53 protein-coding genes, 2 tRNA genes, 1 other RNA gene and 8 pseudogenes (1 of these 64 running past the window's edge) are annotated in these 57,671 nt (G+C 41.0%); 44 read left to right on the top strand and 20 right to left on the bottom strand.

Features of this window, described 5'->3' with window-relative positions:
* The 9 genes and pseudogenes from EAE91_RS17415 to EAE91_RS25055 form a co-directional block, all read left to right on the top strand.
* Window positions 1–1,772: the 3' portion of an ATP-grasp domain-containing protein gene (locus EAE91_RS17415; RefSeq protein ID WP_214089578.1), read on the top strand. It extends 691 nt beyond the left edge of the window; the window shows 1,772 of its 2,463 coding nt (coding positions 692–2,463); the start codon falls outside the window, past its left edge; the stop codon is at window positions 1,770–1,772.
* A 57-nt stretch (window positions 1,773–1,829) separates the two neighbouring features.
* Window positions 1,830–3,002: an MFS transporter gene (locus tag EAE91_RS17410; protein ID WP_214089577.1), complete on the top strand. Its 1,173-nt coding sequence runs from the start codon at window positions 1,830–1,832 to the stop codon at window positions 3,000–3,002.
* 60 nt (window positions 3,003–3,062) lie between these two features.
* Window positions 3,063–4,169 (top strand): pyridoxal phosphate-dependent aminotransferase, encoded by a 1,107-nt coding sequence (locus EAE91_RS17405; RefSeq protein WP_214089576.1) that lies wholly within the window; start codon window positions 3,063–3,065, stop codon window positions 4,167–4,169.
* Window positions 4,170–4,182: 13 nt separating this feature from the next.
* A complete protein-coding gene (locus EAE91_RS17400) occupies window positions 4,183–4,647 on the top strand; it encodes a VOC family protein (protein ID WP_214089575.1) in 465 nt (154 codons plus the stop codon).
* Window positions 4,648–4,657: 10 nt separating this feature from the next.
* Window positions 4,658–5,296, top strand: coding sequence for an FMN-binding negative transcriptional regulator (locus tag EAE91_RS17395; protein WP_214089574.1), 639 nt, complete (start codon window positions 4,658–4,660; stop codon window positions 5,294–5,296).
* 20 nt (window positions 5,297–5,316) lie between these two features.
* Window positions 5,317–5,691 (top strand): hypothetical protein, encoded by a 375-nt coding sequence (locus EAE91_RS17390; RefSeq protein ID WP_214089573.1) that lies wholly within the window; start codon window positions 5,317–5,319, stop codon window positions 5,689–5,691.
* 750 nt (window positions 5,692–6,441) lie between these two features.
* Window positions 6,442–7,211, top strand: a pseudogene (locus EAE91_RS25060) (IS982 family transposase); the annotation flags it as partial.
* Window positions 7,212–7,280: 69 nt separating this feature from the next.
* On the top strand, window positions 7,281–8,285 hold the full coding sequence (locus EAE91_RS17380) for an IS110 family RNA-guided transposase (RefSeq protein ID WP_046973747.1): 1,005 nt from the start codon (window positions 7,281–7,283) through the stop codon (window positions 8,283–8,285).
* 271 nt (window positions 8,286–8,556) lie between these two features.
* Window positions 8,557–8,658, top strand: a pseudogene (locus EAE91_RS25055) (IS982 family transposase); the annotation flags it as partial.
* Window positions 8,659–8,680: 22 nt separating this feature from the next.
* Here the strand turns inward: EAE91_RS25055 and EAE91_RS17375 are convergent.
* The 3 genes and pseudogenes from EAE91_RS17375 to EAE91_RS17365 all read right to left on the bottom strand — a co-directional run.
* A complete protein-coding gene (locus EAE91_RS17375; protein ID WP_312150695.1) occupies window positions 8,681–9,190 on the bottom strand; it encodes an IS982 family transposase in 510 nt (169 codons plus the stop codon).
* 181 nt (window positions 9,191–9,371) lie between these two features.
* Window positions 9,372–10,406 carry an IS110 family RNA-guided transposase gene (locus tag EAE91_RS17370; protein ID WP_425313003.1) on the bottom strand — a complete coding sequence of 345 codons (1,035 nt, stop codon included), beginning with the start codon at window positions 10,404–10,406 and terminating at the stop codon, window positions 9,372–9,374.
* A gap of 79 nt (window positions 10,407–10,485) precedes the next feature.
* Window positions 10,486–10,917: pseudogene (locus tag EAE91_RS17365) on the bottom strand (IS982-like element ISPlu11 family transposase); the annotation flags it as partial.
* 614 nt (window positions 10,918–11,531) lie between these two features.
* Here EAE91_RS17365 and cydA point away from each other — a divergent pair.
* The 14 genes from cydA (at window position 11,532) to EAE91_RS17295 (ending at window position 20,697) form a co-directional block, all read left to right on the top strand.
* Window positions 11,532–13,100 carry a cytochrome ubiquinol oxidase subunit I gene (gene cydA / locus EAE91_RS17360; protein ID WP_214089572.1) on the top strand — a complete coding sequence of 523 codons (1,569 nt, stop codon included), beginning with the start codon at window positions 11,532–11,534 and terminating at the stop codon, window positions 13,098–13,100.
* Window positions 13,101–13,114: 14 nt separating this feature from the next.
* Window positions 13,115–14,254 (top strand): cytochrome d ubiquinol oxidase subunit II, encoded by a 1,140-nt coding sequence (gene cydB / locus EAE91_RS17355; protein WP_214089571.1) that lies wholly within the window; start codon window positions 13,115–13,117, stop codon window positions 14,252–14,254.
* A 12-nt stretch (window positions 14,255–14,266) separates the two neighbouring features.
* The gene (gene cydX, locus EAE91_RS17350; protein WP_214054109.1) at window positions 14,267–14,389 is read left to right on the top strand and encodes a cytochrome bd-I oxidase subunit CydX; all 123 of its coding nucleotides are present in this window, start codon (window positions 14,267–14,269) and stop codon (window positions 14,387–14,389) included.
* Entirely contained in the window at window positions 14,370–14,672 is a 303-nt protein-coding gene (gene ybgE, locus EAE91_RS17345) for a cyd operon protein YbgE (RefSeq protein ID WP_214089570.1), read from the top strand. The genes cydX and ybgE overlap by 20 nt, the downstream gene beginning before the upstream one ends.
* A gap of 112 nt (window positions 14,673–14,784) precedes the next feature.
* Window positions 14,785–15,189: a tol-pal system-associated acyl-CoA thioesterase gene (gene ybgC, locus EAE91_RS17340; protein ID WP_214089569.1), complete on the top strand. Its 405-nt coding sequence runs from the start codon at window positions 14,785–14,787 to the stop codon at window positions 15,187–15,189.
* On the top strand, window positions 15,186–15,881 hold the full coding sequence (gene tolQ / locus EAE91_RS17335) for a Tol-Pal system protein TolQ (RefSeq protein WP_011145755.1): 696 nt from the start codon (window positions 15,186–15,188) through the stop codon (window positions 15,879–15,881). The genes ybgC and tolQ overlap by 4 nt, the downstream gene beginning before the upstream one ends.
* Before the next feature lie 15 nt (window positions 15,882–15,896).
* Window positions 15,897–16,322, top strand: coding sequence for a colicin uptake protein TolR (gene tolR, locus EAE91_RS17330; protein WP_112876182.1), 426 nt, complete (start codon window positions 15,897–15,899; stop codon window positions 16,320–16,322).
* 45 nt (window positions 16,323–16,367) lie between these two features.
* The gene (gene tolA / locus EAE91_RS17325) at window positions 16,368–17,444 is read left to right on the top strand and encodes a cell envelope integrity protein TolA (RefSeq protein ID WP_214089568.1); all 1,077 of its coding nucleotides are present in this window, start codon (window positions 16,368–16,370) and stop codon (window positions 17,442–17,444) included.
* Between the two features lie 132 nt (window positions 17,445–17,576).
* Entirely contained in the window at window positions 17,577–18,869 is a 1,293-nt protein-coding gene (gene tolB, locus EAE91_RS17320; protein ID WP_214089567.1) for a Tol-Pal system beta propeller repeat protein TolB, read from the top strand.
* A 42-nt stretch (window positions 18,870–18,911) separates the two neighbouring features.
* Window positions 18,912–19,412, top strand: coding sequence for a peptidoglycan-associated lipoprotein Pal (gene pal / locus EAE91_RS17315; RefSeq protein WP_214089566.1), 501 nt, complete (start codon window positions 18,912–18,914; stop codon window positions 19,410–19,412).
* Between the two features lie 9 nt (window positions 19,413–19,421).
* Window positions 19,422–20,189, top strand: a complete 768-nt coding sequence (cpoB, locus tag EAE91_RS17310; RefSeq protein ID WP_214089565.1) for a cell division protein CpoB — start codon at window positions 19,422–19,424, stop codon at window positions 20,187–20,189.
* A gap of 147 nt (window positions 20,190–20,336) precedes the next feature.
* Window positions 20,337–20,412, top strand: a tRNA-Lys gene (locus tag EAE91_RS17305).
* Window positions 20,413–20,446: 34 nt separating this feature from the next.
* A tRNA-Lys gene (locus tag EAE91_RS17300) sits at window positions 20,447–20,522 on the top strand.
* 42 nt (window positions 20,523–20,564) lie between these two features.
* Window positions 20,565–20,697, top strand: a non-coding RNA gene (locus tag EAE91_RS17295) — RtT sRNA.
* 171 nt (window positions 20,698–20,868) lie between these two features.
* Here EAE91_RS17295 and EAE91_RS17290 read toward each other — a convergent pair.
* Window positions 20,869–21,737, bottom strand: a pseudogene (locus EAE91_RS17290) (IS982 family transposase).
* A gap of 470 nt (window positions 21,738–22,207) precedes the next feature.
* Between EAE91_RS17290 and EAE91_RS17285 the strand changes: the two are divergent.
* Entirely contained in the window at window positions 22,208–22,711 is a 504-nt protein-coding gene (locus EAE91_RS17285) for an inclusion body family protein (RefSeq protein ID WP_214089564.1), read from the top strand.
* Window positions 22,712–23,825: 1,114 nt separating this feature from the next.
* Window positions 23,826–24,143: a hypothetical protein gene (locus EAE91_RS17280; protein ID WP_214089563.1), complete on the top strand. Its 318-nt coding sequence runs from the start codon at window positions 23,826–23,828 to the stop codon at window positions 24,141–24,143.
* Window positions 24,144–24,391: 248 nt separating this feature from the next.
* On the opposite strand, the pseudogene EAE91_RS17275 reads toward EAE91_RS17280, so the two are convergent.
* Window positions 24,392–24,633, bottom strand: a pseudogene (locus EAE91_RS17275) (helix-turn-helix domain-containing protein); the annotation flags it as partial.
* Between the two features lie 456 nt (window positions 24,634–25,089).
* On the opposite strand from EAE91_RS17275, the gene EAE91_RS17270 reads away from it, so the two are divergent.
* On the top strand, window positions 25,090–26,046 hold the full coding sequence (locus EAE91_RS17270) for a phage tail protein (RefSeq protein WP_214089562.1): 957 nt from the start codon (window positions 25,090–25,092) through the stop codon (window positions 26,044–26,046).
* Window positions 26,047–26,100: 54 nt separating this feature from the next.
* Window positions 26,101–26,184 (top strand): annotated as a pseudogene (locus tag EAE91_RS25050) (tail fiber assembly protein); the annotation flags it as partial.
* Window positions 26,185–26,433: 249 nt separating this feature from the next.
* Here the strand turns inward: EAE91_RS25050 and EAE91_RS17260 are convergent.
* Together EAE91_RS17260 and EAE91_RS17255 are read right to left on the bottom strand one after the other, a co-directional pair.
* Complete coding sequence (locus tag EAE91_RS17260) at window positions 26,434–26,841, bottom strand: type II toxin-antitoxin system HicB family antitoxin (RefSeq protein ID WP_113043795.1); 408 nt, start codon at window positions 26,839–26,841, stop codon at window positions 26,434–26,436.
* A 63-nt stretch (window positions 26,842–26,904) separates the two neighbouring features.
* Window positions 26,905–27,093, bottom strand: a complete 189-nt coding sequence (locus EAE91_RS17255) for a type II toxin-antitoxin system HicA family toxin (RefSeq protein ID WP_112895786.1) — start codon at window positions 27,091–27,093, stop codon at window positions 26,905–26,907.
* 812 nt (window positions 27,094–27,905) lie between these two features.
* On the opposite strand from EAE91_RS17255, the gene EAE91_RS17250 reads away from it, so the two are divergent.
* Window positions 27,906–28,778, top strand: coding sequence for a tail fiber protein (locus EAE91_RS17250; protein ID WP_214089561.1), 873 nt, complete (start codon window positions 27,906–27,908; stop codon window positions 28,776–28,778).
* Window positions 28,779–28,780: 2 nt separating this feature from the next.
* Here EAE91_RS17250 and EAE91_RS24320 read toward each other — a convergent pair whose 3' ends face one another.
* From EAE91_RS24320 to EAE91_RS17230, 4 genes are all read right to left on the bottom strand, one after another.
* Window positions 28,781–28,927 carry a hypothetical protein gene (locus EAE91_RS24320; protein ID WP_244868901.1) on the bottom strand — a complete coding sequence of 49 codons (147 nt, stop codon included), beginning with the start codon at window positions 28,925–28,927 and terminating at the stop codon, window positions 28,781–28,783.
* A 9-nt stretch (window positions 28,928–28,936) separates the two neighbouring features.
* Window positions 28,937–29,551, bottom strand: a complete 615-nt coding sequence (locus EAE91_RS17240) for an ABC-2 family transporter protein (protein WP_247983084.1) — start codon at window positions 29,549–29,551, stop codon at window positions 28,937–28,939.
* A gap of 147 nt (window positions 29,552–29,698) precedes the next feature.
* Window positions 29,699–30,451 carry an ABC-2 family transporter protein gene (locus tag EAE91_RS17235; protein WP_214089560.1) on the bottom strand — a complete coding sequence of 251 codons (753 nt, stop codon included), beginning with the start codon at window positions 30,449–30,451 and terminating at the stop codon, window positions 29,699–29,701.
* Complete coding sequence (locus EAE91_RS17230; protein WP_214089559.1) at window positions 30,441–31,205, bottom strand: ATP-binding cassette domain-containing protein; 765 nt, start codon at window positions 31,203–31,205, stop codon at window positions 30,441–30,443. The genes EAE91_RS17235 and EAE91_RS17230 overlap by 11 nt, the downstream gene beginning before the upstream one ends.
* 773 nt (window positions 31,206–31,978) lie before the next feature.
* Here EAE91_RS17230 and nadA point away from each other — a divergent pair.
* From nadA to aroG, 3 genes are all read left to right on the top strand, one after another.
* The gene (gene nadA / locus EAE91_RS17225) at window positions 31,979–33,019 is read left to right on the top strand and encodes a quinolinate synthase NadA (RefSeq protein ID WP_214089558.1); all 1,041 of its coding nucleotides are present in this window, start codon (window positions 31,979–31,981) and stop codon (window positions 33,017–33,019) included.
* A gap of 54 nt (window positions 33,020–33,073) precedes the next feature.
* Complete coding sequence (gene pnuC / locus EAE91_RS17220; protein WP_214089557.1) at window positions 33,074–33,799, top strand: nicotinamide riboside transporter PnuC; 726 nt, start codon at window positions 33,074–33,076, stop codon at window positions 33,797–33,799.
* A 260-nt stretch (window positions 33,800–34,059) separates the two neighbouring features.
* Window positions 34,060–35,112 (top strand): 3-deoxy-7-phosphoheptulonate synthase AroG, encoded by a 1,053-nt coding sequence (gene aroG / locus EAE91_RS17215; protein ID WP_214089556.1) that lies wholly within the window; start codon window positions 34,060–34,062, stop codon window positions 35,110–35,112.
* 96 nt (window positions 35,113–35,208) lie between these two features.
* On the opposite strand, the gene gpmA is transcribed toward aroG, so the two are convergent.
* From gpmA to modE, 4 genes are all read right to left on the bottom strand, one after another.
* Window positions 35,209–35,961 carry a 2,3-diphosphoglycerate-dependent phosphoglycerate mutase gene (gpmA, locus tag EAE91_RS17210; RefSeq protein WP_105396572.1) on the bottom strand — a complete coding sequence of 251 codons (753 nt, stop codon included), beginning with the start codon at window positions 35,959–35,961 and terminating at the stop codon, window positions 35,209–35,211.
* Between the two features lie 133 nt (window positions 35,962–36,094).
* On the bottom strand, window positions 36,095–36,922 hold the full coding sequence (locus EAE91_RS17205; RefSeq protein ID WP_214089555.1) for a CPBP family intramembrane glutamic endopeptidase: 828 nt from the start codon (window positions 36,920–36,922) through the stop codon (window positions 36,095–36,097).
* Between the two features lie 266 nt (window positions 36,923–37,188).
* Window positions 37,189–38,664 (bottom strand): molybdate ABC transporter ATP-binding protein ModF, encoded by a 1,476-nt coding sequence (modF, locus tag EAE91_RS17200; protein ID WP_214089554.1) that lies wholly within the window; start codon window positions 38,662–38,664, stop codon window positions 37,189–37,191.
* A gap of 176 nt (window positions 38,665–38,840) precedes the next feature.
* Entirely contained in the window at window positions 38,841–39,632 is a 792-nt protein-coding gene (gene modE, locus EAE91_RS17195) for a molybdenum-dependent transcriptional regulator (RefSeq protein ID WP_214089553.1), read from the bottom strand.
* Window positions 39,633–39,816: 184 nt separating this feature from the next.
* Between modE and EAE91_RS17190 the strand changes: the two genes are divergently transcribed.
* The 4 genes from EAE91_RS17190 to modC all read left to right on the top strand — a co-directional run bounded on the left by EAE91_RS17190 (window position 39,817) and on the right by modC (window position 42,738).
* Window positions 39,817–39,951 (top strand): AcrZ family multidrug efflux pump-associated protein, encoded by a 135-nt coding sequence (locus EAE91_RS17190; RefSeq protein ID WP_071647086.1) that lies wholly within the window; start codon window positions 39,817–39,819, stop codon window positions 39,949–39,951.
* Window positions 39,952–40,199: 248 nt separating this feature from the next.
* Window positions 40,200–40,970 carry a molybdate ABC transporter substrate-binding protein gene (modA, locus tag EAE91_RS17185; RefSeq protein ID WP_214089552.1) on the top strand — a complete coding sequence of 257 codons (771 nt, stop codon included), beginning with the start codon at window positions 40,200–40,202 and terminating at the stop codon, window positions 40,968–40,970.
* A gap of 14 nt (window positions 40,971–40,984) precedes the next feature.
* Window positions 40,985–41,680: a molybdate ABC transporter permease subunit gene (modB, locus tag EAE91_RS17180; RefSeq protein WP_214089591.1), complete on the top strand. Its 696-nt coding sequence runs from the start codon at window positions 40,985–40,987 to the stop codon at window positions 41,678–41,680.
* Complete coding sequence (modC, locus tag EAE91_RS17175; protein ID WP_214089551.1) at window positions 41,674–42,738, top strand: molybdenum ABC transporter ATP-binding protein ModC; 1,065 nt, start codon at window positions 41,674–41,676, stop codon at window positions 42,736–42,738. Before modB ends, modC begins: the two co-directional genes overlap by 7 nt.
* A 145-nt stretch (window positions 42,739–42,883) precedes the next feature.
* Here modC and EAE91_RS17170 read toward each other — a convergent pair.
* Window positions 42,884–43,701, bottom strand: a pseudogene (locus EAE91_RS17170) (pyridoxal phosphatase).
* A 145-nt stretch (window positions 43,702–43,846) separates the two neighbouring features.
* On the opposite strand from EAE91_RS17170, the gene pgl reads away from it, so the two are divergent.
* Complete coding sequence (pgl, locus tag EAE91_RS17165; protein WP_214089550.1) at window positions 43,847–44,833, top strand: 6-phosphogluconolactonase; 987 nt, start codon at window positions 43,847–43,849, stop codon at window positions 44,831–44,833.
* A 196-nt stretch (window positions 44,834–45,029) separates the two neighbouring features.
* Here pgl and EAE91_RS25045 read toward each other — a convergent pair.
* Window positions 45,030–45,189, bottom strand: a pseudogene (locus EAE91_RS25045) (RNA-guided endonuclease InsQ/TnpB family protein); the annotation flags it as partial.
* 120 nt (window positions 45,190–45,309) lie between these two features.
* Between EAE91_RS25045 and EAE91_RS17160 the strand changes: the two are divergent.
* Together EAE91_RS17160 and EAE91_RS17155 are read left to right on the top strand one after the other, a co-directional pair.
* Window positions 45,310–45,984 (top strand): antitoxin Xre/MbcA/ParS toxin-binding domain-containing protein, encoded by a 675-nt coding sequence (locus tag EAE91_RS17160; RefSeq protein ID WP_214089549.1) that lies wholly within the window; start codon window positions 45,310–45,312, stop codon window positions 45,982–45,984.
* Window positions 45,977–46,642 (top strand): RES family NAD+ phosphorylase, encoded by a 666-nt coding sequence (locus EAE91_RS17155; RefSeq protein WP_011145785.1) that lies wholly within the window; start codon window positions 45,977–45,979, stop codon window positions 46,640–46,642. Before EAE91_RS17160 ends, EAE91_RS17155 begins: the two co-directional genes overlap by 8 nt.
* A 287-nt stretch (window positions 46,643–46,929) precedes the next feature.
* On the opposite strand, the gene bioA is transcribed toward EAE91_RS17155, so the two are convergent.
* The gene (gene bioA / locus EAE91_RS17150; RefSeq protein WP_214089548.1) at window positions 46,930–48,201 is read right to left on the bottom strand and encodes an adenosylmethionine--8-amino-7-oxononanoate transaminase; all 1,272 of its coding nucleotides are present in this window, start codon (window positions 48,199–48,201) and stop codon (window positions 46,930–46,932) included.
* A gap of 94 nt (window positions 48,202–48,295) precedes the next feature.
* Here bioA and bioB point away from each other — a divergent pair, with 94 nt between their 5' ends.
* The 4 genes from bioB to bioD are packed head-to-tail and all read left to right on the top strand — an operon-like array spanning window position 48,296 to window position 51,908.
* Complete coding sequence (gene bioB, locus EAE91_RS17145) at window positions 48,296–49,333, top strand: biotin synthase BioB (RefSeq protein WP_214089547.1); 1,038 nt, start codon at window positions 48,296–48,298, stop codon at window positions 49,331–49,333.
* The gene (bioF, locus tag EAE91_RS17140) at window positions 49,333–50,484 is read left to right on the top strand and encodes an 8-amino-7-oxononanoate synthase (protein ID WP_214089546.1); all 1,152 of its coding nucleotides are present in this window, start codon (window positions 49,333–49,335) and stop codon (window positions 50,482–50,484) included. Before bioB ends, bioF begins: the two co-directional genes overlap by 1 nt.
* Window positions 50,468–51,235: a malonyl-ACP O-methyltransferase BioC gene (gene bioC, locus EAE91_RS17135; RefSeq protein WP_214089545.1), complete on the top strand. Its 768-nt coding sequence runs from the start codon at window positions 50,468–50,470 to the stop codon at window positions 51,233–51,235. The genes bioF and bioC overlap by 17 nt, the downstream gene beginning before the upstream one ends.
* Window positions 51,228–51,908 (top strand): dethiobiotin synthase, encoded by a 681-nt coding sequence (bioD, locus tag EAE91_RS17130; protein WP_214089544.1) that lies wholly within the window; start codon window positions 51,228–51,230, stop codon window positions 51,906–51,908. The genes bioC and bioD overlap by 8 nt, the downstream gene beginning before the upstream one ends.
* Before the next feature lie 177 nt (window positions 51,909–52,085).
* Here bioD and EAE91_RS17125 read toward each other — a convergent pair whose 3' ends face one another.
* Together EAE91_RS17125 and EAE91_RS17120 are read right to left on the bottom strand one after the other, a co-directional pair.
* Window positions 52,086–52,979: a queuosine precursor transporter gene (locus tag EAE91_RS17125; RefSeq protein ID WP_214089543.1), complete on the bottom strand. Its 894-nt coding sequence runs from the start codon at window positions 52,977–52,979 to the stop codon at window positions 52,086–52,088.
* Window positions 52,980–53,594, bottom strand: a complete 615-nt coding sequence (locus EAE91_RS17120; RefSeq protein ID WP_214089542.1) for a helix-turn-helix domain-containing protein — start codon at window positions 53,592–53,594, stop codon at window positions 52,980–52,982.
* A gap of 765 nt (window positions 53,595–54,359) precedes the next feature.
* Here EAE91_RS17120 and EAE91_RS17115 point away from each other — a divergent pair.
* Both EAE91_RS17115 and uvrB read left to right on the top strand, forming a co-directional pair.
* A complete protein-coding gene (locus tag EAE91_RS17115) occupies window positions 54,360–54,518 on the top strand; it encodes a hypothetical protein (protein WP_214089541.1) in 159 nt (52 codons plus the stop codon).
* A gap of 733 nt (window positions 54,519–55,251) precedes the next feature.
* Window positions 55,252–57,261, top strand: a complete 2,010-nt coding sequence (gene uvrB / locus EAE91_RS17110) for an excinuclease ABC subunit UvrB (RefSeq protein WP_214089540.1) — start codon at window positions 55,252–55,254, stop codon at window positions 57,259–57,261.
* Window positions 57,262–57,671 lie beyond the last annotated feature (410 nt).

Below are 57,671 nucleotides of genomic sequence, written 5' to 3'. Positions count from 1 at the left end.
ACGGCTATCCAGCAGGGTCTGTGCAGTTAGAAACCACGGAAGAGATGAAAACCTGGGTGCTTCAAATCTTAAATGCGGTTGATATATCTTTGGGGGCGTTCCACCTTGAAGCGATTCAAACAGATACAGGGCCGGTGTTTCTTGAAATCGCTCATCGTATCGGGGGAGCTAGAATAGCTGAAACTTTGACGTTACAGACAGGGATTCATCCATCGATACTGGAACTTGGATTGTTACTAGACCCAGACTTCAAATTCGAACTTAACTATGATACCGGGTACAAATATGCGTGGTTTATTGTGCCTGGACACCAGCTGCCAGGAAACTATGGCTTGGTGTCGGGGCATGAGTTTCTTTATGGCAAGGAAGAGGTTGTAATGTTGAATCAGCTTACGATGCAACAACCTTTAGTCAAAGCGGTTACTTATAAAGAAAGTGAAATTCCGTTAGCCGGATTATTAAAAGCCAAATCCGCTAAAGAACTAACAGATCTGATTGATAGGTTGTTTGGACAGCTACAACTAATATCTGTCGATACTCCTTTGCCTTACAGCGAGTGTATACCCCAGAAAAAGAAACACGTTCTTGTGATTGGCAATATTCGCCAACCTCATAAGACACTGGAAGCACAGGGATATGTTATTTCTTGGATGTACAAAAAAGTACCTAATTTTATGCATACGACTGAAGATCACAATCGTTGCGAGCGAATATTAATGTATAGCAACGAGTCTGCAACTCAGTTAATCAGTTTAGCGCGTTCAATTGATCAACTACAAAAAATCGATTCAGTTGTGTCTTTTCACGATGGAGCCCAGCTTGATGCATTGACTATTGCAAATGCTCTAGAGCTACCTTTTAGTTTGTCAATGGGGGCTATAGTCAACACGAGAGATAAACAATTAAGTCGCCGGATTTTACGCGAAAAAAACCTGACAGAAGTGCAATCGGCGATAGCGGAGAATGAGCAAGATTTACATGATTTTTTCAAGATTTATCCACAAGTAAATAAAGTTATCGTTAAACCAGTTGCTGGTACAGGCAGTGAAAATGTTCGATCGTTAAAACGTAAAGAGCTTGAAACCGCTAACTTAGACAACGTTTACCCTGTGCTGGTGGAACAGTTTGTCGAAGGTCGCGAATTCAGTGTCGAAGCATTCATGCAAGAAGGTAAATGCCATATTTTTGCAATCACTGAAAAATTCAAAGATGCGCAAAGCTTTATCGAGACAGGGCATTTGACGCCTGCCCGTTTATCTAGCGATGAGCACGAGAAAATTGCTGCATTCATTGCCAAGGTGCTACCTGCTCTAGGGGTCGTGTCGGGTATTACGCACAGCGAAATTATGTTGGGTGAAAAGATAGAGCTAATAGAAACACACACTCGAGTAGGCGGAGATAGAATTTTTGACCTGGTACAGATGACGACAGGAATAGATATGTATCGTCTGCAAGCCCTGCAAAGTTTGGGTTTGCCTATCGATGAAGACGAATTAACACCAAAACTAAACGGTAAACATGCGTGTATCAAATTTAAACTCAACGATCATCCTGGGAAAAAGGTTATTCGAGTGAACGGTGAGGAAGAAATCAAAAATTGGAGTGGTGTTGAAGATGTATCTATCACTCATCAGGCAGGTGAAGTATTGCCCCAAATAGGAAACAGCTTCGACCGCTCAGCCTCAGTGTTGGTGTTGTGCGACAGTGCTGAACAGGCGCTAAGTATTGCAGAGGAAGCCATTCAGAAACTTGAATTTGTTGTAGGTAAGTAGTGTAACCATAGGTTCATCCAAGTACTTAGTACTGTATCTAACTGAAGGGAAACATGAATGAAGTCGTTAGCAATTGCAGAGTTGTTCATCAATATAGGTAAAGCTATATTGCTACTGAGCTTTGCCAAATTTATGTATGATGAAACGGGTCAAATATGGCAAATCAGCTTAATCTTCATAGCTGAAATCTTGATCTCAACCATTTTACCAATATTGGTTGGTAAGTCGGTTGATAACCAAGGTATTAAAAAGGTGCTTATTGGTTCTGCCGTTTGTCATGTTGTCTTTTGTTTGGCAGGTGTATTGGCATTGACGCAATTGGGCATGTCCGTGTCGATTTTATTGCTAATATCGGTGTTTTTGAGTTTTCTTGGGCCAATTTCAAAAATGGCCTTATTCAGTGTTACACCACTTCTTTCTCAACATGATCGCTTAGAAAAAGATAACGGTACACTGACTTCCGCATTTCAGGGCGGTCAGTTGATTGGTATGGCCTTATCTGCCTGGTTGCTGGATAAGTTTGACTTTATAGCAATTTTGACGTTTGTCGTCTGTCTATATAGTGCCGCGAGCTTTTTTTACTGGCGAGCAACAGCCAGTTTGACGTTAGCTGAGTCTCCTTCAGATATAGATAAACGTGAAGATCCAGAAAACCTGTGGCAGTTGTTTAAAGCTAGTAAACCCTACATGCGCTATTTTGTTCTAAGTAATTTTGACTTCGTCACTGTAGCCATATTTAACATTATGCTGGTTTCCGTCGTCAGTCAGGCATTTGACGGCAGCACATACTGGCTTGCCGGATTAGATGCTTCATTCGCTATTGGTGCGTTTGTTGGTGGCGCGGTTATTGCGAAGCAAATGAGGAACAAAAGTACTTCTCTAAGCGATGTTATCGCTATTCAGGTCGCTTTTCTAATCTATTTAGGTTTATGTTTGACAGAACAGGCGGTCTATTTGATGCCGCTCGCGATTGTGAGTATCGGCTTGTTTCAAAGTTACTCCGGTATTTACTGGCGCACACTGCTACATAAACAGCTGCCATCTCACATGATAGGTAGGCTAAGTAGTATTAAGTATATCGTATCCTCAGTGCATATCGGGATTGTCGCCATGGTGGTCTCTTACGCACATGAATTAGGCTTCCAATACGCACTTGCAACCGCAGCTGTAATTACTATTGGTCAGATTTTATTTGTTGCAATCAGCATAAAACAATCACCTAGCCATTGAAAGCAAATCCTCATCTTAGATGGACAAATGGCTAACTCTTAAAAGTTAGGGAAAAAATAAATGTTCAATATACAAGCAGTAATCAAAGAGCATGTGCTTGAAAATAAAAGGGAAAGCTTATGGTGCTATCTGGAAGAACGCCCCAATTACTTGATGCTAGATAAAAATGAGAATCACCATCCAATGGATGAAGATCTTTTTGAAGTGTTTCGAGCCTCATTAAAACCAGAACATTTGTGTAATTATCCGGTGCTAAATAACTTATATAAAAAAATAGCCGAACTGGTTGGCGTTGAAGAGCGCAACATCTACCTCGGCTCGGGTTCAGACCTGGCGATAAAAGCGTTATTTGATGCATGCCTAAGAGAGGGAGACCATGTGGTTTTACATAACCCTTGCTACTTTATGTTTGAAAACTACGCAAAGTATGCTGGGGTATCAATCTCGTCAACACCGGTCACCGAAGATTGGAAACCTGATGTAGCGGCTATTATCGATGCAGTCAAAGAAAATACCAAATTAGTGGTTGTAGAAGATCCGAGTGGTTTTGTCGGCACGCGTTTATCTTATTCCCAAATGCATGGCTTGGCTGAAGCGCTTTATAACAAGGGTGTGTTGCTGCTGATTGATGAAGCCTACTTATATGTGGAAGGAAAACAAAGCGCAAACCTGAATATCTTGCAGAAATTTCCGAACGTTATTTTGGCACAAACCCTTTCTAAAGCTCATGGATTGGCAGGAGCAAGAGTCGGCTTTTTGATCGGAGAGACAGAGTTAATCGGCCATATTTCAAATGTCAGACCGCTATATGAGATTAGTGCGTTATCGGCATGGGCTGCGGAATGGCAGCTAGATCATCCTGAAGTGCTTGAACGTTTTCAGGAGAAGATGAGGCAGACAAAAGCCTATATGAGAGAAGCTTTGACCGAAAGAAGACAGACTTTCAAAGATACTCACGGCAATTTCATGTTGGTACAGTTTGCCGGATACGATTCAAAAGAGATAGAACAATTGTTTCAAGAGCAGGGTATTTTAATCAGACGTCCGTTTGAACAGAGTAATTTAAGAGGTTGGCTGAGAGTAACCATTTCACAGCTCGAACATTGCGAAAAATTTATTTCGGCACTTGATATCGTTGTAGACAAACTGAACTTAAAAAAAATTTGATGAAGAGGGAATCATGACAGAGAAGGCCAGAGCCGTAGGGATCAACCATGTGTCTATTGAAGTTGGTAACATTAATGAAGCAGCTGCATTTTATGGTGCGCTTATGCGCATTAAACCCGGGCCGTTATCAGAGACTGAGGGATCGATTGAACTGGGTGATCAGTTTGTTGCCTTTACTTGCAGCCAAGGAGAACAAGCTCACAAACCTGGTCACTTTGGGTTCGTTGTTGATGATAAAGAAAAGGTTCGTGAGGCATTAAAGCAATTCAATATTGAACCTTTGCCTGGCCGATTTTTGGGTTTTCTGGATCCTTGGGGCAATCATATCGAAGTGGTCAGCTACGAGAATATTAAATTTACTAAGTCTCCTGGTGTTCTCAATGGTATGGGATTAGCAGACTTGAAGAAAAACGATCGTGCACAACGGGAGCTTGAAGAACAAGGTTATAGTGAGCCTTTGTCTTCTTTGAACTCATAAGATTCAAGCAATGTATATACAAAAAGTATTTGAAGAAAATCGAATCTCTGTTTTGCATGACTTGATAGAGCAAAACCCTCTGGGGACTTTGACCGTCTATGGCAGTTATGGATTGAGTGCTGATCATCTGCCTTTTACTTTAGATAGGTATGGTTTAGAGCTAGGTGTGCTGAAAACACACATTGCACGCGGAAATCCTTTGCACAAAAGCGTGGCTGAAACTAATGAAGTGATGGTTATTTTCCAAGGACCAGACGCTTATATTTCACCTAGTTGGTTACCTAGACGACATATCAATGGTCGAGTTCAACCTAGTTGGGCTTACACGGCAGTTCATGCCATGTGTTCCATCAAGTTTATTGATGATGATAGTTGGATAAAGGCGCATTTTGAGCAATCCGTTAATTGTTTTGAAGCAGGATTATCGGATCCTTGGCAAGTCGCAGAAGCACCGAAAGATTTTATAGACGGCTTAAAACAGCATGTCGTTGGGATCGAGCTGACTATTCACAATCTACTGGGAAAAAGGCAGTTGATGCAGCAACGTAACGTTGATGACCGCTTAGCCATTATAGAAGGCTTACGTACTCAATCCGATCCTAGTGCACATCAGGTCGCAAAACAAATAGCACAAACCATTGAAAATTGAAAAGGAAAGGCAAAAGCATTATGAATAATCCTACTATTAATGACTTATCTGAAACTTGTAGTGCAATTGTGTCGCAGCAGGTGCCGCTTCACGTTGTAGAGGCGGCTTTACAAGCAGCTGAGGCAGAAAATAAAGAAATTGGTCAGCACTATGCTAAATATCTTTGCGACCGAGCGGTTATTACTACTATAGCCGAACCAAAACTTGAGGTATTTGCTTCTTACATGAAACAACACGGCTATACGGTATTAACTTATGACGAACTACAGCAATTGAAACAGCGTTACCCATATCACTGGTCTTTAGAGCTCAATCAGGATGGGTCGGGTGAAATTAAAGATCTTAAAGCCGATTTTCATAAATCATTTAAATTCGTTAAAGAACTGCTAGCATAGCGCTTGAACGACGACTGCGTATTTTCGTCCATGGAGATCACCCAATAACGGCGTTTTTCAAGGCAGTGATCTCCATCGTGGTAATACACAAGGGTTATTGGTATAAGAAAATATAACCGGAAATGCGTTATCATCTTGCATTACTATAATAGTAGCCTGTAAGTCTAGTAAATAGCTTTCGTTATTTTTCCAGCATATTGGTCCAAAATCAGCGTAACCTGTATTTTTAGAAAAATCCCATGATAAATTTGTATTATTACCTTTGGCAGGGTCATTATTGACTTTTTTATGTTTCCAAAATATACTTTCATCTATTCCTCTTACTTCACATGCTTCTCCAGTATTAACACCAATTAGTGTCAGCTTTGCCTCTGGTTTGATTCCCTGAAAAGCTGTAGGTTTTCCTTTTTCATCAACCGTTATAGGGTTATTGAATATAATATCACCTATTATTTCTAACTTGATTGTTGGATTACTGGGTGATGTTGGACCATAATCGCATTGACTAGGGGTTCCTGGTTCAGATTTGCTCTATTCAAGCAAACGATTACCGATTGCGTTTTTGGGTTCTTTACATGAGTTGGTGCATGGTTCTTCATTGTGTGAGGCTGAAAATATTGAAAAGGATTTTCAAGGTTTGTCAGTGTATTTGACTTAACTAACCTGAGGTTTGTTTAAGAAGGGAACTAAGTGCCTGAAGCACGATCAAAGTTTTTGTCAAAGAAAACAAAATCGTGGAGATCCTCAGGCATGTTTAATTTAGAAGAACTTTACTGCTGCGTCGATGACTTTTGCCAAAAATTTATTCCTCTCTGGCATCAACAGCTAATTGAAAATGGTTTGCTCAAACGTCGCCGCGAAGCTTCCCTTTCTCTCAGTGAAGTCATGACGATACTCATTTTATTCCACATGAGCCATTATCGTGATTTTAAAACGTTTTATATTCAGCATGTTAAACACTATCTTCAGGCCGATTTTCCCCCAGTTGGTCAGCTACACCCGGATGTTAACCTTGAAGCAAAGGGCGCTGTGCTTTTCTTTCGTCACGCAAGGCTGAAACCCAGGGGATCGCTTTTATTGATTCAACCAAAATTGCCGTTTGCCACAATCTCCGTATTCCCCGTCATCGCGTATTTCAGGGCGTCGCACAGCGAGGGAAAACCCGTACCGGCTGGTTTTATGGCTTTAAACTTCATCGGGTTATCAATGATTGTAGTGAACTTCTGGCAGTGAAGTTGACTTCAGGAAATAAGGATGACCTCCATCCCGTCAAAGCGTTGGTACAAGGGTTAACCGGATGTTTATATGGTGATAAAGGGTATTTGTCGCAGGCTTTGTGCGATGAACTGGAAGCAAAAGGAATAACGTTAATCACTCATGTCCGTAATAACATGAAGGCAAAAGCGTTATCTCTCTGGGATAAGATGATGTTAAGAAAGCGATTTTTGATATAAACGGTCATGGATCAGCTTAAAAATATTTCTCAGATAGCGCATTCAAGACACCGCAGTCAGCTCGGTTAATGAGATGGTCACCTCCACCCTGTGAGAGGTACGCTAGCAGGGTATTTTATTTTAGAGGGAACCATCATGCAAAACGTTACGCTTATTGGTATCGATCTCGGTAAACATTCCTTCCATGTCCACTGTCAGGACAGGCAGGGTAACGCCCTGCTGCGTAAGAAGTTTTCCCGCACTCAGCTTATTAATTTTCTCGGTTCCTGCAAGGCTGCAACCGTAGTGATGGAGTCCTGCGGTGGGGCGCACTTTATGGCTCGCCGGATCGCTGATTTAGGCCATGAGGCAAAGCTGATTTCTCCGCAGTTCGTTCGTCCTTTTGTTAAGAGTAACAAGAACGATTTTGTCGATGCTGAAGCTATCTGCGAGGCAGCTTCCCGGCCCTCCATGCGCTTTGTGCCCCCCCGCACAGAAGACCAACAGGCGATGGCCGCCCTCCATCGCGTCAGAGACTCACTGATACGGCAACGCGTTAAAACCACCAATCAGATGCACGCTTTTTTGCTGGAGTTCGGCGTCAGTCTGCCGCGCGGTATTGCCGTGATACGACGTCTGGCCGCTGTGCTGGAAGAAAATGACTTTCCGCCTTATCTGGCAAGGGTTCTGAGCAGACTCCACAGTCATTATGTTTACCTCAGCGGAGAAATTGAGGAAGTCGATAAGGAACTGAAGACGCATCTGGCGGAAGATGAAACCGCGCAACGCCTGCTGACCATTCCTGGCGTTGGGCCGGTAACGGCGAGTCTGTTAGCCATGCGGCTGGGGGACGGTAAAAACTATGCCAGCAGCCGTGACTTTGCGGCTTCAACAGGGCTGGTTCCCCGCCAGTACAGCACGGGTGGAAAAACGACACTGATGGGCATCAGCAAGCGGGGTGATAAAAATCTGAGGCGGCTGCTGGTACAGTGTGCCAGGGTCTTTATGCAGCGGCTGGAGCATAATCCAGGGCGTCTGGCAGAGTGGGTGAACAGGCAGCTTGCCCGCCATCACTCGAACGTTGTGGCGTGCGCGCTGGCGAATAAACTGGCACGAATAGCCTGGGCCGTTACGGCACATCAGACGGTGTTCATTAAATAAAAGAGCCAACGAAAAACGGCGTTAGCTCAGTAAGTTAAGCAGTTACCATCTGGTTTTGCGACGACAGATAATTGATGACATGAACGGCATATCGGCCTGCTGATGAACCTGATATAAAAAATGGCTCTCTGAAGCCGACCGGTTTTTAAGGTTCGGCAGGCACGGAACTCATCGTGGCGCGGGCATGACTGCTCACCAGACGCCGAATAGATTTACGCAAGCCCACCATACATCAAAATTTGTGTTGCAAAAACGGGGGTGACCATAGATTTTATTGGAAATCGTCGCTGGCCTAATTGCTATACATTTCAACCTAAAAAAACCGAGTTTGAATTTACGGGATTGTGATATCGCTATTTTTAAACGAAGCTGAGGTTAGTTAACCCGAATTCTGCTTAAGCCGTCATTGAAATATCTTTCTCTGAGTAGAAAATTTTCAGTGATGGCTTTTTCAATTTAAGGCTGTAAGCAATCAATCCACCTAAAACACACAACAGAAAGCCTTTTATACTTCGGTGGCGCGAGTGCTCAATTTGAGAAATGGTCTTTAATTGTCCATTAATCGTTTCGATGATAAATCTCTTTTTTAACATTAAGTTATTCCACTCAGACAGCGCTTGTGCTTTCATATTACGGCGTTTCTTCGTGATGAAAGTCACACCGATTTTGGCTAAATCATCGGCCAGTTCCTGACTGAGATAACCTTTATCACCGTAAAGATAACCTGTTAACGATTTTGATAATTCGCGTACAGGCTCTCGATCATTCACATTACCGGGAGTCACTTTTAGCGCGAGAATTTCGCCCTGATGGTTAACAACCAAGTGTAATTTGAAGCCGTAAAACCATATATGGACGCCCCCGGTTGTGCAAGCATTGAATCGATACGGTTTGCTACCATATATCCGGCGTCATAAAGGACTTATTTGCCTGCGCCATGATGTCATCCGCACCCTGTTTCCTTATCATCCAGCATCGGTATGTGACTACCTGGGTTTTACTCAGGTTATTGCAGGGTCGATAGCCGTTTTTTCATCAGTGTTTGCAAACTCGGTTAAAGCGTCTGTTTCGATTTACTTCATTCAATTAATGGATAGCAAAAGCTTTTTTCATATTAAAATCAACCTCATCCGTCAGAATACGCCAAATAATTCGGGTCAGCTTGTTAGCTAAAGCAACCACAGCTTTCATGGTGCCACATCGGGTAATCAACGTTCTTAGCCACTCGCCTAAAGGGTCATCCCGTTTTTGTACGCCCTGCATCATCGCGCGGGCACCATGAATAATTAACGTTCGGAGATGACGGTTGCCCTGTTTGTTCAGGGAAGAGAGACGGCTTTTCCCGCCCGAACTGTGTTGCTGGGGAACCAAACCACACCAGGCTGATAGTTGCCGGCCATTAGCAAATTGGGATGCGTTGACGTCACTCACGAAAGCCGCCGCAATAAGGGGACCGACACCGGGAATAGTCAGCAAGTGCCCATACCCTGGTTGCTGACGGGACAGTGCCGTAATTTCGTTATCCATTTCATGAATGCTGACGTTTAAATCCCGCAGATCTTCCCACAGCGTATGCAATAAACGGTGCCACACACAAGACAGGGGGTTATCGCCTTCCTCCAGAATATCAGGCAGGTGCTGTTGGAGTTTCTGAATACCCACCGGCACAATGATTCCCTGTTCAGCGAGAAAGGCCCTGATTTGATTAGCAAGGGCGGTACGCTGTTCCACCATGAGCTGCCGGGCACTGCGCAGTGCTTTGATATCTTGCTGTTCTACGGTTTTGATGGGAACAAAATGGAGACCGGGTCGACAGGCCGTTTCACAGATAGCCAGCGCATCATTAGCATCGTTTTTTTGATGATGGCTGAAAGCTTTTACATGCTGGGTGGGAATAATCCGGACATGATAGCCCATAGATTGTAACGTTCGGCCCCAATAATGAGAAGTAGCACAGGCTTCCATAGCTATGAGCGTTTCAGGTGGAAAAGTCCGTATGGTATCAAGAAATTTTTGTCGGGGAATTTTTCGATTCGAAGCAACAGACCCGTCTTCCATCCAGACACAAACTTGAAAAACGTTTTTAGCGAGGTCAATCCCCACCACTTTGATCATATTCATGAGATGTTCTCCCAAAATTCAGTGTATCGGAAAAAAATGACACTCTTTACCGCTGAAAAAGGGGACGTCCATCACATCATCCCATTGATGTTTTTCCGCGCTGGGCTATTCCCTTAAAAACCTTATGACGCGGGATACGGATGTTATGACAGACGCACAAACTCGTGGAATCAATAAAAGCAATCTTGGTCGGTTTTCCTTTTAATTGAGCCAGATAACTACATAGTGGGACCAAAACGGAAGGGGCGACACTGACAAAACGGGTATAACTGAGCAGGGTGGGGAAATCTTTGTGGTGATATTTCCAAATATGTTCCAGATAAAAATGTTTAAAATCACGGTAATGCGCCATATGAAAAAGGATCAAAATAGTCATGATTTCACTGGGATACATATGGCCTTGCCGATGACGCTGGCGGTACCCTTTTTCGAAACAAAATAATTCCCATTGAGGAATGAAGAAGCGGCAAAAATCATCGACATCGCAGAAAATTTCAACTAACTTGTTCATAGCCTGTTCCTCCCCGGAGCTGTTTCGGCGTGCACCAAAACATTGCTCCTGGAACAGGCTTCATGTCAATTTCTTATCCAGAATTCGGGTTCTATTATTTTGAAAATTTATTTAATGCAAAGTTAATAATAATATTTTCTTAAGAATGAAAATAAAAAGTTAATTTTAAAAGTCATTTCACAGCAATATAGAAATCAATAATTATCTAAATAAACAAATAATTAACAATATGTCAACTAAAATGAAATAATAGACGGAGTAGTTAACACTAACTAGAAAAAATCATTAAAATCAATTTATTACTATGGCATTATTTTTCTAATTTGCTTAAATTGATCCTGATCAATGAGTTCCCATTAAACAATAACTGCAATTCTTGACCTATATTCAGAATTCTAATCTGAATCACGTAAAACCTATTTATTGTATGGGAATATAAGCGTACTATACTATTAGTCTAATTAGTTTTTAATTTACTTAGTAGTGAGTTGTTATTTTAAAGGCATTTATTGCTGGTAGTTATGAGGCTTCTGCATGAGTACTTTAAGAAAAGTGCTTATATGAAGTCAGGTTGCCGCAAGTCGGTGTCTTCCTGCTAGGAGCAAGGAGTCAAGATGTTTGATATTGTCGAACTGTCACGATTACAGTTTGCCTTAACTGCGATGTATCACTTCCTATTCGTTCCGCTAACGCTTGGTATGGCGTTTTTGCTGGCGATCATGGAAACGGTATATGTGCTCTCCGGCAAACAAATTTATAAAGATATGACAAAATTCTGGGGCAAGTTATTTGGTATTAACTTTGCTCTGGGGGTTGCAACAGGGCTGACTATGGAGTTCCAGTTTGGAACTAACTGGTCATACTTTTCTCACTACGTTGGTGACATTTTCGGTGCGCCTCTAGCGATTGAAGGTCTGATGGCGTTCTTCCTGGAGTCTACATTCGTAGGCTTGTTCTTCTTCGGTTGGGATCGCCTCAGTAAGACACAGCATCTGGCGGTAACTTGGTTGGTCGCATTAGGATCTAACTTCTCTGCACTTTGGATTCTGGTTGCTAACGGTTGGATGCAAAACCCGATTGCTTCTGATTTCAACTTTGAAACCATGCGCATGGAGATGGTGAGTTTTGCTGAACTGGTGCTCAACCCGGTTGCTCAGGTGAAGTTTGTTCATACCGTTGCTGCGGGTTATGTGACAGGGGCGATCTTCGTTCTCGGTATCAGCTCTTACTACCTGCTTAAAGGCCGTGATATTCCATTTGCTAAGCGTTCATTTGCGATTGCTTCAAGTTTTGGTATCGCGGCTGTGCTGTCTGTCATTGTGTTGGGTGATGAATCTGGTTACGAAATGGGCGACGTACAGAAGACTAAGCTGGCCGCCATCGAAGCTGAATGGGAAACCCAGCCACCTCCAGCCGCTTTTACACTGATAGGTATCCCGGATCAGGATAAAATGGAAAACAAATATGCTATTCAGATCCCTTATCTTATGGGGCTGATTGCTACCCGTTCTGTTGATACTCCGGTCATTGGTCTGCGTGATCTGATGGGCCAGCATGAGCAGCGTATTCGTAATGGTATAAAGGCTTATCACCTGTTGGAAGAATTGCGTGCCGGTAACACAGATCCGACTGTTCGTACTGCATTCAATGAGAGTAAACAAGATCTGGGTTATGGCATGTTGCTGAAACGTTATACCAACAAAGTGACTGATGCCAGTGAAGAACAAATCAAAGCCGCCGCGAAAGATTCTATTCCTCGTGTTGCGCCACTCTATTTTGCATTCCGTATCATGGTTGCAGCCGGCTTCCTGATGTTACTGTTGATCGGTCTGGCGTTTTGGAGTGTTATCCGTGGCCGCATTGGTAAACAAAAATGGTTACTGCGTACCGCGCTGTACAGTATTCCATTGCCGTGGATTGCCATAGAATCAGGCTGGTTTGTGGCGGAATATGGTCGTCAACCGTGGGCAATTGGTGAAGTTCTGCCAACTGCGGTGGCGAGTTCCAATTTAACTGCCGGTGATATCTTGTTCTCTATGGCGCTGATTTGTGGCCTTTATACCTTATTCCTGATTGCGGAAATGTTTTTGATGTTCAAATTTGCCCGCCTTGGCCCAAGCAGCCTAAAAACGGGGCGTTATCATTTTGAACAGAAAACAACTTCAGCACCTGATGCTCAGTAAACAGGAGTCCACTTATGTTTGATTATGAAGTACTACGATTTATATGGTGGCTACTGATTGGTGTATTGCTAATCGGTTTCGCGGTAACTGATGGTTTTGATATGGGAGTCGGTATCCTGTTACGTATCATCGGCAAAAACGATACTGAGCGTCGCATCATGATTAACTCAGTGGCACCGCATTGGGATGGTAACCAAGTTTGGCTGATTACCGCCGGTGGAGCGCTGTTCGCCGCATGGCCGATGGTCTATGCCGCGGCGTTTTCTGGCTTCTATATTGCTATGATCCTGGTGTTATCTGCGTTGTTTTTCCGTCCGGTTGGTTTCGATTACCGCTCCAAACTGGAAGACCGCAAGTGGCGTAACATGTGGGATTGGGGAATAGTTATCGGTAGCTTTGTTCCCCCATTAGTTATCGGTGTGGCATTCGGTAATTTATTACAGGGAGTGCCGTTTAACGTTGATTCTCAACTTCGTCTGTTCTATACCGGCTCCTTCTTTGAATTGCTCAATCCGTACGGTTTACTGGCAGGGGTGATCAGCTTGATGATGATTGTGACTCAGGGGGCAACTTATCTGCAAATGCGAACTACGGGAGAGCTGCGTCTGCGTTCTCGTGCTGCAACTTACCTCTGTGCGCTGGTGACAATGGTAGCTTTCCTGCTGGCAGGCGTATGGCTGATTTATGGTATTGATGGTTATGTTGTGACTGGCGGCTTGGATACGATGGCTCAGTCTAACCCATTACATAAACAAGTCGCGCATCAGGCGGGTGCTTGGTTGACTAACTTTAACAACTATCCGTGGTTGTGGGTGCTACCGGCACTGGGCGTGGTTTCGCCTTTGCTAACGATGCTGATGACGCGTATGAATAAAGCTGGATGGGCATTCCTATTCTCTTCGCTGACAATTGCTGGCATCATTCTGGCCTGCGGTGTAACGATGTTCCCATTTGTGATGCCTTCAATCACTGATCCTAATGTCAGCTTGACGATGTGGGATGCCACTTCAAGCCTGATGACGCTGCGTGTCATGTTTGTGGTCGCATTGATTTTTGTCCCGATCGTTCTGGGATATACCATTTGGTGTTACTACAAAATGTTTGGGCGTTTGGATAAAAGCTTTATTGAAGATAACAAACATTCACTGTACTAAGGAGCATAAAGCATGTGGTATTTTGCCTGGATTCTTGGCACGCTCTTGGCTTGTAGTTTCGCTATAATCGCTGCCTTAGCTTTTGAGCATAATGAAGAAGAAAAAGCCGCTAAAAATGGCGAGAAATCGTATTAATAGAAAATTCTATCGGCTGATGGATAAAGTCCCTATTCGGGGCTTTATCCTTATTGCGGCATTAACGTTTGCTGCTTGTGTATTCTGGGACCCTGCTCGTTTTGCGGCTAACACCAGTTCATTGCAGATATGGCAAGGTATTTTGCTAATATGGTCTGTATGTACAGGTGTGACTTTTGGGGTGGGGTTTCAACCAAGACATATCGTCTGGCGTATCTTTTTCTCTCCTTTGCCGGCATTTTTGATTTTGATTTGGGGCTTGTATCATTTCTTTATGAGTTAATTCTGTATGTTATAGGGCTTCTAACCCATAAATTTTTTATTTGCACATTATTCCAAAGCCGCATTGTCTTGAGTATAGTGGCAGCGTTAATTCGCCTTATGTAGGATTGAAAGTGAGTAATACGTTGTTCCGGTGGCCCATTCGTATTTATTACGAAGATACAGATGTGAGCGGGATAGTTTATAACGGCCGTTATATCGTCTTTTATGAAAGAGCACGTACTGAGATGTTACGTCAGCATGGAATTCATCAACAGCGTTTACTTGATGAACAAATTGCATTTGTTGTGCGGCATATGGTGGTTGATTACCGTGCCCCAGCCCGGCTTGATGATATGTTGGAGGTGCAGAGCGAAATTACGGATATTCGCAGAGCGTCTTTGACATTTACCCAGCGCATTGTTGACGGTAATGGGACAATTATTAACAGCGCAGAAGTTTTAGTCGCCTGCGTAAATACATCTCAAATGAAGCCAATTGCGCTTCCAAAGTCTATTGTCGCGGAGTTTAAGCAGTGACTGACATGAACATTCTAGATTTATTCCTGAAAGCGGGCCTTTTGGTGCAGTTGATCATGCTTATTTTGATCTGCTTTTCCGTTGCTTCATGGGCGATCATTATTCAAAGGACCAAAATTCTCAATGCAGCAACCCGAGAATCGGAAGCGTTTGAAGATAAATTCTGGTCGGGTATTGAATTATCACGCTTATATAAGGAAAGTCAGTCGCGTCGAGATTCGTTAGGTGGAACAGAACAAATTTTTTATTCTGGGTTCAAAGAATTTGCCCGTCTGCATCATGCAAATAATCATGCTCCAGAGGCGGTAATAACAGGGGCTTCACGTGCAATGCGTATCTCAATGAATCGTGAATTGGAATCGTTGGAAAGCCATATTCCATTCTTGGGTACGGTTGGATCAATTAGCCCGTATATTGGTCTGTTTGGTACGGTTTGGGGAATTATGCATGCATTTATCGCGTTAGGTGCGGTAAAACAGGCCACTCTCCAAATGGTAGCACCGGGTATTGCGGAAGCGTTGATTGCAACGGCGATTGGTCTGTTTGCGGCGATTCCGGCAGTTATGGCATACAACCGCCTAAATCAGCGTGTTAATAAGCTGGAGCAAAATTACGATAACTTTATGGAAGAGTTTCTGGCTATTTTGCATCGTCAGGCTTTCGCTGCTGAAAATAAAGCAGAGAACAAATAGTCAGGGGGGGAAGCTATGGCACGCACTCGTAGTCGCAAGCGTGAGCTGAAATCCGAAATCAATATCGTTCCCTTACTGGACGTGTTGCTGGTTCTGTTGCTTATCTTTATGGCAACAGCACCGATTATCACTCAAAGCGTAGAAGTTGATCTACCGGATGCGGTAGATTCTAAAACGGTTTCCAACTCCGATAATCCACCGGTAATCGTGGAGGTTTCTGGTGTTGGTCAGTACACCATGATAGTTAACCATGAACGGTTGGAATTATTGCCTGAACCGCAGATTATTGCGGAAGCGCAGGCACGAATAAAAGAGAATCCAAAAACCGTGTTCTTGATCGGTGGTTCGAAGGAAGTGCCTTACGATGAGATTATTAAGGCGCTCAACATGCTGCATCAGGCAGGTGTGAAATCCGTTGGTTTAATGACTCAGCCTATCTGAGTTTGGCCGGCAGTTGCTGTTATTTGAAGATCTTGGATATCGAGCGTGGGAAAGACAAACGGGCAAAACAATAAATTAAATCGCGCTGTTATCGTTTCGGTTGTGTTGCATATTATTTTGATCGGGTTACTTATTTGGGGTTCCCTGACACGAAAAACTGAAATGGGTGGCGGTGGTCAGGATGGTTCTGTTATTGATGCTGTTATGGTCGATCCGAATGCGGTAGTACAACAGTACAACCAACAGCAACAACAACAGGCTGATGCTAAGCGTGCAGAGCAGTTACGAAAGAAGAAAGCCGAACAGCAGGCCGCAGAATTAAGGGAAAAACAGGTTGAAGAACAGGAACGTTTAAAAGCGGTAGAAGAAGAACGAATTAAGGCGCAACAGGCAGCGGAAGAACAGAAAAAGCAAGCTTTAGAGGCCGCAAACAAAGCCCGTGAAGAGCAAAAACAGGCAGAAGAAGCTGCGGCAAAGGCCAAGGCTGAAAAAGAAAAACTGATTAAAGAGCAGGCTGAGGCACAGAAGAAAGCCGAAGCGGAAGCTAAGAAAGAAGCTGAAGCCGCGGCTGCTAAACAAAAAGCCGCGGAAGAAGCGAAAGCCAAAGCAGACGCTGAGGCTAAAGCAAAAGCCAAGATTGAAGCGGATACTAAAGCCAAAGCTGAGGCAGATGCAAAGGCTAAAGCCAAGGCCGAAGCTGATGCCAATGCCAAGAAAAAAGCTGCGGAGCAAGCCACTAAACAGGCAAGTGAAGTTGATGATTTACTGGGTGGTTTAACTTCCAATGCACCGAAACAGCAAGGAGGGGCTTCTGCCGCCGGTAAAGGTGGAGGCAAGAAAAGTGGAGCTTCAAATGCCGACATTAATAACTATCTGGGGCAGATCCAGATAGCGATACAGAATAAGTTTTACGATCCAAGCATGTATCGTGGTCGTACCTGTGCATTACGGATTAAACTTGCTCCTGATGGCTTATTAATTGATGTAAAGTCAGAGGGGGGAGATCAGGCGTTGTGCCAAGCGGCGGTAGCAGCGGCTAAACAAGCAAAAATTCCGAAACCACCAAGCAAGGAGGTTTACGAAGCGTTTAAAAACGCGCAGCTTGATTTCAACCCTCAATGAAGCTGTTATTTAGAAGTTATTAATAACAAACAAAATCATTCAATGTTATTAAGCTATCTGGTTTTGTTTGTTGACGTTTGTTAATATTCTGCGAATTATTGCGACTATTCCATCGTGATAAGGGAGAGATTAATGAGGCAGGCTTTTAAAGTAGTACTAGGCATTTTAATGTTGTGGGCCACGGTTGCTTACGCAGAAGTTCGTATCGAGATCACCCAAGGTGTCGATTCTGCACGTCCTATTGGCGTTGTACCCTTTAAATGGACTGGCGCGGGCAATGCACCGGAAGAGATAGGGGCGATTGTTGGCGCTGATCTTCGCAACAGCGGTAAATTTAACCCTATTGATGTCAGTCGTATGCCACAGCAACCAACGACGGCGTCTGAGGTGACACCTGCTGCGTGGTCGGCGTTGGGGATTGATGCTGTTGTTGTTGGGCAGGTCCAACCAAGTGCGGATGGTGGTTTTTTAATCTCTTATCAATTGGTTGATACTGCGAATGCTCCGGGCACGGTACTTGCTCAGGATCAATTTAAAGTGACCAAACAGTGGTTGCGTTATGCTGCGCATACAGCCAGTGATCAAGTATTTGAAAAACTGACGGGTATCAAAGGCGCATTCCGTACTCGTCTGGCTTACATTGTAAAGACTAATGGCGGTAAATATCCGTATGAACTGCGTGTATCTGATTACGATGGTTACAACCAGTTCACTGTTCACCGTTCGCCGGAACCGTTGATGTCACCGGCTTGGTCTCCTGATGGTGCCAAACTGGCTTATGTGACATTTGAAAGTGGCCGTTCTGCCTTGGTTATCCAGACCTTGGCGAGTGGTGAGGTACGTCAGGTTGCCTCTTTCCCGCGTCATAACGGTGCACCTGCATTTTCCCCTGATGGCAGTAAATTGGCATTTGCTCTGTCTAAATCGGGTAGTTTGAATCTTTACGTGATGGATTTGAGTTCAGCTCAGATTCGTCAGGTTACAGATGGGCGTAGTAACAATACTGAGCCGAGTTGGATGCCGGATAACCAGACTTTGGTTTATACCTCTGATCAGGGTGGTCGTCCACAGTTATATAAAACCGATATTAATGGCGGTGTTCCGCAACGCCTCACTTGGGAAGGCACACAAAACCAGGATGCTGATGTAAGCGCAGATGGCAATTTTGTGGTGATGGTCAGCTCAGAGAGTGGTAAGCAGCACATAGCTAAACAAGATCTGGCAACGGGAGCCGTTCAAATTTTGACGGATACGTTCCTGGATGAAACGCCGAGTATCGCACCTAACGGCACTATGGTGATTTATAGCTCCACCCAAGGGTTGGGGACTGTACTGCAGCTAGTTTCGACTGACGGGCGTTTCAAAGCGCGTCTTCCGGCAACCGATGGACAGGTAAAATTTCCTGCCTGGTCGCCGTATCTGTGATGCATAATAATATGTATGGCAAATTTTAAAAGGATCAAAGAGATGCAACTGAACAAAGTGCTAAAAGGGCTGATGTTAGCTTTACCAGTTATGGCCGTAGCAGCGTGTAGTTCTAACAAAAATGCTGATAACGATCAGACTGGTGTAGGCACTGTTAACGAAACTAATGCGGGTCTGTCAGCAGAGGAATTAGCTCGTCAGCAAATGCAAGAGCTACAAAACAACAACATCGTATATTTCGGTTTTGACAAATACGACATTGGCTCAGATTTTTCTCAGCTTTTAGACGCTCACGCGGCATTCCTGCGCAGCAACCCATCTTATAAAGTTGTTGTAGAAGGTCATGCTGACGAACGTGGTACTCCTGAGTACAACATCGCATTAGGTGAACGCCGTGCTAATGCAGTGAAAATGTACCTGCAAGGCAAAGGTGTTTCCGGTGAGCAAATCTCTATCGTCTCTTACGGTAAAGAGAAACCTGCTGTACTGGGTCACGACGAAGCAGCCTATGCTAAAAACCGTCGCGCAGTACTGGCATACTAAGAGTAGTTCATGAACAGTAACTTCAGACATCATTTTTTGGGTCTGTCGTTACTGGTTGGCGTAGCGGTTCCTTGGGCCGCTATTGCCCAAGCGCCAATCAGTAATGTCGGATCGGGTTCTACCGATGAGCGTCTTACCCAATTAGAGCGTATTTCCAACGCTCACAGTCAGCTATTAACTCAGCTCCAGCAACAACTGGCTGATTCTCAACGTGATATTGACATGCTTCGAGGGCAGATTCAGGAGAATCAGTATCAGCTCAATCAGATTATAGAGCGGCAGAAGGACATTTATCAGCAACTGGAAGGTGCTACTAGTTCTGAGGGGAGTAAACCTGCTGCAAATACAGCCTCTTCAACAGCGAGTCATAGCGGTAACAAGGCATCATCATCTGTCGGCACGGGCAGTGAAAAGGGTGATTATGACGCTGCTGTTCATTTGGCAGTGAATACCAAAGAGTATGATAAAGCGATTGTAGCCTTTCAGAGTTTCGTGAAGAGTTACCCAAAATCGGGTTATATTCCTAATGCTAATTACTGGTTAGGGCAACTTCATTATAACAAGGGTAAGAAAGACGAAGCTGCTTATTACTTTGCTACGGTAGTAAAAGAGTATCCAAAGTCGCAGAAGAGTGGTGAATCGCTTTATAAAGTTGGTTTAATCATGCAGGACAAGGGCCAAAAGGATAAAGCGAGAGCGGTTTATCAACAAGTCATGAAGCAATATCCTGGTACGAACGCAGCTAAATTGGCGGAGAAAAAGCTTTCTACGCTGTAATTATTGGCCCCGGAAGGGTGTAGTGATACATTTTCGGGGTTGATTGAGTGCTTAATAAGCATTTAAACGTAATTTGAAAAAATAATCATTGCGTAGCGCGGAGAAATCAGTAATATATGCCGCCGTTGCCGAGAGAAGTCACAAGATGGGTCGTTAGCTCAGTCGGTAGAGCAGTTGACTTTTAATCAATTGGTCGCAGGTTCGAATCCTGCACGACCCACCATCTTAAAGCTTCATTCAAAACAAATCCCCTAGATGGGTCGTTAGCTCAGTCGGTAGAGCAGTTGACTTTTAATCAATTGGTCGCAGGTTCGAATCCTGCACGACCCACCATCTTAAAGCTTCATTTAAAACCAATTCCCCTAGATAGATCGTTAGCTCAGTCGGTAGAGCAGTTGACTTTTAATCAATGAGTCGCAGGTTCGAGCCGAGCGAAGCGAGACAACAGCGCGTGAGCGCTGGCCCGAAGGGCGAGGCCACAGGCCGAGTCATCCTGCACGACCCACCATCTTAGAACTTCATTTAAAACCAATTCCCTTAGATAGATCGTTAGCGCGGTCGGTAGAGCGGTTGACTTTTAATCAATGGGCCGCAGGTTCGAGCCGAGCGAAGCGAGACAACAGCGCGTGAGCGCGAAGCTTCTAATAAATTGTTTAAAGGAATATGAACTTATTTAACCTCAGCTTCGTTTAAAAATAGCGATATCACAATCCCGTAAATTCAAGCTCGGTTTTTTAGGTTGGAATGTATAAGCAATTAAGCCCGCGACAATTTCCAATAAAAAACCGAGCTGACTGCGCTATCTGAAAAATATTTTTGAGCTGATCCACGACCGTTTCTATCAAAAATCGCCTTCTTAACATCAGTTTATCCCATAGAGATAACGCTTTTGCCTTCATGTTACTACGGACATGAGTGATTAACGTTATTCCTTCTGCTTCCAGTTCATCACACAAAGCCTGTGACAAATACCCTTTATCGCCATATAAACACCCTGTTAACCCTTGTACCAGTGCTTTGACGGGATGACGATCATCTTTATTTCCTGAGGTCAACTTAACCGCCAAAAGTTCACCACAATCATTGATAACCCAATGAAGTTTAAAGCCATAAAACCAGCCTGTACTCGTTTTCCCTCGCTGTGCGACGCCCTGAAATACGCGATGACGGGGAATACGGAGGTGGTGACAAACGGCAATTTTGGTTGAATCAATAAAAGCGATCCCCTGGGTTTCAGCCTTGCGTGACGAAAGAAAAGCACAGAGAGGAATGAGCGTCCTTTGCTTCAAGGTTAACATCTGGGTGTAGCTGACCAACTGGGGAAAATCGGCCTGAAGATAGTGTTTAACATGCTGACTATAAAACGTTTTAAAATCACGATAATGGCTCATGTGGAATAAAATGAGTATCGTCATGACTTCACTGAGAGAAAGGGAAGTCATGACGACGTTTGAGCAAGCCATTTTCAATTAACTGTTGATGCCAGAGAGGAATAGATTTTTGGCAAAAGTCATCGACGCAGCAGTAAAGTTCTTCTAAATTAAACATGCCTGAGGATCTCCACGATTTTGTTTTCTTTGATAAGAATTTTGATCGTGTCTCAGGCACTTAGTTCCCTTCTTAAGTAAACCTCAGGTTATTTACTTGCAGTGTAATTATATTGCACTTACTATCCTTACCCACCGATTAACTATTATATGTGATTAATTTTATTTTTTATTTTAGTTAATATGGTAATTAGTATGAAATAATGATGTTATTTTCTTGTTATATGATTTCTAAGTTAAATATAATCTGTTTTAATTAAATATTTCTATAAATTTTGTGTGTGTTAATATATGGATTTGATGGGATTGATATGGCTTTAATTTTTAATGATAACTTGATCTATTTCAAATTTATTTTTGTTTTTTTTTATTAATTGATGCTAAAATTATCATTGTTAAGACAATAAGTATCATTGTTTAGCTGGCTGTATATTAAGATAAACTATCATTTTAATAACTGAGGATATTGTTATGGCTATCATTAATGTACTAGTTGCTTTTGATGCAAAGACAATCTTAAAAAAATACTCTTTGAGTATGCAACCGGATTCTCCCACACTGATTGATGGTAATGATATTTATATGATTACTACACGTGATCATGTTGTATCTGAGCAGTCTGGAAGTGAACTTAATATTAAAGCTGAAGTTGAAGATGTGATTCACTGGCGTGAAGCTTCGGTATCAATACCTGAGTATTCCGTGATTCTTTATCACTTTAACGCTAGCAGTGGTGGTTCATTAATTGACAAGCCTCAACCAGATATTATTCCTAGGGTGATGGTACCAATGCCGAGTAAAGATGAAAATGGTAATATTATTATTGAGTTGGTACCAACTCAAGATTATTATTGGTCAGCGAACGTTTTAAGTGCTGGAAGTGTAACTTACCAATTCTGGTTCCAGGTAGTTGACCGTAGGGGTAATACTCTTGGATATGGTCGATGGGACCCCTTTATTACTATTAGTAATTGAAATACTAACGTGTATATAAGAAATTAAGAAGAATATGTATAGATGGTTTATTACTCTATTTAAATTTCTTTAAACTACACTTTGTGAACTGCCCCTCAAATGTTGGATATTGATTCACACATTGGGGCGGTTTTTATGGGATATATGTTAGAGTTCAAGTTAGACTCTACTCGTTATTGTCGGGTTAAATGGATTAATCCCTAAACCTATCACTAACTAATGAATTTAAATTTCATGTCATTTTAGCTACGATAAAAAATTAATTTTTCCATTATTGTGCCACAACTTGGGATTAATCATTCTTATTTTCATAGCTATCGGTTTATGAGTTAAGATTTTTATAATGATAGGAGATTAAGTCCTGTATGTGGAAACTTGTGGATGTGAATCTAAAATGCCATTATTTAAACAAACTTAATCCCAGAAACCCGTCAATAAATTTTCACATAAGAAGTTATGCTATCTGAATGTAGAGTCTATTTTTTTAAAAATTAAAAGTTTTAGCGCAACAGAAAATTTAACTTATTAATTGAATCAAGATCTCATTTTTATTTTATAGCTAATGAGTTTATTTTAATGATTTTTTTACTGTGATTTTGTTATTGTTTTATGCTGTAATTAATTATTAGTATTTTTTCATTCATCGTATTAAATTATCTTTAGTGATTTATTTGGTATTAGGAATACTGTTATGAATAAATGGTCTTTATTTGCTTACCCCCGCAATAATATTAAAAAATAACCGGGAACATTGGCTGTTAATTATTGTACTTATGATGGCTTACTGTTTCTGACGAAATATTTATTTGACTCTGGTGATTATGTAAAGCGTATCACTATTTTGGAAAGTTATTTATCATCAATATTTTATTTGCCAATATATAGATCATAATTAACCTGACTAATTTTAACGATGAAATTTAATGTATTTCAGAAAACATTCTCCTTACTAATCATTTAATATTGATGTGACTATAGGATTATCTTATTATTTTCACATCACTGATAAAGTTCAATATTTAACTGCTTGGAGTAAATGCTAAGTTAAATTTCACCGATAAGGTCATTATCTATATAGACAATCAAATAACCGTAATAATAAGGAAACAATAAAATGGCTAGAGTATATATAAACCCTAATCAGACTCTTGATATTTATAAGAATGGCAGTATATTAGTTCCTGCTCATCAACCTCATATAACTATAAAAAACGTTAGCTTAGCGCTAGTTAAAGTGAGTGGCTACTGGGCATCCTTAGTTGGAGATTATACTCTGTATAATTCTATAGAGATCTACCCCGGCAGAAGTGAAATACTTGTACCACCTCCTAACCTTATTTACTACTATAAAGTTACAGCCACCAATCTCGCCAGTTATTTAAACGCAGAAATTGAAGTGGAGGTTGGATCGAATAATAATCCTCTCTTTTAACCTGAGCCCCCCCCCCGGGAAAATGTCCAAGGTGGGTCAAGGCCAATGATGCACCTCTGATCAAGACTACAGAGGCATTAATCAGGGCATGGTGTCGATATTTGTGAAATAACGCTAAGGCATACGGGAAAAAAGTTCTGACATACGTTACGAACAGGCATAGAGGTGAGCTCATTGAATTGGTTGAGCAATCGGTGGATCATAAACACTCTATGCCTGCCTCATTTTCTGGGGACTTCTCAGTGTCCTCGATTTGTTTTGCCAATTGCAGGTTCTAAATAGATTGTTCTATTCTGAATTTGATAGCTTCGATTGGATCTGGCGGGTCGATGGGGTAGTGTTCTGCTTCATAGGCTTCAATCAGCAGAACCATAACTTCCATATGATCGAATTCAGGTGTGCCGATTTCAGGTTGATTATCAAACAGAGAGGCAACAGTTTTTAATGCTCCTTGATAATCTTGTTCTGTTCTAATAGGTTTAATATTCATTATTCATTCCAGCTCTACTTTGTCGATAACCGCGTTAACCCGGCAGCTTCATCATATTACTGCAATCTTCCATTGTCAGCACTTTCATTTACCGGCACATTTTCAGAACTGGCAACTTAAGTACATCGATGATAACAACAAGCGAGTCTTCTACAAGGATGGGAATCTTGTGATATTCCTGAACGTTGCCGCTTAGATATTTTTGTTCAAATGCTGGAATATTCAGTTTGGAATTTAAAATAGAAAAAATTATAGGATGAAATAGAAAGAGTAAAATAAAAATAATTTCCAGATGTTAAATATAAATTTGGAAGGTATATTTTGATTCAAAAATGTTGAACCATATTCTTTTTCTAGACTAGACTTTGATTAGTGTGAATTGCAAGGGAGACTATTTTTACAATAATTTAATATGTTGATTATAAAATAACATTGTTTAATTTAAGGAGAAAGTACATGAGTCACAAGAATGATTTTAAGGCTTTTTCTATTAGTAATAATGCGAATATAATTAGTCAAGAAATATATGAAGAAAGTAAGGATTTACTGACAGGGTTTCCACCAAATACTATTTCTATCGATTTATTAAATAAAGTTCTTCGCCAGTCATCAATTATATCATCTGTGGTAGCTGATTTTATCGCTACACAATCTGGCGATAATATTCTAGATGATGGTGATATAATTAAAATCACAGCCCAATTAAACAGAGCGTTAGAGCAAAAAATCACAGCAGAAGTGCCAAATGCCTCATTAACACAGAAAGGTGTTGTTCAGCTTACAGATGTAGTGGGCAATAGTGATACATTGGTTGTCACTCAAAAGCTAGCCCAGGAAATAATAGATTCATTGCGTGAAAATATTAATGACAGAGTGCCTAATAGCCGAAAGGTGAATGGGAAAACATTGTCTACTGACATTAGTCTAGAGGCTGGGGATATAGGTGCATATACCAAGGCAGAAGTTAATAATTTAATCAATGCAGTTAATAATATTCCTGTGGGTGTTCCTATTCCCTGGCCTACAGTGATACCACCAGCCGGGTGGCTGCAATGTAACGGAGCGGAGTTCGATAAAACAACTTACCCACAATTAGCGGCAGCGTATCCAACCGGAAAATTACCTGACCTGCGCGGAGAATTTATTCGTGGTTGGGATGATAGTCGAGGTGTTGATAGTGGTCGTATTATTTTAAGCGCACAAACTGACAACACAAAAAGAATACAACTTTCTCAAGGGAACGAGAGAAGAAAATACCTTTCTAATTATCAAGGACCTGTAGATAGATACCAATATCCGCTCGGTAGGGATGTTACAGGCGACGCAACTGTTACATCAATTGCTAACAATACAGGCGGTTATGAAACTCGTCCCCGCAATGTTGCATTTAATTACATAGTGAGAGCAGCATAATAGTTGAACAGAAATATTCTTTGAAAGCCAGAGATATAAGAAGCTGCTTTATTTGAATGGAAAAAATATCGGATATTACTGAGTAGAACAGATATTTTACAAGCTTCCGGTATTGAATGGCTGGGTAAACTGAGGTAGTAACAAAGCCGGTTAGCCCGGCTTTATTTTTTATCCTGAAAACTAAAAATGAAAAAAGGTAATGTATCCTATTTGTGCCATCATTGTGTGCCGTGAATGTGTCATAATTATGCCATTTGTCAGCTTTGTGAGTGATATTTTTTTCTTTTAAATCAAATGGCAATATATTTTAAGGTTGAATTTTAATCGATGAATCGCAAGTCCGATCCGAGTGAATTTTGCTTAGGGTAGTTTCCTACCCTAAATCTGTTAGTGGGGAGCTATTTCTTTTCTGGCTAACTCAGCTAGAAAAGCAGAGCGGTTTTTATAGTGTCCGTTTTTCTCAATGTAGCGATCTATAGCAGTTAATAGATTGCCAGGCATAGTTAAATTGAACTTTATGGCCTTTGACTCATATTTCGCTGGATCTAACTCGATGAGGGCAATAACCCCTCCATCTTCAGACAAGCGAGGATCACCGATATAATCAGATGAGTCTTTAGGGGTAGGGACATAGCCGCCGTGTTCGGTTAAAACTTCCATGTGCTGCGCGAATGCTTTTTTAGCATCCCGAATAGCATCTTCTAAGGTATTGCCAGCAAAGAAACAGCTTTCAACATCGGGGAAGTAACCGTCAAACCCATCTTCTGTTTTAAATATAAAGAGTGGATAAATCATAGTATTGCCTCTTAATTTGATCATGAGCTTTGCAGAGAAAGGGCGGCATAGCTGTGCCCGTTATCATAGTAATTTCAGCCCTGAAATATTTTGTGCCTGCCGGATAACACCTTTTGATGAGTCTTTTCTTGGGTGCGGTATTGTGATTATTTTTACAACACCGGGTTTAGTTAGAGTGATGTGACTGCCGTCTTGTCTGGCCTTAACCCACCCGTCAGCTATTAGGAGTTTTATTAGCTCTGCACTACCCATAAATCCTCCGTTTGGTTAATGTATGAGTATAATACCTATACATTAATTCCGTTATCAATATATTTGTAGGTGTTATACCTACTTTTTATAGGTGTGAAACATGATAAATGTAACAATCAGAAGCCGAAAAAGGTGGTAACGGGCATCCACTTACACTAATTGAAGCTTCAAATATCATTCAGTCAATATCTAAATGAAGTGAACTAATGAAGAAAGTTTTATTTTTTATATAGATACATCAGCGGCACTATCAATGGTAATATTTATTGCATTGATAATTGGTTATCAGAAATATATAAAAAGGAGGAAAGATGTGGCTAGTAAGTAACGTTGGTTAGTCCAATTTTATCTCCTTAGATTTTAAGGTGTACCGGCTAGGGAAACCTGTTAGGATTACGATAGGTTAGTACCCATACATAAAGTCATTAGAGCAATTCACAAAATAGGCATTCAGAATTAGGTGCCTATTGTCATTCCAAAAAGTTCAACCTTTCGATTCAAGACCCCGTTCCTGTAGTTTTTTACACGCTTGTTCTTTTAATTATTTGCGAAATTTTCTATCAGACGACAGGAATAAGAGAAAAATAATTTACAAATATTAAATATAAATTGAAGGTATATTTTAGATTCCAAAATGTTGAACGACTTATTGCGGCTAATGATACAAAAACGGTTAACCTTATAAGTAATAAGAACACAGTATTATATTTTTCCTGAACTAGACTTTGATTTGCATGAATGACAGGAGACTATTTCTACAATAATTCAAGATGTTGATTATAAAATAACATGATTTAATTTAAGGAAAATATATGAGTTCTAAAAATGATTTTAAAGCTTTTTCTATTAGTAATAATGCAAATGTCATTAGTCAAGAAAAGTATGAACAGAACCAGGTTTTGCAGACAGGATTTTCTCCGGATAATGTTCCCACTCACTTGTTAAATAAGGTGTTACGTCAGTCATCAACCATATCATCTGTCGTCGCTGATTTTATCTCGACACAATCTGGCAATGATATTCTGGATGATGGAAATGTAGCCAAACTCACTGCTCAATTAAATAAAGCGATAGAACGAAAAATTACAACAGACATTCCCAGTGCCTCATTAACACAAAAAGGTGTTGTTCAGTTGACAAATGTGATTGGCAATAGTGATACATTGGCGGTTACACAAAAGCTTGTTCAGGACGTAATAAATTCATTACGTGAAGAGATTAATATACCTGTGGGTTCTCCTATTCCCTGGCCGTTAATCTATCCACCTTTCGGCTATTTCATTTGTAATGGTTCACCTTTTAATAAATTACAGTATCCGAAGTTGGCGGAAGCTTATCCTAGCGGTAGATTGCCTGATTTAAGAGGAGAGTTTATCCGAGGATGGGATGATAATCGAGGTGTTGATGGTGGTCGTGGGCTTTTGTCTTGGCAGGGAGATGCAATCAGAAATATTACAGGGTCAACTCAAGTTATACATGCTCAGATGGGCGGTGCTCCCCAGACGCCTATTGTGAGTGGCGTCATGGCATCGTTGCGATATGCTACGGCAGATACACGTTCAGCAAATGGCGGCAGTAGCACTGATCTTACATATTTTGACATTGATGCATCAAGACAAGTCCCTACCGCTAACGAAAATAGGCCCCGCAACGTAGCATTTAACTACATCGTAAGGGCAGCATAATTCTAGTGGACGGTACAGCTTGAAGTAAAAATAAAGCCGGCTAGTCTGGCTTTATTTTTTTTAGTTATTTCAAGTAAATCTGAGAAATCACCAACTTTACCTGAATTGGAATGTGAACTATAGCTTACTGAAATAATTTCTAATTTCATTGTGTTTCCTCACGTTATATATTTCGAATACCTTTTGACACCAATATCAAAAACCAATTTTGCTATAAAAATTAAAATCAATGTGACCAGAGTTTGAATAAAAAACCATTTCATACTCATTATTCCACTTGCTACTGAAGCTGGAATGCCAGTTATAAATAGACACGGAAGTATGAACATTAACATAAAACGAACTACACCATGAAAAGATTGTTCAGGTCTCACCAATACTTTAAAACAAGGATTTGAGTTTTTAATACTAACTAATGAAGCTGTCCAAAATATTGTTGTTCTTATGATCCATGTAATTGAAGTAAGTATTAAGACTCCTTCTAATGCCATTATAAAATGTAAAAAAACCAACAAAATATTAGTACCAAGGTAAATATGTACAGTAAAAAATAAGACTAAAGATAGGAATGACAACAAAAAATGCTCAAATGCAATATTTGTAGTGACATATAAAAATTGAGTATTTATAGGTAACGTTAAATGAGGTTCTAACTTTAATGATTTGACTTTTTTAACTAGCAAGAGGCTTCCTTTACCAAATAAAAAAAGATAAAAATTATCGACTAAACATACCGTAGTGAAAAATATAATAACAAAATCATCAGATAAAATATAACTTGAAGATTGTGAGTTTAAAATAGCATACCAAAAAAAGCTTGTGCTATATAGTAACTAAAATTAACGAAAGCGGATAACCAAAAATTTAATGGGCTTTTTTTTGCTTCTGACAATCCACTTTTAAAACCAATAAATATGATCCTAAGCATTACCATTATATCCTTGATTGTATTTTAACATATAATTCCAAATGAAATTAAAAATTATCATTAAACACACCATGACTAAAGATCCATAAACTATAAAGTAAATAGATATTGAATTTGTTGCAATTTTAACTGGAATATAGGTAATATATTGAAATGGAATATAATTAAATATTGATTTTAAAGAATCACTAAACACATCTAATGGTATTAACGCACCTGAAAGGACCCATGACAAAGTATCCTTAATAATTATAAAAGAGTACGAGCCTCTAAATTTGAATGCCATACATGACAATATCATTGTTAAGTACAAGTTGATAAACAGCCCTATACATAAAGAAATAAATAGATATATAAAATTAGGAATGTCCTTTTGGTATATAATTATGAATGAAATTAATGGTGACATTATGAATAATCTAGCTGATATCTGTCCCAAAGCATATTCTGAATAATATAATAGTATTGATTTTGGCATTATAATTAGTCTATCTATACTGCCATCTTCAATATGGAATGATAAATTTTCTGGAAATCCGGTAATACTTGTTAATTGAAATATAATAACAGACCATAATATATAAATTATTATCTCATCATGTGTATAGTTAACAAAACCATTTGATTTTGTCATGGTATCCCAAAAAGATAGTTCAACTGCATATAATGTTAAAATTATAAATAAGTAACCAAATATTATATTCTTCGCTCTAATGGTTTCAATAAAAGAAAATTTAATTATCACAGAATAGTCCCTCTAGATATAGCGCATTCTTTTCTTTCGAATTATTTTTATTTAGATTTATTTTTGATATTTCACCATTCTTCAAGAAGATAATGTCTTTGCAAACATCCGCAATATCTATCATATTATGTGAGGTAATGAGTATTTTGCTTTCATTATTTTTAGCATAATCTTTTAATATATTGCGTAATAGAATTTGTGATTCTATATCTAATCCGATTGTTGGTTCATCCAATATCAGTAATTTTGGCCTATTAAGAAAGTGTATTAATAAGTTAGATTTTACAGATTGACCTAAAGAACACGTTTTTGCTGGTTTTTTTGCTATACTTCTAAGGTTCAACATTTCTATCATATTCTCAACACTATTCTTATCATAATTACGTTTGTATATCTTAGAAAAAAGCTCAATATTTTCATAGAGAGATAATTCTTCCCAAAGCATTGATTTATTGCCAAAAACGATACCAAGATTAGATAAAAGATTAAGAGGTCTGCCACTCGAATTAATACCAAAAACGGTAATGCTTCCAGAGTTTGGAGTTAAAATTCCGGAAATTAGTTTAATTAAAGTTGTTTTTCCTGCGCCATTCTTCCCCAGTAATCCTATAATCTTGCTATCGTCAAATATTTCAATGTTTATATTTTCAAATAAAATCACTTCGACTTCATTTAATGAAAATATATTTTTAAAAATATTCTTTTTAATTTCTCTGCTTTTATAACTAAAGCATAAATCAGTAATTTTTATCATTTCAATTCACTATTTTGTAAGTAATATGTCATTATTATTCATGATATATTATTTTCCTTTATTATTTCCACCATAAATAATAATTTTTTCTTTATCTATATTTATTATTCCTTTAGCATAATCTTGATCCAAAAATGACTAACCAAATACTTCACCAGTTTCTAAATGCCAACTGAAAATATAGCGACTGTAAATTAATTTATATTAAAATTAATATTTGCTGTCAAATTAGAAAGCATGTTTGTTAACAAAAATTCTGAATCACATCACAGAGCGGATTATTTATTAGAGGCTATACTTACTCTTTTATGTAAAAGGTTAAAATCACCGGCCTCAAGATAAAGATAGTTTGTCTTTCACAGTCGAATGACTATGTGGATATTTATAATCAAAAAGGCATAACATTTAAGTTCTGAGCTATTGTCAGTATATCAATTTCAGCATATACCCGTTATCTTTCAAGTTGCCTCTTTGTTGGCTGCACTCACTCACCCCGGTCACATAGTTATCTATGCTCCCGGGGATTCGCTCCCTTGCCGTCGCGATCCATCTTGAAATCCATAGGGCATATATTACCGATAGACCAGATAGCATCATTTTCTCTGTTCTCTGTTCTCTGTTTAACCATCCCATAACAGACGAAAATATCTCGCGATAAATTACTATAAATTGGTTATTTTGTTTAGTATATTAAACAAAACTGGGCGATTTTTCGGACTTAAAACCAAAATATTCGTTTTTTAAAACCATATACTAAACAGAGAGTCAAACTAATGAACCAGTATATTGATTTTAATTCAACTATTTATCCCTTCCCACCCAAACCAGCTTTTCTCAGTAAGGATGAAAAAAAACATTGCCGTGAAAAAATTAAACGCCTTCTGAAACAGCAGGATGCTGTTATGGTTGCACATTATTACACCGATCCTGAGATCCAGGCTTTAGCGGAAGAGACAGGAGGGTGTGTCGCAGATTCATTGGAAATGGCGCGTTTTGGTAATAATCATCCCGCCTCTACTTTATTGGTTGCCGGTGTGCGATTTATGGGAGAAACCGCCAAAATTCTCAACCCTGAGAAGCGTGTTTTAATGCCAACGTTGGAAGCTGAGTGTTCGCTAGATCTTGGTTGCCCTGAAAAAGAGTTCACCCAGTTTTGTGATGACAATCCTGATCGTACCGTTGTGGTTTATGCAAATACGTCAGCAGCCGTTAAAGCACGAGCGGATTGGGTTGTGACTTCAAGTATTGCTGTCGAACTGATCGATTATCTGGATAGTCAGGGGAAGAAGATTATTTGGGCTCCCGATCGCCACTTGGGGAATTATGTCCGTAAACAAACAGGAGCCGATATTCTTTGTTGGCAAGGGGCTTGTATTGTTCATGATGAATTTAAAACTCAGGCTTTGATAAGAGTAAAAGGCTTGCATCCCGATGCTGCGGTATTGGTTCATCCTGAATCACCGCAAGCTGTTATTGATCTGGCTGATGCTGTTGGTTCGACCAGTCAATTAATCAAAGCCGCGCAATCTTTGCCACATCAGAAACTGATTGTGGCAACGGATAAAGGCATCTTTTATAAAATGCAGCAAGCATGTCCTGAGAAGCAGTTATTTGCAGCGCCTACGGCGGGAGAAGGGGCGAGTTGCCGTAGTTGCGCTCATTGTCCGTGGATGGCAATGAATGGCTTACAAGCCATCGTTCAGGGACTGGAGCGGGGAGGGGATCAGCATGAAATATGGGTTGAAAAAGAGTTGCGGGAAAAGGCTCTTATTCCTTTAAATAGGATGCTTGATTTTGCAACTCAGTTAAAATAGGAAATTGAATAATGAGAGTAATATTTTATTGTAGATAATAATAGGATATAACAGATGGATTTTTTCAGTATTAACAACATATTAGTCAATATACCTCTGGGAAAGGGAGGATATGATTTATCGTGGATTGAAGCAGTAGGTACGATTGCCGGTTTGTTATGTATTTGGTTTGCCAGTCAGGAGAAGATAATTAATTATTTGTTTGGACTAATTAATGTCACATTATTTGCTGTGATTTTCTTCCAAATTCAACTTTATGCCAGTTTATTGCTACAATTATTCTTCTTTGCGGCAAATATTTATGGTTGGTATGCCTGGAGCAGGGTTAATGATCAGCAGCAGATTCAGCTTAAAATACGTTGGTTAAGTTTGAATAAGGCGGTGATAATTAGTCTAATTTCTGTACTATTGATAGCCATTATGACTTTTAATATTGATCGAGTCTTTGGCTATCTGACTCAGATTACCGTTACGATTATGCAAAAATTTGGCTTTAATGTCCAAATGCCGATGTTGGAGCCTGATGCATTCCCATTCTGGGATTCGACAATGACGGTGCTATCCATTGTGGCAATGGTTCTGATGACCCGCAAATATGTTGAAAACTGGCTGGTGTGGATGGTTATCAATGTGATAAGCGTTGTTATCTATTTCCATCAAGGCGTGCTGGCAATGTCGTTGCAGTATGTGATTCTCTTGGGTATTGCATTTAATGGCTCCCGTTTGTGGATTCAGGCAGCTAAGGAAAACCATTCTTTACCATTATCTCATATGAAATAATTTCTTAACTATGCCAGAGAATTGTTTTGTCGATTTCTGGCATATTTTTAGATATTTACTTTGATAATTCTCATTTCTAAAGATATTTCAACCATAAGAATAGAACTAACCACATTTGACAATATCTTGCTATGTTTTGAGTTAAGCATTGATTTATTTATTCTCTACAAAGAATATTTACAGTTTGGCTTCTAACAGTTAGATTAAAATCACAAGATTGCTTTAATTAAATATACAAAGATGTTAGATGAGAGAGGGCTATGAATTATCAGAATGATGATATAAGAATTAAAGAGATAAAAGAATTATTACCTCCTGTGGCACTACTTGAAAAATTTCCAGCAACTGAAAAGGCTGCATTTACAGTACGTAAGGCTCGCAAAACGATTCATCAAATTCTGACCGGTGAAGATGATCGTCTGTTGGTTGTGATTGGGCCATGTTCTATTCATGATCCTAAAGCAGCTATGGAATATGCCGGACGGCTGAATGAATTGCGTGAGGAGCTGAAAGAGGATCTGGAAGTTGTCATGCGAGTTTATTTTGAAAAACCGCGTACAACCATTGGCTGGAAAGGGTTAATTAATGACCCTCATATGAATCACAGTTTTGATATTAATGATGGTTTGCGTTTAGCTCGTCAGTTGTTGCGGGATATTAATGACATGGGGCTACCGGCTGCGGGTGAATATCTGGATATGATTTCTCCACAGTATTTAGCCGATTTGATGAGTTGGGGGGCAATTGGCGCTCGTACAACGGAATCTCAGGTCCATCGTGAGTTGGCTTCTGGTCTTTCCTGTCCGGTTGGTTTTAAAAATGGCACCGATGGTACGATAAAAGTTGCCATTGATGCGATTAATGCGGCAGGTTCCCCCCACAGTTTTCTTTCTGTAACTAAATGGGGATATTCCGCGATTGTGAATACCAGCGGAAACAATGATTGTCATATCATCCTGCGTGGTGGTAAAGAGCCGAATTATAGTTCTGAACATGTTGCTGCCGTGAAGCAAGATCTGGAAAAAGCAGGGTTGCCGGCAAGGATTATGATTGATTTCAGTCATGCCAATAGTTGTAAACAATTTAAAAAGCAAATGGATGTGTGTTCAGATGTGAGTCGGCAGCTTATCGCAGGGGAGAAAGCGATTATTGGTGTCATGGTGGAAAGTCATTTGGAAGAGGGAAATCAGAACCCAGATAGCGGCCTGCCATTGGTATATGGCAAAAGTATTACTGATGCTTGCATTGGTTGGGCTGACACTGAAATTTTGTTACGTCAATTGTCTTCGGCAATAAAAGCGCGTCGTGGCTGATAACATTTTTCCAATGTGAAAAAACCGGAATCGACAACTCCGGTTTTTTATGTTTGCTGGAAAATACGCTGTCAGCAATTTTTTATAGCAAGAAAATTACTTTGCTTTACCTTGGTTGGCTACCGCGGCGGCTTTTGCTGCGATTTCATCCGCGTTACCCAGATAGTAATGCTTGATTGGTTTCATATTTTCGTCGAATTCATAAACCAAAGGTACTGCTGTTGGGATATTCAGCTCAAGAATGGCTTCTTCGCTCATATCGTCCAGATATTTAACCAACGCGCGCAAAGAATTACCGTGCGCTGCGATAATCACTTTCTCGCCTTGAGCAACACGCGGTTTGATAACTTCTTCCCAGTAAGGGATCACGCGTTCAATCGTCGTTGCCAGGCTTTCAGTCACTGGTAACTCTTCTGGTTTCAGATTCGCATAACGTGGATCATGGCCTGGGAAACGTTCATCATCTTTAGTTAAATCCGGTGGGGTGATAGCAAAACCGCGACGCCACAGTTTAACCTGATCATCGCCGTATTTAGCTGCGGTTTCTGATTTGTCCAGACCTTGCAGAGCACCATAATGACGTTCATTCAGTTTCCAGCTTTTTTCAACAGGTAACCACTGTTGATCAACTTGATCCAGAATGTTCCACAGCGTGTGGATAGCGCGTTTTAGCACGGAGGTGTAGGCAAAATCAAAAACAAAACCCTCTTCTTTCAACAGTTGCCCTGCTTGTTGAGCTTCGGCGCGACCTTTTTCAGATAACGCGACGTCAGTCCAGCCAGTGAAACGGTTTTCTTTGTTCCACTCGCTTTCGCCATGTCTTACCAGAACCAGTTTAGTGACAGCCATAGCTTAAACTCCTTAAAAATCAAACTTAATGATAATTGAACACATTATATTGCCCTATGCACCAGAACAGCAATCAATAGTCTTGTTTCAAACTTTATTTGCTTGCAGATTGCTGAATAGGTACCGGACACGTTTATAGTGCGCTCACCAACTTGATTGGGTAAGTAAAGAACAGCAAATGAACCAAATTGAGCGCGAAGTGGAACCCAACAGCGACCCACAGACGACCACTCCACATCCATGCTAGCCCATATATTAATCCTGCAAGTGTAGCAAAAATCATCAGTAATGGGCCGCCGACGAAGTGTGCGCCGCCAAAAATCAACGCAGTGATGATCAGGGCAAAATAGGGGTTCATCCATTGACTTAACCTCTGTTGGATATAGCCACGGAATAGTGCTTCTTCTGCCAGAGAAACGAAGAAAATATTTGCCAGCATAAACATCGGCAACCATTGTGGCGTATGCAGTTCAACTGCTAGTCCTCCGAGAGCGGTTGCAATACTCAGCAGTACGGGAATCGCTGTAGCTAAGATTATCCATGCATAAGGCTGAGTTTTGGTCAGTGGCTTTGTTGTAAATAGGCCGGGTATGCAGCATAACAACAGGAAAGGAATGAGTGCTTTGTCAAAGTTGAAATACATTGAGAATGGGGCACTATGAGGGCCTATTTGAACTTTATCGAGATATTTCAGGTTATTAAAACCGGGGAGCAGGTGTAGGAATAATGCCGCTGCAAAGGCGAGTAATAGTAGTTCAGTTGTTATTTTAATGATGTTATTTTGCTGAAAATAGATACGTAGTGCGCCCAACAAAAAAATAATCGCAATAGTGGCGATTGCCGGATAAATCATAGTTTGCGTGACGAACCCAGTAATAATTGCGGCCAGCAGAACGATAAGTGCAGTAGTGCGGTGGATAGCTAATAACGCTAGTGATGTAGCAAGTAAACCCCAAATCATATAATTTCCCTTTATTTTTAACAAATTAAAAAACGATCTGAAAAGCAGATCAAAAATCGATGATGAATGTTATTTAGTGAGCAAAAAATAATAATGTATGATGACTAAATTGCGATGCTTTTTTCACTGGTCGGAGAAGTTTTTATGCGGGTAATCATCGTTTCTTAATTCAGATTGTTTGGTCAAGGATTGATCGCCTCATTAAGGTACTATAATAGAAATGGCAGTGATGAAAATTTCCCCGCATAACGGGGAACTATCAGAAATCAATCAGAAATTTTCTCTGTTTTGTAGCAGTATAGATCACCATCAGGAATAAAGATCAGTCGGTGAGTAATGCATTGCGGCGCATCTTCTTGATGATGAGAAACAAACAGTAGCTGAGTATCACCGTCAGCAATCATGATATCAATAAAACGTAATATTAACTGACGGTTGAGTGGATCAAGCCCTTGCAGAGGTTCATCCAGAATCAATAAAGCCGGATGTTTAACCAGTGCGCGAGCTATTAGAACCAGCCGTTGTTGTCCCCATGAAAGGCTGTGAAACGGGCCGTTGGCAATTTGAGTAGATAATCCCAGTAAAGCTAGCCATTCATCAGCAAGTTGCTGCTGGCGATCTGATACTGTCTGATAAAGACCAATTGAATCGAAGAAACCAGATAGAATCACATTACGAACACTGATACTGACACGATATTCCAGATGAATGCTGTTGCTGACATAACCAATGTGACGTTTGATATCCCAAATAGTTTCGCCACTACCGCGTTGGCGGCCGAAAAGGATCAGCTCATTACTGTAGCCTTGAGGATGATCCCCGGTAATCAGACTCAAAAGCGTTGATTTTCCAGCACCATTTGGGCCAATAATCTGCCAGTGTTCACCTGGATTAACTTGCCAATCTAGTCCATGCAAAATTGGCTGATCATTATATTGAACGATACCGTTACGTAGGATAATCAGAGGCTGATCGGGCGGTAGTTGCTCATCGACAGGAAATTCATCTGTTTCAGGTAAATGAATACCGTTCAATTTTTCACTGTGAGCCAGTTGAGCCACCAGTGAATCCGCCATTACCTTTTCTTTGATGCCAACAGAGGTTAACTGGCAATCCGCTAGTACGCCAATCTGATCAACAAAATCTGGGATTTCACTGAACCGGTTAAGGATAAGCACTAAAACGATTCCTTTTGATGACAATTTTTCCAGTAATTCAGCGAGTTGACCACGAGCGAATAGATCAAGACCATTAAAAGGTTCATCAAGAATCAGTAAGTCAGGAGAAGTCATTAGTGCCTGACAAAGTAATGTTTTGTGGGTTTCACCGGTAGAAAGATATTTAAAACGACGGGAAAGTAAATCCATAATACCGAACTGTTTTGCCAGCTCTAGGCAAAGTTCATTATCTTTATGATAAAGCTGGATAATTTCTGCCGCAGTGCGACCGGTATCATCTTCATTATCACTGAGCATATCAGTATTATTGCGTTGCCATTCTTCTTCCGTCAGTTTTTGTAATTGTTCTTGCGAGACGCGGGAACATTTGTGAAATGAGCAATTTCGTTCGCCGGAAAGTAGGACGAGTTCATTTGAAAGTGCACGGGCCAATGATGATTTTCCGCTACCATTAGCACCAATGAAAGCCCAATTTTCGCCAGAGGTTATTTTTAGTGATGATAACTGCAAGGTTCGAGTATCACTTAAACGGAAACAGCCTTGCGTTATTTGCAATTCAGACATCTTTTATTCCTTTTTAAGCAACGCAAATATCTTCCCACAAATAAGCGGAATGTTGCGGAATGTCAATATTAACTTTTAATTAACATTTAACATCGAGTACTAAGGGATATGTAAGGTACGTAGTGCCATGATATCCCTGAATATTTTGAATTGTTCAGTGATAATAGCCGCAATTTTTAACACAGAGTTGCAATAATCACCTGGTCAGCATTAAAAAGTGCAGTGATTTTATCTCCAGGATGTAGTTTCAGGTTATTGACTTCTTGATTGGGCAGAGTAGAACAGAGGATTTCACCGCCATCAAGGGCAATAATAATTTCTGTGTTCTCTTCGCCCGTTTCAATGTTACTGATTTGCCCTGTCAGGGCATTGTCGAAATGACTGCTAGAGAACCGCTCTTTAGTGAGTTTCACCCAAGGCGCTTTAATGAGCGCTAATACTTCCTTACCTTTTACCAAGTCAAGACGGTTAGCGCTTTGTTCTGTTAATGCCGCATTCAGCGATGTTTGACCATCTGCCAGCAAGATGCGGACATGTTGTTGTACTTGGTTATGGTCACGGTCAGTAATTGTGCCAAAGAATTGGTTACGGGCGCTGGTTTGCAGAGAAAAACGGGAAATGGCAGCTAACAGACTGTCGAGGGGAAGTTGGTCATCTTTTAGCACATCAAAGGCTTTTTGCTGAATTTGTGTCAGTAGCTCGTAAAGTTGCAACAGACGTTCGCCATAATGGGTAAGATTTGCCCCGCCGCCTCCTTTACCGCCTGTAGCACGGTCCACCACTATTTCATCTGCTAACTGATTCATTTCGTTAATAGCATCCCAAGCACTTTTATAGCTGATCCCTGCCAGTTTTGCCCCCTGGCTGATAGAGCCTGTTGCTTTAATCTGTTTAAGTAATAATATTCGCCGTGGATCTGCGAATAACCGTTGCTGTAATTTCAGTGTCAATAGAATTTCGGCTTGCATAATAGTTTTTTTCAGGAAATATAATCGTAAATTTTTATTGGCTAACCCAGAAAAACGCACGTTTAGCCGGTTACTGTTGTTTGTCTTTTGTCTAGAATAGTACTAATTATAGCGGTATTACCCGCTGTGGTTAAAAATGTGTTATGTTTCTGGCTCATTAAATGAGCCATTATGTGAGGCTACCATGTTTGAGTTGATTAGAAGTATGGCTTTTGCCCTGGTCATGGTACCGGTGGTGATGGCTGGAATTTTGGGTTTAATTTATGGTCTTGGGGAACTGTTTAATATCGTTTCCCGTATTGGTCGTTCTGAAAAGTAAAACTAATATTTCTTTTACACCAGATGCTATTCTGATTACCCGGTGATTTACCGGGTAATTTCTCTTAATTAATTATAATCAGTTCCATTTTATTCATTTGATTTTTCAATTACAGTATTTTAATTCGAATTAAATTAGGAAGTAAAAGTTGCTCACAATTTGCCGATTAATATTGGAATACTCTTCCATTTGACGTTATATCTTGTTATACACAACGAACTAATGGGTAAGAAACAGGTGGAAAACAAATGAAAAAGAGTTTTGGCAAACTGCTCGTCGGCGTTGTCGTTTCTTTTGCTTTGACGTGGCAAGTGTGGGCTACGGAAAAAGTCACGTTGTTCGCTGCTGCCTCGTTGACTAATGCACTTGATGATATTGCGGCGCTGTATAAGCGAGAGCAAAAAGGTGAAGTGGTGGCTTCTTATGCTTCATCTTCCACTTTGGCTCGCCAGATTGAACAAGGTGCGCCGGCAGATATTTTTATTTCTGCTGATCAACAGTGGATGGATTATGTAGCCGGGAAGCAACTGATTATTGATGAAACTCGGTTGACTATGCTGGGAAATCAGCTCGTTTTGATTGCGCCGAAAGTGAGTAGACTCAATAAAGTTGACATTAATAAAGAAACCAAATGGAAATCGTTATTAGAAGATGGCCGTCTTGCCGTTGGTGATCCAGATCATGTTCCAGTGGGTATTTACGCTAAAGAGTCTCTGCAATATTTGGGAGCATGGGAGACGGTTAATCCGCTGCTAGCGCGTACCAGTAATGTGCGCAGTGGTCTGGCGCTGGTAGAACGTGCTGAAGTTCCGTTGGGCATCGTTTATGGTTCAGATGTCATTGCGAGTGATAAAGTCAAAGTGGTGGGGATCTTCCCGGAAGAGAGCCACAAACCTATTGAGTACCCAATGGCGATTATTAAAGACCATAGTAATCCTGCCGTTCTCGATTTTTATGAATATTTGAAAACCCCTGAAGCCGTTGCAATTTTTAAACGTTACGGTTTTCATCCACTTTAGGAATAGGTTTTTTGGTGATGTTGAGTGAATACGAATGGCAAGCCATCATCCTGAGTCTGCAAGTTTCAGGTATGGCGGTATTACTTAGTCTGCCATTTGGGATCTTAATGGCGTGGATTCTTGCTCGTTTCCAGTTTCCCGGTAAATCGTTACTCGACAGTATGATCCATCTGCCACTGGTGTTACCGCCAGTGGTAGTGGGTTATTTGCTGTTGATCAGTATGGGACGTCGTGGGTTTATCGGTGAATGGTTATATGACTGGTTTGGGATCAGCTTTGCATTTAGTTGGCGTGGTGCTGCACTGGCTTCTGCTATTGTTGCTTTTCCGTTGATGGTCAGAGCGATACGTCTGGCGTTGGAAGGTGTCGATCGACGGCTGGAACAGGCCGCTCGTACTTTGGGAGCGAAGCCGTTGAAGGTATTTTTTACTATCACATTGCCGCTCTCTTTGCCTGGGGTTATTGTGGGCACAGTATTGGCATTTGCCCGTTCATTGGGTGAATTTGGCGCAACTATCACTTTTGTATCCAATATTCCAGGCGAAACGCGGACAATCCCTTTGGCAATGTATACCTTGATTGAAACACCTGGAGCAGAAACTGCCGCAGCTCGTTTGTGTGTCATTGCCGTTATTCTGGCGTTGATGTCACTGATGGTTTCTGAATGGTTAACCCGTTGGGGAAGGAGACGTTTGGGAGCAACATGTTAGAGCTGGATTTTGAGCAACAACTTGGTGATTTTCATCTACAGGTCAATACACAGCTACCCACTGAGGGGATCACGGCTGTTTTTGGCCTTTCAGGTGCCGGGAAAACTTCCCTGATAAATGTTATTGCCGGTTTGATTCGCCCACAGAAAGGTCGGATTGTCCTCAATGATCATGTGCTGGTTGATATTGAGAAAGGTATTTGCTTGCCACCAGAGCAACGTCGTATAGGCTATGTTTTTCAGGATGCCCGGCTTTTTCCTCACTATCGAGTAAAAGGTAATCTTCAATACGGGATGTCTCCGGTGATGAAGCCGGAATTTGATAGCATTGTTAGTTTGCTAGGGATTGAGCACTTACTATCTCGTTTTCCTCTTACCTTGTCCGGCGGTGAAAAGCAGCGGGTTGCTATCGGTCGTGCTTTATTGACGGCACCGGATCTGTTGTTAATGGATGAACCGTTGGCCTCGCTGGATCTTCCCCGTAAAAGAGAACTACTGCCTTATCTTGAAAAGCTTTCTGAAGAGGTCAGCATTCCGATTTTGTATGTCAGCCATAATCTGGATGAGATTCTTCGTTTGGCAGAAAATGTACTCGTCATGGATAGCGGAAAAGTCCGGGCAACGGGAAAATTGGAAGAAGTTTGGTCCAGTAGTGCATTACGTCTTTGGTTACAAAAAGATACCCTTAGCAGTATTCTAAATGTTTCAATGGTTGAACATCATAATCGTTATGCAATGACAGCGGTAGCACTGGCTGATCAGGCTTTATGGTTGCCGAAAATTGATGTTCAACCGGGAACCGATTTGCGTATCAGAATAGATGCGTCAGATGTTTCATTAGTACTGGAACCTCCGCGCGGCAGTAGTATTCGTAATATTTTAGCGGTGAAAGTGGTTGAGTTCTTTGATGATAATGGACACGTTGATGTCAAATTGGTGTTGAGTGGTCACTATTTATGGGCAAGAATCACTCCGTGGGCAAGGGATGAACTTAATTTGCGATCTGGGCAGTGGCTTTATGCTCAGATAAAAAGTGTTTCTCTTAATCGGCAACTGTAGTCTCTGTTTATAAGAGGCGATTCGTAAGTTAGTAGCCATTGGAAGCAATCGGATCGCTATAAATGACAACATAAATAACAACGGGGAGCCTGTCTAAGGATTACCCCGAAGTGTGGTTTTGTGGATATTGCAAGCAGAAAAGCAATTAAAGGACATATTTGCGAATAACTTCGGCAATACCCGGCTGAGTATTATCCAGCGTCACCAGATCGGCTTGTTCTTTAATAGCATCCTCACTGTTACCCATAGCGACACCGAGCCCGGCGGTTTTCAGCATACTCAGGTCATTAAAGTTATCACCAAAGGCAATAACATCTTTCATCCTCATTCCCTGTGATTCAACCCACTGTTTCAAACGCATACCTTTGCTGTTACCTTTCTTGGCAATATCCACCTGATCGAACCATGACCATTCACACGAAAGACCTGTATCATTTTCGATTTGCGCTGTTACTTCCCGCAGTTTTGCTAAATCAGGAGAGCTGGTGGCAAATTTCCAGATAGACTGTACTTCATTAATAGCATGCTGAAAGCTATTAACATGTCGCATAGTTGGGCGTTGAGATTCAGGTAGGGTTTCAGACCATTTCATGGTGCGGACAACTGTGTCATAGGGTTTCTCATATACATAGCGTCATCCACATACATCAGACGGTGAATATCGGTGTTTTTTAAGTGGGTGAGAACTTTTATGGCTTCCTGAGATGACAGCGGATCTGAGGCTAAGACTTTCTTTTCATGGTAATCATACAGATAAGTACCATTACAGCAGATGGCAGGAGTATCGAGTTGCAAAGCCTGATAAAAAGGGTGGATAGCGACATGATGACGGCCAGTAGCAATCAGCACCTTAATACCAGCTTTACGTGCTTCATTTAGTACAATGAGTGATTCTGGCAGGATATTTTTTTGAGGATCGAGTAGTGTACCATCCAGATCCAGTGCAATGATGCGATATGACATAAATTAGCCTCGTAACTATATATAATGTAAGGATATTACATTGGAACTGAATAAAGCTACACCAATTGTGCGGTGAGTTTAACTGATAAAACCAATTGAGTCGTTACAGCGCAATAAAATGGTAATGGATAATTAAGGAGTGAAGATGAAACAAGTGGTTTATACGGCGAGTCCAAACAGTTATCAGATTCATGTTTGGAGCCTGAATAATGAAGGTGAGTTATCACTGATTCAGACAGTTGATGTACCGGGGGAAGTACAACCAATGGTGGTTAGCCCGGATCGTAAACATCTTTATGTTGGTATCCGACCACAATTCAGTATTGTCACTTACCAGATTGGTTCTAGTGGGGAACTGGTACAACAGGGGATTTCATCAATACCGGGTAGCCCGACGCATATTTCTACTGATAAACAGGGTCGCTTTTTGTTTTCTGCCTCCTATAGTTATAACAATCTAAGTGTCAGCCTAATTGACGAACAGGGTATTGTGGGTGAACCTGTTCAGGTTATTGCAGGCTTGCAAGCGCCACATTCAGCTAATATTGACTGGGATAATAAACAACTATTGGTTCCTTGTCTGAAAGAAGATCGTATCCGTATTTTTGAGCTGGCAGAAGAGGGTTATCTGACAGAAAAACGTGCAGAGGAAATGACTACAGCAATGGGTGCTGGCCCTCGTCATATGGTATTTCATCCAAATCAGCAGGTGATTTACTGTATTAATGAACTGGATTCTACGGTGGATGTTTATCGCAAATGGGAAAAATACCGGACTGTTCAGACGATTGATTCATTGCCAGCAGATTTAGCGGGTGTTCGTTGGTCTGCGGATATTCATATTACACCGGATGGCCGTCACCTTTATACCAGTGAACGGACTTCAAGTTTGATCAGCCATTTTGTTATTTCACAAGATGGTTTTAATTTGACGCTGGCAGGGCACTATAAAACTGAAACTCAGCCGCGTGGTTTTGCTATCGATCACAGTGGAAAATATCTGATTGCATCCGGTCAAAAGTCTGACCATATTTCAGTCTCTTCTATTGACCAATATACCGGTAAATTGACTGAATTGACGCGCTATCCAGTAGGTAAAGGTCCAATGTGGGTAACGGTGCTGGCCCTGTGAATTTAATGAGAGTATTGGATGTTAACGGCGATCGTGTGTGCTGGTTAAGGTTTAATCTGGTAGACATTGATGTAAATAACCGGTAGTTACCAGCTCAAGTTTGAGCTAATACAACTCCAAATTTTGCAGTTATTCAACCGGTCAGATGCAAAAATGGTTTTCTATGTCTGCCCGGTTGCACTAAACTCATCCAGTGATTGCTCCCCGCCTGCTGTAACGTGATGGCGTCACATACCTTGAGTAGAGGCGTATTTGCGTGATTTCTTCGTGACTGCCAGTAGTGGTTTGAAGTCTTTGCACGGATTTAAACTCACATCGTGACTTTTATAAGCATGCTTTTTGATGTGCAGCGCTTTGATGGAAGCCTCGTGTGATGCAACTACACCAATCCTTGTACTTTTAACAAATACGCAATATCATCCATATAACGAAAATACGCAAAATACGAACTCAAACAGATGCAATAGGGAGGCAGTATGATTACTAAATCGCAATCCAAATCGGAGAATGTTAGCTTTGACTTTCTTTCAATTGAGTTATCAAATGACAAGGATGTTGCCAAGCATATCAATTTGTCTGAAATTCCCGTTGATGAGGCAGATCAGTATGTGGTAATAAAGTTGCCAAGAGCAATTGATTATCATGATATTAAGTTGGCAATAGCTAGTGCAGTAACCGCTGTCACTACATTCAATAAGAACAAACATCGGTCTGTTATGACCGAACCATCTTCAAAAATTGGATTTGCTTCCCGTAATGAAGCACGCCTTGAAAAATTAAAAAATCAGATCATTACTGATTCAGAGTGGCTGACTGCAAGTGAACTTAGCAAATTGGCCGGATCTAAATCAATGAATTCCAGCGCTGCGGCAAATCGTTTGAAAAAGTCGAAAAAAATATTCGCATTGCCAATTAATGGCAAAGACTTATTCCCATTGTATGCTCTAGACGAAGGCGGCCAACCGTTACCAGTGATAAAGAAAACCATTGCGCTGTTTGGAGACAAAAAGACCCCTTGGTCAATGGCTATTTGGTTCGGTACACCAAATAGCTGGCTTGGTAATAAAAAACCAAAGGACCTTGTATTAACTCAACCTGATGATGTTTATATGGCAGCCAAAGAAGAAGCTGAAGGGCCGCGTCATGGTTGATGATAAAAAAGAATTTCAAGAAGATATACCGCTTCCCCCAGAGAATACAGCAGCCAAAATTCAAAAGTGGAAAGCGGGTACACCTATTGAACGTATTCATAAAGCTGAGTTTAAAGGCGCTGAATTTAATCCTGGTGTTGGTAATGCCCGTTTTAGCCCGTTCAAAAATAATGGAATCTTTGTTCCAACACTCTATGGAGGTGAAAACGTAGGAGTCGCTATTATGGAGACGATTTTGCATGATATTCCACTAAATTGCGCCGGTATACCTGTTGAACTGAGTAAACTAGATGATTTAGCGTATAGCCAAATTACGCCAAAAAAAGACATCAAGTATGTGGATATCAACCCACGAATATTGAAGAAATGGGGGATTATTCAAGGCCAACTAGTAGAATCAGAAGCATCGGATTATCATATTACTCAGCTCTGGGCAGCAAAAATTTATCATGACAATCCTGATGCTCAAGCAATTCGATGGCCCTCTAAGCAGCACGGCGGTAAAGCAATAATAATTTTTGGAGATCGGGTGGAAGAAAAAGATTTGCATGTGTCTCTTGAATCAGAGTCCGCCGCTACTTCTAAAGAGGTTAACGAAAAACTTAGAGAGCTTGCAGATGAAATGGAATTGGTTTTGGTACCTACAGATATGACATGAAGGAAAGGCCATCATATATACCCGTCATCTTTCAAGTTGTCTCTTTGTTGGCTGCACTCGCTCACCCCAGCCACCCCGGTCACATAGTTATCTATGCTCCCGGGGATTCACTCCCTTGCCGTCGCGATGCATCTTGAAATCCATAGGGTATAGGTACAGAAAAGCGTAGAAAAACAGATAGTTAGCTACTTAACTGACTGAGATTACCCAATTGGGAGCCTTTTTTGATCGAACTGAAACTTAGCTTTATTAAATAAATTCAGAAGAATTTATTTAATAAAGGAAAATTACAAATTAATTGCTCCAGAGACAGCCTGTGTCAGGCGTGAAAGTTGCTCCGGTTGAATAATATATGGCGGCATCAAATAAATCAGCTTGCCAAATGGTCTTATCCAGACGCCTTGAGAAACAAAATGGTGTTGTAGCACCGCCATATTCACGGGTTGCTTCATCTCTACGACGCCAATTGCACCTAATACCCGAACATCAGCCACTTTTGCATGGTGTTTTAGCGGCATCAACTCAGTCTTTAATTGGCTTTCAATTGATTTAATACGTTGTTGCCAAGGGCTTTGTAATAACAAGCTCAAACTGGCTTCTGCCACGGCACAAGCTAATGGATTGCCCATAAACGTTGGGCCATGCATAAAACAGCCTGCTTCACCATTGCTAATTGTTTCGGCCACCTTACGGGTTGTCAGTGTTGCTGATAGTGTCATATAACCACCGGTCAGCGCTTTTCCTACACATAAAATATCCGGCTCGATTTCAGCATGTTCACAAGCAAACAATTTTCCTGTGCGGCCAAAACCGGTGGCAATTTCATCCGCAATTAATAGAATCTGATGCTGATCACAAAGCATTCTGACCTGACGCAGATATTCAGGATGATAAATGCGCATTCCTCCAGCACCCTGTACGATAGGCTCAAGGATCACTGCGGCGATATCACGGGAATGCTGCTCCAGCAAAGTACGAAATGGCATGATATCCCGTTCGTCCCATTGAGAATCAAATCCGCACTGAGGCGATTCGGCAAACAGATGGGGCGGCAGATAGCCTTTGTAGAGGTTATGCATTGAATTGTCGGGATCACAGACAGACATAGCGCCAAACGTGTCACCGTGGTAACCGTGCCGTAATGTCAAAATCCGCTGACGTTTCTCACCTTTTGCTTGCCAATATTGCAATGCCATTTTTAACGCCACTTCCACCGCGACGGAACCTGAATCCGCCAGAAAGACACATTCCAATGATGGTGGGGAGATTGCCACTAATTGCCTGCAAAGTGCGATTGCGGGTGGATGGGTAATTCCACCAAACATGACATGGGACATCTTATCAATCTGAATCTTAGCGGCTTGGTTCAGTACCGGATGGTTATATCCATGAATGGCAGCCCACCAGGAAGACATGCCATCCACCAGCTTACGGCCATCAGCCAACTCTAGTTCCACCCCAGAAGCCCCAACGACAGGGTAAACCGGAAGAGGGGTAGTCATGGAGGTGTAGGGATGCCAAATATGGCGTAGATCAAATTCAATATCGGAAGAAGTCATAAGGTTCAATGTAAACTAATTTTTTTAAAATTGGTTGACAGTATAACGGCATTATTTAAACTGACTACATTTTTTTCACACTGGAGATGTTATTGTGATTGAACGTAAGCAATGGACAATTAAGCAGGCGCAAGAGCTGTTTGATAAACCTTTTTTCGAATTATTATTTCAAGCACAACAGGTTCATCGTATCTACTTTGATCCTCAGCAAGTACAGGTCAGTACACTACTTTCCATCAAAACCGGGGCTTGTCCGGAAGATTGCAAATATTGCCCGCAAAGTTCCCGTTACAAAACCGGCCTTGAAAAAGAGCGGTTGATGGAAGTGGAACAGGTGATTGATTCTGCTCGTAAGGCTAAACATGCGGGTTCAACACGTTTTTGCATGGGGGCCGCGTGGAAAAATCCCCATGAGCGGGATATGCCTTATCTGGAGAAGATGGTTAAGGAAGTCAAAGCCCTGGGGATGGAAACTTGCATGACGCTGGGCATGCTCAATGGTTCACAAGCGCAGCGGCTGGCGGATGCAGGATTAGATTACTACAACCACAACCTTGATACCTCCCCGGAATTTTATGGCAACATCATTACGACTCGGACTTATCAGGACAGATTGGATACCCTTGATAAAGTGCGGGAGGCCGGAATAAAAGTGTGCTCTGGTGGTATTGTTGGTTTGGGGGAAGCGATCCGTGATCGGGCTGCGTTATTGGTACAACTGGCAAATCTGCCAAAACCGCCGGAGAGTGTCCCCATCAACATGTTGGTTAAAGTCAAAGGTACGCCACTGGCTGAGAATGAAGATGTAGATCCTTTCGATTTTATCCGCACGATTGCTGTTGCCAGGATCATGATGCCGTCTTCTCATGTTCGGTTATCCGCAGGTCGTGAACAGATGAATGAACAGACACAAGCAATGTGTTTTATGGCTGGTGCCAATTCTATTTTCTATGGCTGTAAGTTGCTTACTACACCTAACCCTGCGGAAGATAAAGATTTACAACTGTTTCATAAGTTAGGCATTAATCCTCAGCAGACTCAGACGGCATTTGGTGATAATCAGCAACAGCAGTATTTGGCCGAAGCCATTATCAATGCGGATAACGAACAATTTTATAATGCGGCGTTATAATGGATTGGTCAGCTTATCTTTCCCGGCAATTGTCTGTTCTCCAGAACTCTTCTTTATGGCGGCAGCGACAGGTTAATCAGAAATCAGACGGGCGATTTTTATATACCACTGATGGCAAATATCTCAATTTTTCCAGTAATGATTATCTTGGATTAAGTACCAATCCCGCAGTCATTTCCGCATGGCAACAGGGAGCGAAACAATATGGTGTTGGAAGTGGTGGTTCAGGCCATATTATCGGTTACACAAAAGCTCATCAGGTGCTGGAGCAGCAATTGGCTGATTGGTTGGGGTATCCAAAAGCATTACTGTTTATTTCAGGATATTCCGCTAATCAGGGGGTCATTGCCGCGTTAATGACGAAACAGGATCGAATTATTGCTGATCGTCTGAGTCATGCCTCATTAATGGAAGCCGCTATGCATTCCCCCGCTCAGCTACGGCGTTTTCTGCATAATCAACCTGAATCACTTAAAGATTTACTGGCAAAACCCTGTGTTGGGAAAACGTTGGTAGTGACGGAAGGGGTGTTCAGTATGGATGGTGACAGGGCACCATTGTCTGATATTTATCGGCAAACTAACGCTTCTGGAAACTGGTTAATGGTGGATGATGCTCATGGTATTGGTATCTGTGGTGAACAGGGCCGGGGAAGCTGTTGGCAACAGAAAGTAAAACCAGAAATCCTGATTGTCACTTTTGGCAAAGCATTTGGGTTGAGTGGTGCCGCGGTGCTTTGTGATGAACAGACAGCAGAATATCTGATTCAATACTCACGTCATCTTATCTACAGTACTTCTATGCCCCCGGCACAAGCGCGGGCTATTTCTGAAGCGGTCCGGCAGATACAAGCGGGTGATGAATTGCGCCAACGATTACAGCAGAATATTGATTATTTCCGTCGGCAGGCACAGCAACTGCCGTTCAATCTGACAGATTCAACCACTGCGATCCAGCCATTGATTGTTGGCAATAATGAGCTAAGTCTATCTTTATCCCAATATCTGCAACAAAAAGGTATTTCGGTCAAAGCGATTCGTCCACCAACAGTACCTCCGGGTAGCGCCAGACTCCGCATCACGCTGACTGCCAGTCATACGCAGCAGGATATTGATATGCTGATGGAGGCATTGCATGAGTTCCGTCGCTGAATTTGTCAATAAACAGGCGATTGCCGGGGCGTTTGGACGAGCAGCAGCCAATTATGATGTGGTGGCAAAATTGCAGCAGCAAACCGGTGAATTTCTTATGCAACAAGCCGATGGTCATCCCGGTAAGTTAGTCTTGGATGCCGGTTGTGGCACGGGTTTTTTTAGTCACCGTTGGCGACAGCAGGGGAAGCAAGTTATTGGGTTGGATTTGGCATCAGGCATGCTGATTCATGCTCGTAAACAGTTGGCGGCTGACTATTATCTGCAAGGGGATATTGAACATTTAGGGCTTGCTGACAGCAGTGTTGATATCTGTTTCAGTAATCTGGTTGTTCAGTGGTGTGATAATTTATCCAGCGCTTTAAGAGAACTTTATCGGGTAACCCGTCCTGGTGGATTAATTTTGTTCTCCACCTTGGCTAAAGGTTCATTACATGAATTGAAGCAAGCCTGGAGTGCGGTTGATAACTACCAGCATATTAATCACTTCCTGCCACAGCAGACGATTAAAGATGCTTGTCGGGGATTCCGGCATTGTCTTATTAGTCAGGTTTATCGCCAGCAATATTCTCATATATTGCCGCTATTGGGTTCGCTAAAAGGGATTGGTGCGACTCACCTTCATTATGGGCGTCAGCAGGGGTTGATGACGCGTGAACGGCTGATTGCTCTGGAGCAGGCTTATCCACGTGAAAATAAACAGTTACCTCTTAGCTATCAGGTTGTCTTTGGAGTGATTTATCGTGACTAAGAGCTGGTTTTTGACGGGTACAGATACCGAAGTGGGTAAAACAGTTGTAAGTTGTGCTTTGTTACAAGCGGCAACCAAAGCAGGATATAAAACAGCAGGTTATAAACCCGTTGCTTCCGGTAGTGAAATAACGCCGACAGGTATCCGTAATTCCGATGCGCTGGCATTGCTGGCAAATAGTTCTGTGCCTTTGCAGTATGAAGAAGTGAATCCGTTAGTATTTGTTGAAGCAACATCACCCCATATTGCCAGTGATGACCTGAATCAACCTATTGATTTTGCTGTTATGTCTACGGGGTTGCACCGGTTAGAAAAAAAAGCGGACTGGGTTTTAGTTGAGGGTGCTGGTGGTTGGTATACCCCTTTATCGCAATCGGTGACTTTTGCTGACTGGGTGGTTAAAGAGCAATTGCCGGTTATTTTGACAGTAGGGGTGAAACTGGGCTGTATTAATCACGCGATACTTACTGTGGAGGCAATTATAGGTTCAGGATTACATTTTGCAGGTTGGATAGCTAATGAAGTTGAACCCGCAGGTAAACGCCAACAAGAATATTTATTGACGTTAGAGCGTATGTTGTCCGCTCCTTTATTGGGTAAGATTCCTCATGTAACGAAAGGATATTTTAATCATTTAGGGGAATATATAGATTTAAACTTACTGGTTAATTGAATTATTAATTTGCAAACTTAACCTGATAATCTACCCATATTGGGTGGGAAGTATATTGGTTTTACTGCTGGTTATGTATAATAATTTATTTTAAAACAATGTGCCGGAATGGTGTTCCGGCATAAAAATGATATTTTTCAATAAGTTTTATATATTCTGGCAAAAATGGGTATCTATTCATACTTCGGCAAGTTTTTTATTCACGGGAGCATCTGTTGGGCGGTTGATATAATTTCTGAATATCTTTCTTACCAGGTAAATAGGGCCTACACCCAGGATAGAATAAGCCACTTTAATGAGGAACTGGGCGATAATCATTTCTTTTATGATATCTATACCGAGAACACCATAGAAAGCAACGGAGCAGAATATTATACTGTCAAATGCTGAGGCGATAACAGTACTGGTTATTACTCGCAGGAAAAGATACTTTGAATTTGTGAGAGATTTTATTTTACAAAGAAGATATGAGTTTATATTCTCAGAGATAAAATAAGCAAGAGATGATGCCAGTAATACAGATACGATACTATTTACTATTCCATTATAAGTTGCACCAAACTCCCATCCAGGAACACCCGGCATCAATGCGGTTCCCCAAAGCCCTAGAACAAATAAGAGGTTCGCGGCAAAAGAGATAATAATCGTTCTTCTTGCCAGACGTAATCCATAGAATTCGTTCAGAATATCAACTAGCAGGAAGGTGATAGGGTAAATAAAAACGCCAGGAGGCGTGACGATATTAAGGATCGGGATATGAATGGGTTTCACACCACATATGGTAGAGAAAATATAGATAACACTAAGCGCGATGCTAATGAGTAAATAGGCTTGCCATGAGCGTTCATGACGATCTCCAAGTTCATAAGCTGTTACGATATTACTGTGGCTGTATAATTTCCGATATATCGTACTGAGCTCATGTCTGCTCAGATCTTCTGAGATATCACTGTCGGCTAGCTCTTTTAACCCCATAGTAATGGTCTTGCCTGTCGCTAGTACCATGACATTTGCCGATAATTTACCGTATCTTGTGAATCCCAGTAATTTAAACTTCTGATTTGCTGTCATTTATAGTCTTTCTCCTACGATGTAGCCTAAGAAATGAGCATTTTTGTAGGGTTTCCTATCGAGACAGTCGTCATTTTTCTCTTGCCGGATAAAGAACCCAATTCCCTTAGCGTAATACAATAATGGCGTATTGGTGACTAATGCGGGGGGGCGTTTTATAAGGATCACCTCGCCGGGAATGAATGTATCTTCTATTGCCGATTCAACTTTAAGAGCCAGCATGTTTGATTCATCACCAAAGAAATAGGTAAGCGGATACTCGGTAACAAGCTGACCTATTTTTTTCTCAGAAACGGCTAAAAATTCAGATTGTGGAATGATGGGGATAGCCGAAGGATTTTTATTGCCTTCGGTTGAGAGTGTTTCATTGAGGCGTTCTAATTGTTCAAGGTCATAATATTCTATTTCTTCACAGGAAACACCGAAAAAATCGGAGATCCGAAGAATAGTAGATTGTTGAACGTTATTGACTTGTCCTTCCAGAATTTTATAAATGGTGGTACGGGTTAATCCTGTTCGATTGGAAAAAGAGCTCTTGGTTTCTCCACGGGTACGTATCAAATATTCTATATTTTTAATGATATTTGTTTTTCGCTGTGCGTTAGACGTTTTCATGAGAATCCTTTATATAAAGATAACAGCATTACTATATATTACTTAATGATATTATTCAGCGTGAAAAAAACCACTCATTGTTATAATTTATTGATTTTACTTTTAATATCTTATTTTCTGAGTATCTATATTAGCACATCCTATATCAGAAAATGCTCATGGATTTATATTTATATTCTAAAAATGAAAGTTAAATCATGGAATTAAGTGAAATTCATTATAAAGTTTACACAAAACTGAACTTTATGTTTATTTTTGTGTTGACTTTATGGATTTTATTATAATAATGTTAAGTTGTATTGATGTGTTTTTGGGTGATCAGATAGCATCAAACAAAATATTATTATTATAAATCTCTCGGGGAAGAGCTACTTTATCCTTCGAGTTTGAAAGTGGGTTATTTCTTTTAGCACTAGGGAATCTCCGGAAAACAGAGGAAGTGAAATAAACATTAGGACTGAAAATAGTAAATTAATAAAATGATAACACGATTAAAACACCAGGAAATGGCAGTATAAAAATGCTTTGGAACAGCAATCGATTGGAATTGTGAATGATAGATACAAAGTAGTTTTTCGATCGAAAATAGCCAGCAGAATATTGGACGTTTTACGAGGGCAGTGTCGATTTGATATTTGTGTATCTATCATTTTTTTTGCGCGTTCACGATGGCGCTAATTTTGTAAAATAGGGGGTATGCTGATGTGAATTCATTAACTTATCAATGACATACTTTAATATCTAATTAAAAATCGGGTTTTGTTCATGCCAATTAAGCCAGTTGCTGTTTTTGGTAAATGTTTATTGGCATTGTTTGTTGAAATAGTAAAGATAGTCAAAAATATTGTTGATGATATTGAGTCTGCTATTGCTGAAAGCACAGAATCCTATTTCCGCTTAGGTAAAACCCAACTCCCCTCTTGAGTAACAGATTTCATACAGGAAACTGTTCACCGATTATCTCTTATTGAATAAAATTCTAATCTAATATCAATATTGTTTTCTGCTGCTTGACGATGAAAAAGCAGTTTTTTGCATTCAGCATACAGAAAAATTCGATAATTATCTACCTTTAATGCTAGTAATATTGAACGAATATGATTTATTGATGTTTAATTTCTGTGAGAAAATTCTTATTTTTGCAGCAAATTTATTCATTTTTCTGAAATGAGTGGCTGAGATAAAGGTTAAAAAAATAGTGAAAATTTTTATCGATAGAGGATACCTATTTTGTGGCATGATGTTGCAACCTCGTACAGTTAATAGGGTTTGTAGAGTTATCCACTATTCCTGTGGATAACCTTGTGTATTAGACTTAGAAAAGTGACGCAACGCAAGAAAATACGCGGCTTGCGTCAAGGTTGATGTTATTCTCGTCTTTGTTTTAATCATGTTAAATATCAATAGGATAGCTAAAATCAAGCCCTGTCTGGCCGGTGGTGATGCTCCATATTGTCACCTTTCAGCCGATCATATAGAAAACGGAAAAATCAAGATAATTTTGGGGATAAAATGGCATTTATTTTGATATCAATGCATGTTTAATTGATAGGGAAATGACCTATTTGAGCCCGTTTTTATAAAACCAACTTGAGGCTGGTTTTTTATCCAGTATTATAGATGAATTAATGTTAAGAAAGTGAAAAGTGAGATACCGATGAGTAAGGTGTTCAAATTACATTCTGACTTCCAACCGGGTGGTGATCAGCCAGAGGCGATCCGTCAATTACAGGAAGGCTTAGAAGACGGGCTTGCCCACCAGACTTTGCTAGGGGTTACGGGGTCGGGTAAGACATTCACTATCGCCAATGTGATAGCCAATTTAAACCGACCAACGATGGTACTTGCTCCGAATAAGACACTGGCGGCTCAACTTTACAGTGAAATGAAGGACTTCTTCCCAGAAAATGCCGTAGAGTATTTCGTTTCTTATTACGATTATTACCAGCCTGAAGCCTATGTGCCGAGTTCCGATACTTTTATTGAAAAAGATGCTTCGGTAAACGAGCACATTGAGCAAATGCGTTTGTCTGCTACCAAGGCTTTGCTGGAGAGGCGAGATGTGATTGTTGTTGCGTCTGTCTCGGCTATTTATGGTTTGGGTGATCCCGATAGTTACCTAAAAATGATGCTCCACCTGACCAACGGTATGATTATCGATCAACGATCCATTCTGCGGCGTTTGGCTGAATTGCAATATACCCGCAATGATCAGGCATTTCAGCGAGGGACATTTAGGGTACGCGGTGAAGTGATTGATATCTTTCCGGCTGAATCTGATGAGCACGCTCTGCGCGTTGAGTTATTTGATGATGAAGTAGAACGGTTATCACTGTTTGATCCGTTAACAGGACAGATTCAATATCATGTTCCACGATATACCGTTTATCCAAAAACTCACTACGTTACTCCTCGTGAACGCATTGTTCAGGCAATGGAGGCGATTAAAGTTGAGCTTGAGCAGCGGCGTAAGGTATTACTGGCAAATGGTAAATTGCTGGAAGAGCAACGTATTACGCAGCGTACACAATTCGATTTGGAAATGATGAATGAATTGGGTTATTGCTCCGGCATTGAAAACTATTCTCGTTATCTCTCTGGTCGTGCTGAGGGGGAACCGCCGCCGACACTGTTTGATTATCTCCCGGCTGATGGTTTGCTGGTAGTGGATGAATCGCACGTTACCATCCCGCAAATCGGTGGGATGTACCGAGGGGATCGCTCCCGCAAAGAGACGCTGGTGGAATATGGTTTCCGTATGCCTTCCGCGTTGGATAATCGTCCACTTCGGTTTGAAGAATTTGAGGCACTGGCTCCACAGACAATTTATATTTCGGCAACGCCGGGCAAATATGAATTGGAAAAATCCGGTGGTGATGTGGTGGAGCAGGTAGTGCGTCCTACGGGGTTGCTTGATCCTGAAGTAGAGGTGCGCCCTGTCGCAACACAGGTTGATGATTTACTGTCTGAAATCCGCATTCGGGCGGTGAAAAATGAACGGGTGTTAGTCACCACATTGACTAAGCGAATGGCGGAGGATTTAACCGAGTATTTGGAAGAACACGGTGAACAGGTTCGTTATTTGCACTCGGATATTGATACTGTCGAACGTGTGGAAATTATTCGGGATCTTCGTTTAGGTGAATTTGATGTATTAGTGGGGATTAACTTGCTGAGGGAAGGGCTGGATATGCCAGAAGTTTCTCTGGTGGCCATTCTTGATGCGGATAAAGAAGGTTTCCTGCGGTCTGAACGTTCATTAATTCAGACGATTGGGCGTGCTGCCCGTAACTTGCATGGTAAAGCGATTCTTTATGGCGATAGGATAACTGATTCAATGGCGAAAGCTATTGGTGAAACGGAACGTCGGCGTGCTAAGCAGCAGATATTTAATGAAAAACACGGCATTACTCCAAAAGGTCTAAATAAGAAAATTGGTGATATTCTGCAAATTGGGCAGCCGACGAATGGCAAAGGGAGGGGCAGAGGTAAAGCTGTTGCCACAACGGAAACATTCAGCAAACTGTCTGCCAAAGAGTTGGAAAGTAAAATCCGCGAGCTGGAAACGAAGATGTACCAGCATGCTCAGGATCTTGAATTTGAACAAGCAGCTAGTGTTCGGGATCAGGTTCAGGCATTGCGTGAGCAATTTATTGCCAATTCTTAACAATTGCCCCGTAAATCCTTGCCCAATGCGAGGACGTCGCAAAAGGCCAGCATTGAAAATAAACCCGCAGAGATTTATTGCCTGTTATTGGGGCTGACAACCCATGACAGGCTAAATATCGAACTTCAATATATACCCGTCATCTTTCAAATTGCTTCTTATTAATTAAAGAATTCAATATGAAAAATCGAAATTGAGAACGATTAATTAGCCATTTTGCGTGATATCAATCACATTCTTTTCATATTCATCTGAGAAATATCGTGATCTTGTGGTCATAATGTTTAGAGAGCGAAATTCTCTGTTATTTGTCTCCACTCCATCCTACTTAGCTGGAAGCGGTCTGTTGTTCTCTCTAACGCCACGTATTAAATGATGGCTATTTTACGCTGTCATTTTTTTACCGCGGA

Source organism: Photorhabdus noenieputensis (genome assembly GCF_018448935.1).
Taxonomy (GTDB): Bacteria; Pseudomonadota; Gammaproteobacteria; order Enterobacterales; family Enterobacteriaceae; genus Photorhabdus; species Photorhabdus noenieputensis.
The sequence above is the reverse complement of the archived record's forward strand: the minus strand, read 5'-3'. Positions and strand labels throughout refer to the sequence as shown.

Coding starts and splice junctions, on each gene's coding strand:
- cydB (WP_214089571.1), top strand. CDS start 13,115: ATGTTTGATTATGAAGTACTACGATTTATATGGTGGCTACTGATTGGT.
- modC (WP_214089551.1), top strand. CDS start 41,674: ATGTTAGAGCTGGATTTTGAGCAACAACTTGGTGATTTTCATCTACAG.
- EAE91_RS17270 (WP_214089562.1), top strand. CDS start 25,090: ATGAGTCACAAGAATGATTTTAAGGCTTTTTCTATTAGTAATAATGCG.
- EAE91_RS17380 (WP_046973747.1), top strand. CDS start 7,281: ATGCAAAACGTTACGCTTATTGGTATCGATCTCGGTAAACATTCCTTC.
- tolB (WP_214089567.1), top strand. CDS start 17,577: ATGAGGCAGGCTTTTAAAGTAGTACTAGGCATTTTAATGTTGTGGGCC.
- bioA (WP_214089548.1), bottom strand. CDS start 48,201: ATGACTTCTTCCGATATTGAATTTGATCTACGCCATATTTGGCATCCC.
- EAE91_RS17160 (WP_214089549.1), top strand. CDS start 45,310: ATGATTACTAAATCGCAATCCAAATCGGAGAATGTTAGCTTTGACTTT.
- uvrB (WP_214089540.1), top strand. CDS start 55,252: ATGAGTAAGGTGTTCAAATTACATTCTGACTTCCAACCGGGTGGTGAT.
- EAE91_RS17395 (WP_214089574.1), top strand. CDS start 4,658: ATGTATATACAAAAAGTATTTGAAGAAAATCGAATCTCTGTTTTGCAT.
- modF (WP_214089554.1), bottom strand. CDS start 38,664: ATGTCTGAATTGCAAATAACGCAAGGCTGTTTCCGTTTAAGTGATACT.
- EAE91_RS17405 (WP_214089576.1), top strand. CDS start 3,063: ATGTTCAATATACAAGCAGTAATCAAAGAGCATGTGCTTGAAAATAAA.
- cydA (WP_214089572.1), top strand. CDS start 11,532: ATGTTTGATATTGTCGAACTGTCACGATTACAGTTTGCCTTAACTGCG.
- bioC (WP_214089545.1), top strand. CDS start 50,468: ATGAGTTCCGTCGCTGAATTTGTCAATAAACAGGCGATTGCCGGGGCG.
- EAE91_RS17155 (WP_011145785.1), top strand. CDS start 45,977: ATGGTTGATGATAAAAAAGAATTTCAAGAAGATATACCGCTTCCCCCA.
- cydX (WP_214054109.1), top strand. CDS start 14,267: ATGTGGTATTTTGCCTGGATTCTTGGCACGCTCTTGGCTTGTAGTTTC.
- bioF (WP_214089546.1), top strand. CDS start 49,333: ATGGATTGGTCAGCTTATCTTTCCCGGCAATTGTCTGTTCTCCAGAAC.
- cpoB (WP_214089565.1), top strand. CDS start 19,422: ATGAACAGTAACTTCAGACATCATTTTTTGGGTCTGTCGTTACTGGTT.
- EAE91_RS17125 (WP_214089543.1), bottom strand. CDS start 52,979: ATGACAGCAAATCAGAAGTTTAAATTACTGGGATTCACAAGATACGGT.
- EAE91_RS17400 (WP_214089575.1), top strand. CDS start 4,183: ATGACAGAGAAGGCCAGAGCCGTAGGGATCAACCATGTGTCTATTGAA.
- EAE91_RS17260 (WP_113043795.1), bottom strand. CDS start 26,841: ATGATTTATCCACTCTTTATATTTAAAACAGAAGATGGGTTTGACGGT.
- EAE91_RS17230 (WP_214089559.1), bottom strand. CDS start 31,205: ATGATAAAAATTACTGATTTATGCTTTAGTTATAAAAGCAGAGAAATT.
- EAE91_RS17205 (WP_214089555.1), bottom strand. CDS start 36,922: ATGATTTGGGGTTTACTTGCTACATCACTAGCGTTATTAGCTATCCAC.
- aroG (WP_214089556.1), top strand. CDS start 34,060: ATGAATTATCAGAATGATGATATAAGAATTAAAGAGATAAAAGAATTA.
- EAE91_RS17115 (WP_214089541.1), top strand. CDS start 54,360: ATGCCAATTAAGCCAGTTGCTGTTTTTGGTAAATGTTTATTGGCATTG.
- EAE91_RS24320 (WP_244868901.1), bottom strand. CDS start 28,927: ATGAAATTAGAAATTATTTCAGTAAGCTATAGTTCACATTCCAATTCA.
- modE (WP_214089553.1), bottom strand. CDS start 39,632: ATGCAAGCCGAAATTCTATTGACACTGAAATTACAGCAACGGTTATTC.
- ybgE (WP_214089570.1), top strand. CDS start 14,370: ATGGCGAGAAATCGTATTAATAGAAAATTCTATCGGCTGATGGATAAA.
- nadA (WP_214089558.1), top strand. CDS start 31,979: ATGAACCAGTATATTGATTTTAATTCAACTATTTATCCCTTCCCACCC.
- EAE91_RS17410 (WP_214089577.1), top strand. CDS start 1,830: ATGAAGTCGTTAGCAATTGCAGAGTTGTTCATCAATATAGGTAAAGCT.
- EAE91_RS17190 (WP_071647086.1), top strand. CDS start 39,817: ATGTTTGAGTTGATTAGAAGTATGGCTTTTGCCCTGGTCATGGTACCG.
- pnuC (WP_214089557.1), top strand. CDS start 33,074: ATGGATTTTTTCAGTATTAACAACATATTAGTCAATATACCTCTGGGA.
- EAE91_RS17285 (WP_214089564.1), top strand. CDS start 22,208: ATGGCTATCATTAATGTACTAGTTGCTTTTGATGCAAAGACAATCTTA.
- EAE91_RS17250 (WP_214089561.1), top strand. CDS start 27,906: ATGAGTTCTAAAAATGATTTTAAAGCTTTTTCTATTAGTAATAATGCA.
- EAE91_RS17280 (WP_214089563.1), top strand. CDS start 23,826: ATGGCTAGAGTATATATAAACCCTAATCAGACTCTTGATATTTATAAG.
- EAE91_RS17255 (WP_112895786.1), bottom strand. CDS start 27,093: ATGGGTAGTGCAGAGCTAATAAAACTCCTAATAGCTGACGGGTGGGTT.
- modA (WP_214089552.1), top strand. CDS start 40,200: ATGAAAAAGAGTTTTGGCAAACTGCTCGTCGGCGTTGTCGTTTCTTTT.
- pal (WP_214089566.1), top strand. CDS start 18,912: ATGCAACTGAACAAAGTGCTAAAAGGGCTGATGTTAGCTTTACCAGTT.
- pgl (WP_214089550.1), top strand. CDS start 43,847: ATGAAACAAGTGGTTTATACGGCGAGTCCAAACAGTTATCAGATTCAT.
- EAE91_RS17390 (WP_214089573.1), top strand. CDS start 5,317: ATGAATAATCCTACTATTAATGACTTATCTGAAACTTGTAGTGCAATT.
- EAE91_RS17370 (WP_425313003.1), bottom strand. CDS start 10,406: ATGAATATGATCAAAGTGGTGGGGATTGACCTCGCTAAAAACGTTTTT.
- EAE91_RS17120 (WP_214089542.1), bottom strand. CDS start 53,594: ATGAAAACGTCTAACGCACAGCGAAAAACAAATATCATTAAAAATATA.
- gpmA (WP_105396572.1), bottom strand. CDS start 35,961: ATGGCTGTCACTAAACTGGTTCTGGTAAGACATGGCGAAAGCGAGTGG.
- tolR (WP_112876182.1), top strand. CDS start 15,897: ATGGCACGCACTCGTAGTCGCAAGCGTGAGCTGAAATCCGAAATCAAT.